The 57,671-nt window shown below is 43.0% G+C and carries 50 protein-coding genes (1 of these 50 running past the window's edge); 30 read left to right on the top strand and 20 right to left on the bottom strand.

Annotation, left to right across the window (positions count from 1 at the left end; all coding sequences use genetic code 11):
* Nucleotides 1-378 precede the first annotated feature (378 nt).
* From AY605_RS13225 to AY605_RS13240, 4 genes are all read left to right on the top strand, one after another.
* Nucleotides 379-1,743, top strand: a complete 1,365-nt coding sequence (locus AY605_RS13225; protein ID WP_064096848.1) for an MFS transporter — start codon at nucleotides 379-381, stop codon at nucleotides 1,741-1,743.
* A 353-nt stretch (nucleotides 1,744-2,096) separates the two neighbouring features.
* Nucleotides 2,097-3,446: an aromatic acid/H+ symport family MFS transporter gene (locus AY605_RS13230; protein WP_064096849.1), complete on the top strand. Its 1,350-nt coding sequence runs from the start codon at nucleotides 2,097-2,099 to the stop codon at nucleotides 3,444-3,446.
* 94 nt (nucleotides 3,447-3,540) lie between these two features.
* Nucleotides 3,541-3,741, top strand: a complete 201-nt coding sequence (locus tag AY605_RS13235; protein ID WP_064096850.1) for a hypothetical protein — start codon at nucleotides 3,541-3,543, stop codon at nucleotides 3,739-3,741.
* 489 nt (nucleotides 3,742-4,230) lie between these two features.
* On the top strand, nucleotides 4,231-4,554 hold the full coding sequence (locus tag AY605_RS13240) for an ankyrin repeat domain-containing protein (RefSeq protein ID WP_064096851.1): 324 nt from the start codon (nucleotides 4,231-4,233) through the stop codon (nucleotides 4,552-4,554).
* A gap of 48 nt (nucleotides 4,555-4,602) precedes the next feature.
* On the opposite strand, the gene AY605_RS13245 is transcribed toward AY605_RS13240, so the two are convergent.
* Together AY605_RS13245 and AY605_RS13250 are read right to left on the bottom strand one after the other, a co-directional pair.
* Nucleotides 4,603-5,154, bottom strand: coding sequence for a type 1 glutamine amidotransferase domain-containing protein (locus tag AY605_RS13245; RefSeq protein ID WP_064096852.1), 552 nt, complete (start codon nucleotides 5,152-5,154; stop codon nucleotides 4,603-4,605).
* A 383-nt stretch (nucleotides 5,155-5,537) separates the two neighbouring features.
* On the bottom strand, nucleotides 5,538-6,227 hold the full coding sequence (locus AY605_RS13250; RefSeq protein WP_064096853.1) for a TIGR04219 family outer membrane beta-barrel protein: 690 nt from the start codon (nucleotides 6,225-6,227) through the stop codon (nucleotides 5,538-5,540).
* Between the two features lie 134 nt (nucleotides 6,228-6,361).
* Here AY605_RS13250 and AY605_RS13255 point away from each other — a divergent pair, with 134 nt between their 5' ends.
* The 4 genes from AY605_RS13255 to zupT all read left to right on the top strand — a co-directional run bounded on the left by AY605_RS13255 (nucleotide 6,362) and on the right by zupT (nucleotide 10,897).
* Nucleotides 6,362-7,810, top strand: a complete 1,449-nt coding sequence (locus AY605_RS13255) for an aldehyde dehydrogenase family protein (protein WP_064096854.1) — start codon at nucleotides 6,362-6,364, stop codon at nucleotides 7,808-7,810.
* Nucleotides 7,811-8,402: 592 nt separating this feature from the next.
* Nucleotides 8,403-9,878, top strand: a complete 1,476-nt coding sequence (locus AY605_RS13260) for a sodium-dependent transporter (protein WP_064096855.1) — start codon at nucleotides 8,403-8,405, stop codon at nucleotides 9,876-9,878.
* Between the two features lie 10 nt (nucleotides 9,879-9,888).
* The gene (locus tag AY605_RS14970) at nucleotides 9,889-9,999 is read left to right on the top strand and encodes a methionine/alanine import family NSS transporter small subunit (RefSeq protein ID WP_081406379.1); all 111 of its coding nucleotides are present in this window, start codon (nucleotides 9,889-9,891) and stop codon (nucleotides 9,997-9,999) included.
* Between the two features lie 88 nt (nucleotides 10,000-10,087).
* A complete protein-coding gene (zupT, locus tag AY605_RS13265) occupies nucleotides 10,088-10,897 on the top strand; it encodes a zinc transporter ZupT (RefSeq protein ID WP_064096856.1) in 810 nt (269 codons plus the stop codon).
* 69 nt (nucleotides 10,898-10,966) lie between these two features.
* Here the strand turns inward: zupT and rsmB are convergent, their stop codons facing one another.
* Both rsmB and fmt read right to left on the bottom strand, forming a co-directional pair.
* The gene (gene rsmB / locus AY605_RS13270; protein WP_064096857.1) at nucleotides 10,967-12,274 is read right to left on the bottom strand and encodes a 16S rRNA (cytosine(967)-C(5))-methyltransferase RsmB; all 1,308 of its coding nucleotides are present in this window, start codon (nucleotides 12,272-12,274) and stop codon (nucleotides 10,967-10,969) included.
* Nucleotides 12,271-13,233, bottom strand: a complete 963-nt coding sequence (gene fmt / locus AY605_RS13275; RefSeq protein ID WP_064096858.1) for a methionyl-tRNA formyltransferase — start codon at nucleotides 13,231-13,233, stop codon at nucleotides 12,271-12,273. The genes rsmB and fmt overlap by 4 nt, the downstream gene beginning before the upstream one ends.
* Before the next feature lie 408 nt (nucleotides 13,234-13,641).
* Here fmt and ilvD (AY605_RS13280) point away from each other — a divergent pair, with 408 nt between their 5' ends.
* From ilvD (AY605_RS13280) to AY605_RS13300, 5 genes are all read left to right on the top strand, one after another.
* Complete coding sequence (gene ilvD, locus AY605_RS13280) at nucleotides 13,642-15,471, top strand: dihydroxy-acid dehydratase (protein ID WP_081406380.1); 1,830 nt, start codon at nucleotides 13,642-13,644, stop codon at nucleotides 15,469-15,471.
* Between the two features lie 305 nt (nucleotides 15,472-15,776).
* On the top strand, nucleotides 15,777-17,462 hold the full coding sequence (gene ilvD, locus AY605_RS13285) for a dihydroxy-acid dehydratase (protein WP_064096860.1): 1,686 nt from the start codon (nucleotides 15,777-15,779) through the stop codon (nucleotides 17,460-17,462).
* A 150-nt stretch (nucleotides 17,463-17,612) separates the two neighbouring features.
* Nucleotides 17,613-18,935, top strand: coding sequence for a hypothetical protein (locus tag AY605_RS13290; protein ID WP_064096861.1), 1,323 nt, complete (start codon nucleotides 17,613-17,615; stop codon nucleotides 18,933-18,935).
* Complete coding sequence (locus tag AY605_RS13295; RefSeq protein WP_064096862.1) at nucleotides 18,916-19,203, top strand: chorismate mutase; 288 nt, start codon at nucleotides 18,916-18,918, stop codon at nucleotides 19,201-19,203. Before AY605_RS13290 ends, AY605_RS13295 begins: the two co-directional genes overlap by 20 nt.
* A 156-nt stretch (nucleotides 19,204-19,359) precedes the next feature.
* Nucleotides 19,360-20,097 (top strand): sulfite exporter TauE/SafE family protein, encoded by a 738-nt coding sequence (locus AY605_RS13300; protein WP_064096863.1) that lies wholly within the window; start codon nucleotides 19,360-19,362, stop codon nucleotides 20,095-20,097.
* Here AY605_RS13300 and AY605_RS13305 read toward each other — a convergent pair.
* The 4 genes from AY605_RS13305 to AY605_RS13320 all read right to left on the bottom strand — a co-directional run bounded on the left by AY605_RS13305 (nucleotide 20,094) and on the right by AY605_RS13320 (nucleotide 26,147).
* Nucleotides 20,094-20,999, bottom strand: coding sequence for a LysR family transcriptional regulator (locus AY605_RS13305; protein ID WP_064096864.1), 906 nt, complete (start codon nucleotides 20,997-20,999; stop codon nucleotides 20,094-20,096). The genes AY605_RS13300 and AY605_RS13305 overlap by 4 nt on opposite strands.
* A gap of 97 nt (nucleotides 21,000-21,096) precedes the next feature.
* A complete protein-coding gene (locus tag AY605_RS13310; protein WP_064096865.1) occupies nucleotides 21,097-22,392 on the bottom strand; it encodes a solute carrier family 23 protein in 1,296 nt (431 codons plus the stop codon).
* Nucleotides 22,393-22,689: 297 nt separating this feature from the next.
* Nucleotides 22,690-25,374: a phosphoenolpyruvate carboxylase gene (gene ppc / locus AY605_RS13315; protein WP_064096866.1), complete on the bottom strand. Its 2,685-nt coding sequence runs from the start codon at nucleotides 25,372-25,374 to the stop codon at nucleotides 22,690-22,692.
* 149 nt (nucleotides 25,375-25,523) lie between these two features.
* On the bottom strand, nucleotides 25,524-26,147 hold the full coding sequence (locus AY605_RS13320; RefSeq protein ID WP_064096867.1) for a TetR/AcrR family transcriptional regulator: 624 nt from the start codon (nucleotides 26,145-26,147) through the stop codon (nucleotides 25,524-25,526).
* Nucleotides 26,148-26,295: 148 nt separating this feature from the next.
* Between AY605_RS13320 and AY605_RS13325 the strand changes: the two genes are divergently transcribed.
* From AY605_RS13325 to dnaJ, 4 genes are all read left to right on the top strand, one after another.
* A complete protein-coding gene (locus tag AY605_RS13325) occupies nucleotides 26,296-27,399 on the top strand; it encodes an efflux RND transporter periplasmic adaptor subunit (RefSeq protein ID WP_064096868.1) in 1,104 nt (367 codons plus the stop codon).
* 2 nt (nucleotides 27,400-27,401) lie between these two features.
* The gene (locus AY605_RS13330; RefSeq protein WP_064096869.1) at nucleotides 27,402-30,539 is read left to right on the top strand and encodes an efflux RND transporter permease subunit; all 3,138 of its coding nucleotides are present in this window, start codon (nucleotides 27,402-27,404) and stop codon (nucleotides 30,537-30,539) included.
* A gap of 131 nt (nucleotides 30,540-30,670) precedes the next feature.
* On the top strand, nucleotides 30,671-31,048 hold the full coding sequence (locus tag AY605_RS13335; RefSeq protein WP_064096870.1) for a hypothetical protein: 378 nt from the start codon (nucleotides 30,671-30,673) through the stop codon (nucleotides 31,046-31,048).
* A 106-nt stretch (nucleotides 31,049-31,154) separates the two neighbouring features.
* A complete protein-coding gene (gene dnaJ / locus AY605_RS13340; protein WP_064096871.1) occupies nucleotides 31,155-32,267 on the top strand; it encodes a molecular chaperone DnaJ in 1,113 nt (370 codons plus the stop codon).
* A gap of 133 nt (nucleotides 32,268-32,400) precedes the next feature.
* Here the strand turns inward: dnaJ and AY605_RS13345 are convergent, their stop codons facing one another.
* Nucleotides 32,401-33,624: a glycosyltransferase family 32 protein gene (locus tag AY605_RS13345; RefSeq protein ID WP_064096872.1), complete on the bottom strand. Its 1,224-nt coding sequence runs from the start codon at nucleotides 33,622-33,624 to the stop codon at nucleotides 32,401-32,403.
* Nucleotides 33,625-34,138: 514 nt separating this feature from the next.
* On the opposite strand from AY605_RS13345, the gene dapB reads away from it, so the two are divergent.
* Both dapB and AY605_RS13355 read left to right on the top strand, forming a co-directional pair.
* On the top strand, nucleotides 34,139-34,960 hold the full coding sequence (gene dapB / locus AY605_RS13350) for a 4-hydroxy-tetrahydrodipicolinate reductase (RefSeq protein WP_064096873.1): 822 nt from the start codon (nucleotides 34,139-34,141) through the stop codon (nucleotides 34,958-34,960).
* A gap of 56 nt (nucleotides 34,961-35,016) precedes the next feature.
* A complete protein-coding gene (locus AY605_RS13355; RefSeq protein WP_064096874.1) occupies nucleotides 35,017-35,661 on the top strand; it encodes an START domain-containing protein in 645 nt (214 codons plus the stop codon).
* A 48-nt stretch (nucleotides 35,662-35,709) separates the two neighbouring features.
* On the opposite strand, the gene ahr is transcribed toward AY605_RS13355, so the two are convergent.
* The 11 genes from ahr to AY605_RS13410 all read right to left on the bottom strand — a co-directional run bounded on the left by ahr (nucleotide 35,710) and on the right by AY605_RS13410 (nucleotide 45,883).
* Nucleotides 35,710-36,738 (bottom strand): NADPH-dependent aldehyde reductase Ahr, encoded by a 1,029-nt coding sequence (gene ahr, locus AY605_RS13360; RefSeq protein ID WP_064096875.1) that lies wholly within the window; start codon nucleotides 36,736-36,738, stop codon nucleotides 35,710-35,712.
* Entirely contained in the window at nucleotides 36,728-37,324 is a 597-nt protein-coding gene (locus tag AY605_RS13365) for a DNA-3-methyladenine glycosylase I (RefSeq protein WP_064096876.1), read from the bottom strand. Before AY605_RS13365 ends, ahr begins: the two co-directional genes overlap by 11 nt.
* Nucleotides 37,325-37,348: 24 nt before the next feature.
* Nucleotides 37,349-37,594, bottom strand: coding sequence for a hypothetical protein (locus AY605_RS13370; RefSeq protein ID WP_064096877.1), 246 nt, complete (start codon nucleotides 37,592-37,594; stop codon nucleotides 37,349-37,351).
* 15 nt (nucleotides 37,595-37,609) lie between these two features.
* Nucleotides 37,610-38,152, bottom strand: coding sequence for a M23 family metallopeptidase (locus AY605_RS13375; RefSeq protein ID WP_081406382.1), 543 nt, complete (start codon nucleotides 38,150-38,152; stop codon nucleotides 37,610-37,612).
* 69 nt (nucleotides 38,153-38,221) lie between these two features.
* Entirely contained in the window at nucleotides 38,222-39,250 is a 1,029-nt protein-coding gene (gene mutY, locus AY605_RS13380) for an A/G-specific adenine glycosylase (protein ID WP_064096879.1), read from the bottom strand.
* A 160-nt stretch (nucleotides 39,251-39,410) separates the two neighbouring features.
* Complete coding sequence (locus AY605_RS13385) at nucleotides 39,411-39,770, bottom strand: HIT family protein (RefSeq protein WP_064096966.1); 360 nt, start codon at nucleotides 39,768-39,770, stop codon at nucleotides 39,411-39,413.
* Between the two features lie 94 nt (nucleotides 39,771-39,864).
* Complete coding sequence (locus AY605_RS13390) at nucleotides 39,865-40,599, bottom strand: dienelactone hydrolase family protein (RefSeq protein WP_064096880.1); 735 nt, start codon at nucleotides 40,597-40,599, stop codon at nucleotides 39,865-39,867.
* 164 nt (nucleotides 40,600-40,763) lie between these two features.
* On the bottom strand, nucleotides 40,764-41,453 hold the full coding sequence (locus tag AY605_RS13395) for an FKBP-type peptidyl-prolyl cis-trans isomerase (RefSeq protein WP_064096881.1): 690 nt from the start codon (nucleotides 41,451-41,453) through the stop codon (nucleotides 40,764-40,766).
* Between the two features lie 49 nt (nucleotides 41,454-41,502).
* Nucleotides 41,503-42,207 carry an FKBP-type peptidyl-prolyl cis-trans isomerase gene (locus tag AY605_RS13400; RefSeq protein WP_064096882.1) on the bottom strand — a complete coding sequence of 235 codons (705 nt, stop codon included), beginning with the start codon at nucleotides 42,205-42,207 and terminating at the stop codon, nucleotides 41,503-41,505.
* Between the two features lie 166 nt (nucleotides 42,208-42,373).
* Nucleotides 42,374-44,557, bottom strand: a complete 2,184-nt coding sequence (locus AY605_RS13405; protein WP_064096883.1) for a polysaccharide biosynthesis tyrosine autokinase — start codon at nucleotides 44,555-44,557, stop codon at nucleotides 42,374-42,376.
* A gap of 249 nt (nucleotides 44,558-44,806) precedes the next feature.
* On the bottom strand, nucleotides 44,807-45,883 hold the full coding sequence (locus AY605_RS13410) for a polysaccharide biosynthesis/export family protein (RefSeq protein WP_064096884.1): 1,077 nt from the start codon (nucleotides 45,881-45,883) through the stop codon (nucleotides 44,807-44,809).
* 742 nt (nucleotides 45,884-46,625) lie between these two features.
* Between AY605_RS13410 and rfbB the strand changes: the two genes are divergently transcribed.
* The 11 genes from rfbB to AY605_RS13465 all read left to right on the top strand — a co-directional run.
* Complete coding sequence (gene rfbB, locus AY605_RS13415) at nucleotides 46,626-47,684, top strand: dTDP-glucose 4,6-dehydratase (protein ID WP_064096967.1); 1,059 nt, start codon at nucleotides 46,626-46,628, stop codon at nucleotides 47,682-47,684.
* A complete protein-coding gene (gene rfbA, locus AY605_RS13420; RefSeq protein ID WP_064096885.1) occupies nucleotides 47,684-48,559 on the top strand; it encodes a glucose-1-phosphate thymidylyltransferase RfbA in 876 nt (291 codons plus the stop codon). Before rfbB ends, rfbA begins: the two co-directional genes overlap by 1 nt.
* A 5-nt stretch (nucleotides 48,560-48,564) precedes the next feature.
* Nucleotides 48,565-48,978, top strand: coding sequence for a sugar 3,4-ketoisomerase (locus AY605_RS13425; protein ID WP_064096886.1), 414 nt, complete (start codon nucleotides 48,565-48,567; stop codon nucleotides 48,976-48,978).
* 69 nt (nucleotides 48,979-49,047) lie between these two features.
* Nucleotides 49,048-50,139, top strand: a complete 1,092-nt coding sequence (locus tag AY605_RS13430; protein WP_064096887.1) for an acyltransferase family protein — start codon at nucleotides 49,048-49,050, stop codon at nucleotides 50,137-50,139.
* 63 nt (nucleotides 50,140-50,202) lie between these two features.
* Nucleotides 50,203-51,318, top strand: coding sequence for a DegT/DnrJ/EryC1/StrS family aminotransferase (locus AY605_RS13435; protein ID WP_064096888.1), 1,116 nt, complete (start codon nucleotides 50,203-50,205; stop codon nucleotides 51,316-51,318).
* A complete protein-coding gene (locus tag AY605_RS13440) occupies nucleotides 51,319-52,563 on the top strand; it encodes an O-antigen translocase (protein ID WP_064096889.1) in 1,245 nt (414 codons plus the stop codon).
* Nucleotides 52,564-52,576: 13 nt separating this feature from the next.
* A complete protein-coding gene (locus AY605_RS13445) occupies nucleotides 52,577-53,464 on the top strand; it encodes a glycosyltransferase family 2 protein (RefSeq protein ID WP_064096890.1) in 888 nt (295 codons plus the stop codon).
* Nucleotides 53,465-53,614: 150 nt separating this feature from the next.
* Nucleotides 53,615-54,757 (top strand): O-antigen ligase family protein, encoded by a 1,143-nt coding sequence (locus tag AY605_RS13450; protein WP_064096891.1) that lies wholly within the window; start codon nucleotides 53,615-53,617, stop codon nucleotides 54,755-54,757.
* A gap of 2 nt (nucleotides 54,758-54,759) precedes the next feature.
* Nucleotides 54,760-55,626, top strand: coding sequence for a glycosyltransferase family 2 protein (locus AY605_RS13455; RefSeq protein ID WP_064096892.1), 867 nt, complete (start codon nucleotides 54,760-54,762; stop codon nucleotides 55,624-55,626).
* Nucleotides 55,626-56,774: a glycosyltransferase family 4 protein gene (locus AY605_RS13460; RefSeq protein WP_064096893.1), complete on the top strand. Its 1,149-nt coding sequence runs from the start codon at nucleotides 55,626-55,628 to the stop codon at nucleotides 56,772-56,774. The genes AY605_RS13455 and AY605_RS13460 overlap by 1 nt, the downstream gene beginning before the upstream one ends.
* Before the next feature lie 91 nt (nucleotides 56,775-56,865).
* Nucleotides 56,866-57,671: the 5' portion of a hypothetical protein gene (locus AY605_RS13465; RefSeq protein ID WP_064096894.1), read on the top strand. It continues 148 nt past the right edge of the window; only the first 806 of its 954 coding nucleotides appear in the window; the start codon lies at nucleotides 56,866-56,868; its stop codon lies off the right edge, out of view.

The following is a 57,671-nucleotide window of genomic DNA, read 5'->3' on the forward strand; positions in this document are numbered from 1 at the left end:
GCTGATGGTAGTGTGGGATTACCCATGTGAGAGTAAGTCATCGCCAGCTCATTATTCGAAACACCCCCGGTCTAAAGGCCGGGGGTGTTTTTTTATGGTGGGAAATTTATTGGAAGATAAGTAGAAACTCTTATTAAATGTGATTAATAAAAATAAAAATAACGTGAAAAGTATAATTAATTTAAGCTAGCTTTATTTTACTGGCGCTTTATTTAAAACCCTTCCTGCTAAAACTTTAGTCCAAATTTTTTAAAATTACTTAACTTGGTATGTTTTGCAGTAGACAAAGTAAAAATAATCATCCATTTTGTATACAAAAGTGAATGACCATTCATTTTTTCATAGAATAAAAAAGCTCACAATTGGAGGTGAGGAAAAATGACAGCAACAACGGTAAATGTGAATGCTGTAGTGGATGAGGCAAAGTTTAAACCTTTTCATTTAAAGATCGTACTCTGGTGCGTATTTGTCGTGATTTTTGACGGTTATGATTTGGCAATTAACGGTGTTGCTTTACCGCTACTGATGCAAGAATGGAATATGACGGCAGTTCAAGCCGGAATGCTGGCCAGTACTGCTCTGGCAGGCATGATGTTTGGTGCCATGTTTTTCGGTATGCTGGCAGATAAAATTGGACGAAAAAATGTCATTCTGATTTGTGTAACCTTGTTCAGCGGATTTACGTTCTGGGGTGGTTTTGCCTCTAATCCAACTGAATTCGGCATCCTGCGTTTCATTGCGGGTTTAGGTATTGGCGGTGTATTACCCAATCTGGTTGCGCTCACTTCTGAATATGCGCCACAAAAAATGCGTAGTACTCTAGTCACCACCATGTTTAGCGGTTATGCGGTGGGTGGTATTATGGCGGCCTTGCTCGGCGCCTGGTTAACCCCAAGTTTTGGCTGGGAAATCATGTTCTACATTGCCGGAATTCCATTATTAATTATTCCGGTTTTATGGTTCTTTTTACCAGAATCTTTAACTTTTCTGGTGAAAAAACAGCAAAATGACAAGGCCAGTAAAATTGTTCAGCAGATCAGTCCTGAGCAAAATGCTACTGCTCGTACCCAGTTTGTACTGAATGAAGTACACGCACCTGATGCTTCAATTGCTGCCCTGTTCAGACAGGGGAGGAGTATGAGTACTTTATTATTCTGGTGCTGCTTCTTTATGTGTCTGCTGATGGTTTATGCATTGGGTAGCTGGTTACCAAAACTGATGATGGCAGCGGGTTATTCTCTGGGTAACAGTCTGATGTTCCTGATGGCCATGAATATTGGCGCAGTGATTGGAACTATTGGTGGCGGTATTCTGGCTGACCGTTTCCATCTGAAACCGGTCATTATTGGTATGTTCCTGCTAGGTGCAGTTTCACTGGTCGGATTAGGCTTTAACTCTCCACAAGCCGTGATCTATCTACTGGTTGCCGCTGCCGGTGCTTCAGCGATCGGAAGTAGTATTCTGCTCTACAGCTTTGTAGCCCAGTACTATCCACTGTCAATCCGTTCTACAGGTATTGGCTGTGCTTCAGCAGTCGGTCGGGTAGGCGCCATTGTGGGGCCGATTATTATTGGATTCCTGTTGGGTATGGAGTTGCCACACAAGATGAACTTCCTGGCAGTTGCTATTCCAGCCATTATTGGGGCAATTTCAGTCGCTCTGATTGTACGCAAAGATCTGAACGCGGAAAGAAATGCGGAAACCTTACTCTCCAAACAGAAACTGAATTCGGTTAAAACCTAGTCACTTTTTGCCAATCACAATGACTTAAACTTCTATTGGATGACAAAAGCCCCTTCGATAAAAGGGGCTTTTGCATACAGTTCATAAAGAATTGAATAAATCAAAAAATAAATAATTCAAACACCTGTTATAAGTTCAGTTTAATTAAAATTACAATGATTCGAATATTCAGTAGTTTATCTTAATGAAAACGTGATATATCACGCAAAAAAATGATATTGAAATATGCATAGCAGAATATCAATTAGTCTTATTGTGCCTCAAATTCCACTTGCGTATATTGCTAAAACTTGAATATTCACTCGTATATTCAAAAGGATTTTACGGACAAGTACTCATGGGAGATGAGAACGATGACAACGGAAACAGTAGATATAAATTCTGTAGTCGATAATGCGAAATTCACGCCTTTCCACTTCAATGTAGTTGCTTGGTGTTTACTCATTATCCTATTTGATGGCTACGATTTAGCAATTAATGGTGTAGTTTTACCATTATTGATGCAAGACTGGGGCTTAAGTGCAGTGCAGGCAGGAATGCTTGCAAGTACTGCACTGGCTGGCATGATGTTTGGTGCGATGATCTTTGGTTCCCTAGCGGACAAGATTGGTCGTAAGAAAGTGATCATGATCTGTATTGTATTATTTAGTGGTTTAACTTTTGCCGGTGGCTTTGCTTCAAACCCAACCGAATTCGGTATTTTACGTTTTCTTGCCGGCTTAGGTATTGGTGGTGTCATGCCAAACCTGGTGGCATTGACGTCTGAATATGCCCCACAAAAAATGCGTAGTACGCTGGTGACCACCATGTTTAGCGGTTATGCAGTCGGTGGCGTAATGGCTGCGTTATTGGGTTCATGGTTCACGCCAAGTTTTGGTTGGCAAATCATGTTCTTTATCGCGGGTATTCCACTGTTTTTATTGCCAGTGATCTGGAAATTCCTGCCTGAATCACTTGCCTTCATTGTGAAACAGAACAAGCAGACGGAAGCGCGTCGCATCGTACGTCGCCTGGAACCAAACCTGAAAGTCACCGAGAACACGACTTTTACTTTGCCGCAGGAAAATGTGCCTGAAGCCGCTAACGTGGTGAGCTTGTTCCGTCGTGGTCGTGCGGTGAATACCTTACTGTTCTGGGTCGCGTTCTTCACCTGTCTGTTAACCATGTATGCGCTGAGCAGCTGGTTACCGAAGTTGATGATGGCAGCAGGTTACTCGATGGACAACAGTCTGATGTTCATGATGGTCATGAATGTGGGTGCGGTTGTGGGTATTGTCGGTGGCGGTATTCTTGCGGATCGTTTCCACCTGAAACCGGTACTGATGTTCCTCGGTATGATGGGTGCGATTGTGATGAGCTCAATGGGCTTTGCATCTAACCAATTCTTACTTTACATCCTGGTGTTCTTGGCCGGTGCAGCGTCAATTGGTTCACAAATGTTGCTATATAGCTATGTTGCGCAGTTCTACCCACTTGCGGTACGTTCGACAGGTATTGGCTGGTCTTCTGCGATTGGTCGTATGGGTGCGATTGTAGGGCCGATCCTGATTGGTGGCTTACTGGGGATGAACCTGCCTGCTTACTTTAACTTTATGGCAGTTGGTTTACCGGTATTGATTACTGCAATTGCGGTTGCATTGATCATGCATGACGATGAGTCTGAAAAGATTGGTTCAATTGAACCAGCAGTGTCTAAAGCTTAAAGCTAAGTATTAAATAAGAAGCCTCCGAAAGGGGGCTTTTTTATTATTATCATTAAATGATAAATTTTAAAAATATTAAAAAAGTGATAAATAAATGAACTTAAACGAAAGATTTAAAAAATTTGCTGATCTGGAATACGAATCTATTGATGATGCCTATGATATTCAATTTAAAGGACAAAAAGCTGATTATTTCACTTTTGATCGCTCATGGATTCTAGAAGTAAAGTTTTTAGAAACAGACAGGAGCCCCAATATTAATGATTATATAAATAAACAAGTAGATAGATCCTGATTTTCCTAAATTTTATGGAACTGTACATATTGAGGAGTTAATCCAAAAACATAAAAATCCAGATTTTATAAGAAATCAATTATTTAATTATGCTGCGCGTAATTTAAAGGCTATTTGTTCCAAGGCAGATAAACAGATAGCTGAAACAAAAAATGCTTTAAAAAATCCTTTGTGCATTGGAATCTTAGTTGTACTAAATGAAAGAAATGACTTCCATGACCAAAATTTTATATATCAAGAAATAAGTCGTTTACTACATAAAAAAAATCCTGAGGGAGATTTTGAAAGAAAAAATATCCACGCAGTGTGGTATATACACGAATATCAGAATAACAAAAGTAAATATGCAATTTCTGATTTTTTGATAAGACCTACAGATGAGTATGAGTCTATTAGGTCTTTAGCAAATCTCTTACATTTGGATTGGATTAGTTATAATGGATATGCTTTTATACCCTCAGACTTAAAATAAATCTTGAGGTAGATTCTATGCAATTCGACTCATTCTCCCCAATCCCTGAAGATGATGACGAATTACATCTTCCTGAACTGGTGTACTGGGCTTCTTTAGGCGACGTTGAACAGGTCGAACAGGCACTACAGGAAGGTCTGGACGTCAACTCCGCCGATGAAGAAGGCTATAGCGCCTTACAGGCGGCTGCTGAAAATGATCATCTGGAAGTGGTCAAACTCTTGGTTAGCAAAGGCGCAGATATTGCCCATCGTAGTCCAAATACTGCTTTAGAACTGGCCGAAATGGCAGGCAACAAAGAAGTTGTGGCTTATCTGAAAAGTCTGGCTGGTGGTGTCTGAATATAAAAAAGAACCTCAATGCTGAGGTTCTTTTTTATTGGTAGGAGCTTAAGCAGCTTCATCTTCAAGTTCTTTTAAAATGGCTTCATTAAAGGCCGGAATATCATCCGGATTACGTGAAGTAATCAGTACCCAGTCGCCGGTATTGCAACGATGAACTTCTTCATCGACCCATTTCGCGCCAGCATTTTCCAGATCCAGCTTGATACTCTTATATGAAGTCAGATTCTTATCTTTAATTCGATCTGCATCAATTAAGGCCCATGGCCCATGACAGATCGCGGCAATCGGTTTGTGATTGTCGGCAAAATGCTGAATGATTTTCTGCGCATCCTGATTGATTCTTAGAGTATCCGCGTTGACTGTACCGCCTGGAATCACCAACAAATCATAATCATTCAGATCGACATGGTCGAAACTGGTATCCGGCGTATATTGGGTAGCAGCTTTGGTATCACCTTTGACAGTGGCTACATCTTCATTTTTTTCTGCGGCATGAATCACTTCAAAACCTTTGGACTTTAAAAAATTTAAAGGCTCAGTCAGTTCATCATGTTCAACGCCTTGATTGGATGTAATAAAGAGGACCTTTTTTACCATGATTGCTGTTCCCAAAAAATGTGAGGATTTTTAGCTTAACAACAAGCAGATTTTTACAATGTTGGAGTTTTAACTCGGAACTGTTAAGCAATGATAAATAAAGCAATGTATATGAAAAGGAATATGCAGAAAAAAAGCCCCGACATCCTGTCGGGGCTTTTCCGTATCTCGTGATTTAGGTATAACTCCTGTCGTACCTCACGTCCTGGTGTTGCGATGTTATTCTTGTTTTTAGGTCTTCTTGGAGCATCCTGCTCTCTATGTTTATAAGATAATATACATCCCGACAGGCTACTAGCAGCAGATTACGCTTATCAATGTACGCTTTGGCTTACAACAGCGCAGAGAAATTGAGCTGTGTAGACTGAAGCAGTGGCATGTCATTAAAAGTGTACATCCAGACCGATATAAGGACCTTTAAATTCCAGCCGTAAATCTGGTCGTTGATCCTGTTCAAAATCCACCTGCATCATGCGATAACCGACTTTGGCACCGACATCGACCAACAGATTATCAATAAAGTCATATTGCAGTTCGGCCTGTACTTCGGTTTTTTTGCTATCGCTGCCATGCGTGTAAATGGCTTCGGCTTTGGCACTCATACCGGTAAATGGCAGTTTTACGCCAACTGTTGCATAGAGTAGCGGACTGTATTCATCCAGATCATACTGGTTTAGAGCACCTGCATTCAGGTTTCTCACCGTACCGTCCAGATTGTTAAGACCAGCACCAATATCGGCATGTACTACGGTATCGAGTAGTTCGTAATACAGAATATAGTCAATGTTATTCAGCTCGATATCTGCGGCATTGGCAGGCGAGCTTTGTTCGCTGTTACTGTCAAGATTGACATATCTGATTTTCGCATTGGGTAAAAGTGGTAGCGGATGCTCCACAGCAACAGATAGCTGTGCGGTACCTTGCCGATCCAGTTCATGCTTGAAATTGTTGTCTTGACTATAGCCATCAAAATTCCAGTAACTAAGATCAGCTTTTACCCCAATCACATCTGCATGACTGAATGTGCTGAGTCCAAAACCTAATAATAGTGAGGTGAGTATGTTTGCGCGCATGGCTCTATTTCCTTATAGCTTGCTTCAAATCAGGCCGGTCTGTTACTTAAAAACATTTTCTTTATATGTCTGAGCAAGTGCATGATATAGAGAATTTCAAAAATGTATATCCTTGGATGTTGAAGGACGAGAAGATGGTATCTGTAGAAGCAAAACAGCATAAAGATTATGCATTATATGTCGCCGGTCAGGCGGTTCAGACAGGGGAATGGCTGGAGGTTAAACATAAATATAGCCAGAAGCTGTATGCACGTGTCGCCCTGGCAGATGCCAGCACGCTGGAACAGGCAATTCAGTCTGCAACAGATGCTGAAGCCGAGATGGCCGCATTAGAGCCGTTCCAGAAACAGAAAATTCTGCTGCACTGTGTGCGACGTTTCCGCGAAATTCATGAAGAACTGACGGAAATCCTGATTGCAGAGGGCGGTAAACCACGTAAAGCTGCAGAAGCTGAAGTCGAACGCCTGATCAATACCTTTCAGATCGCAGCAGATGCCGTGACCCAGATGGATCAGGGACGCATCCTGCCTTTGGCCGTCACTGCGGCAGCTTCGGGTTATCAGGGAATGGTCAAACAGGTGCCAATTGGTGCGGTATCTCTGATTAGTCCGTTTAATTTTCCCTTGAACCTGACTGCGCATAAAATTGCACCTGCGATTGCCGCCGGGTGTCCTTTTGTACTGAAACCGGCAAGTTTGACTCCAATTTCTGCACTTAAAATAGCCGAGATTCTGGCAGAAACTGAGTTGCCTCATGGTGCATTTTCAGTTTTACCCTGTCCACGAGAACTGGCCGATGTGCTGGTCACGGATGACCGCTTTAAATTACTCAGCTTTACCGGCTCTGATGCAGTGGGCTGGGACATGAAAGCCCGTGCCGGCCGTAAAAAAGTCACACTGGAGCTGGGCGGCAATGCTGCAGTGATGATCGAACCAGATACAGAGATTAATGATGCACTGATTAGCCGTTTGATCGGTGGCGCCTATGGCCATGCCGGACAGGTATGTATCAGTGTACAGCGGATTCTGGTGCATCAGGATATCTATGATGACGTGAAACAGAAAATGGTGGCCAAGCTGAAAACGCTTAAAGCGGATGATCCAAATCTGAGCACGACCTTGGTGGGGCCAATGATCAAGAAAGCCGAGGCCAAACGGCTAGAAACATGGCTGGATAAAGCTGTGAAAAAAGATGCAAAAATTCTGGCAGGCGGCAAACTGGACGAGGTGCTATTCGCTCCGACCTTGCTGGAGAATGTGGATCAGAATCTGGAAATCTATCGGGATGAAGTCTTTGGTCCAGTGGCCATGATTGAACCTTATACCGATTTTGAATCCGGTATTGCCTGTATCAACCGCAGCCGTTTTGGCCTGCAGGCCGGGGTCTATACCCAGAATCTGAACAAGATGCTATATGCCTGGGATCATCTGCATGTCGGTGGTGTCATCATCAATGATATACCGTCTTTCCGGGTGGATAACATGCCCTATGGCGGGGTAAAAGATTCGGGTCTGGGCCGTGAAGGGATTCAGTCCGCCATTCGCGACATGCAGGAAGAGCGCATGCTGGTCATTAAAGCTTAAGTTCAGCATGTTCTTTGCCCAGATCGCAAGCCGGGTGGTTTTTCAATCGGGTGATGGGATCTGGGTCTATTGCATAATCTTAAATTTCAGGCCGGGGCAGGGAAAGACTCTGCTCCATATACTTCGACCAGAAAAAGGGATTCATCCGTAGAGATTTGTAGCGCTTAGACACAGGATATTAAACAGCGATTTATCCTGATGACAGGAAAAGCTTTAAGAACCATAAGTCTGTAGTAAAACTTAATAAAAAATATATTCCAAAAAGTTTGTCAATATATAACCTTAAAAATAAAGTCTTTTCCGTAGAATTATTGAGCAATTAATTCAAACAGATTATAAATAACGAATATTTTGAGCAGAATTTACAGAAAAAATTTACAAAAGTCAGTATTGTTAAATCATCTACAAGGTCAGTTTTTCGATCAGACTTTAAGCAAGCTGTAAGACCTGCTGACCTGTTTGTATATTAGAATTCGACACCCACAAGGTGCCCTCTAATTCAAACACCCAAAATTATTGAAATGCTTCTTTTTTTGCTTGCGCTATAACCATAACAAGCAGCATCTGAAGGAGTTAAAAGTTTAGGTGTTCTATGACAGAAACTCGTGAGAATTGGTCCGCACGCTCAGGATTCATTATTGCAGCGATTGGTTCCGCCGTTGGTTTGGGGAATATCTGGCGTTTCCCTTATGTGGCCTATGAAAATGGTGGCGGGGCATTCCTGATCCCTTATCTGATTGCGATTTTCGCAGCAGGTTTACCTTTACTATTTTTAGATTATGCAGTCGGACACAAGTTCCGCAAAGCGCCGCCTATGGCTTACAAGAAACTCATGAATGCCGAATCCCTGGGGTGGTGGCAGGTCATGGTGACGCTAGTGATCGGGATTTACTATGCCAGCGTATTGTCCTGGGCCGGCAGTTATATGTTCTATTCCTTTGGACAGCAATGGGGTACAGATACCCAGGCCTTTTTCTTCAACTCCTACCTGCAAAATGGTGAAGGCCTGACCTTAGGTTTTGTGCCTACACTGTTCTTTGGTCTGGTGGTGGTCTGGGCTGCGGTCATGTTGATTCTTTACGGCGGGGTACGCCGTGGAGTAGAGCTGGCCAATAAAATCTTTATGCCATTGCTGGTGGTTTTATTTTCCATTCTGGTGATTCAGGCAGTGCGCTTACCGGGTGCAGTTGATGGCTTAAATGCTTTCTTTACCCCGAACTGGGAAGCCATGACCAACTATAAAGTCTGGCTGGCCGCTTTTGGTCATATCTTCTTCTCACTGTCGGTGGGCTTCGGGATTATGTTGACCTATGCCTCTTATTTGAAACGCAAAACCAACCTGACCGGTTCGGGAATCGTGGTGGCACTGGCCAATTCGTCTTTTGAAATTCTGGCGGGTATTGGGGTATTTGCAGCGCTTGGTTTTATGGCGTTCAGTTCAGGTGCTAAAGTTGAAGATGTAGTGTCTGGCGGTATTGGTCTGGCCTTTATTGCATTCCCGAAAATTATTTCCAGTTTAGGGACAGGTGGTGACCTGTTTGGCTTCCTGTTCTTCGCGTCATTGACGGTTGCCGGTATTACCTCGATGGTGAGTATCCTGCAAGTTCCGATTGCTGCGTTTCAGGACAAACTGGGCTGGTCGAAGAACAAGTCAGTCACAATCATTGCGGGTGGTTCGGCGGTCATTTCTACCCTGATGTTCTCGACGCATAGTGCCGTTACCTTTGTCGATATCATTGATTATTTTGCCAATAATATTGGTATTGTCGGTGGTGGACTGGTATCGATTATTCTGTTGTCGTGGTTCCGCCGTCCATTGATGAAACAGCTGGAAGACCATGTTAACCAGTTTGCCAGCGTGAAGCTGGGACGCAGCTGGAATTTCATGCTGACCTTCGTCACCCCTTTGTCGTTATTACTGGCACTCGGCCTGACTCTGAAATCGATTATGACCGAAGGTTATGGTGATTATCCTGCCAGTACCTTGTGGCTGGTTGGCGGAGGCGTCATGGCATTCTTTATCCTGGGTGCCATTCTGTTAAGTCTAGTCAAAGACCGTCGTAGTTAGGAGAATAAATATGAATACATCTGCACTGATCATGATGATTTTCTCCATCGTTCTATTATGGGGAGGGCTGGTACTGGCGGTTATTCATTTGGCAAAAAATCCGGAAGAACCAGAAGACTAAAAATCTTGACATAAACCTACATTTACAAGCAACGGAAGTCATTATCATCTTTGATGATAATGACTTTTTTAATGGCTGATGCTTTGACATGATTTCCGTTTCAGATGGACAAGTCTATACAGCTTTTGCCGTGACTTTTTTGGCCGGTCTGGCTACCGTAGTGGGGGGTGGACTGGTACTGTTCTTAAAAAAACCCAATTTCCGCCTGCTTGCTTTTGGTCTGGCCTTTGCTGCCGGTGCCATGGTCTATGTTTCTTTAACCGAAATTCTGAATAAGTCGATTGCGTCCTTCACTGTGGATTTTGGTGAAAAAACCGGTTTCGCCTTTGGCACTTTTGCTTTTTTACTGGGCGTGGTGCTGGTGTTATTGCTGGACCGCTTTGTCCCGAATCCGCATGACACTATTGAAACCCAGTCTGCCAAGGGAGTCAGTTCACAACAGTTACTGCGTACTGGCATGCTGACCCTGTTTGCGATTAGTGCCCATAACTTGCCGGAAGGACTGGCAACATTTTTTGCCACCCTGGAAAGTCCTGCTCTGGGTGCACCTCTGGCGGTCGCGATTGCGATTCATAACATACCAGAAGGCGTGGCGATTGCCTTGCCGGTCTATATGGCCACCGGCCGTAAAGATTATGCCCTCTGGGCCAGTTTGGTTTCGGGAATGGCCGAGCCTCTGGGTGCAGCCTTGGGGTATTTTATTCTGGCGCCTTATATGAATGAAACGGTCTATGGCCTGATCTTTGGCGTGATTGGCGGTGTGATGGTTTATCTGGCGCTGGATGAATTATTGCCGACGGCAAAACGCTATTCTGAAGGGCATGAAACAGTCTATGGCTTGGTGAGCGGCATGGCTGCTCTGGCTACTAGTCTGGTAATTTTTAAATTTATTCAATAAGCCTCATATTCCTGAATCACGCGCCATAAAAAAGGCAGCTTAGGCTGCCTTTCATTTTAAACACATGACTTATGCAGTTTTTTCTATACGGCAATAGAAGAAGCCGTCGCCTTGATCTGCTTTCGGCAACAACTGACGACCATGAATCTGTTCGATACCCCAATCGGCTTCGATCTTGATTTCTTTGGCATCGGCATGGGTATTAAAAAACTCGACCATCTGCTGTTCGTTTTCGGCTTTCAGAATTGAACAGGTGATGTACAGCAAAGTACCACCGACTTTCAGTTGCTGCCACATATTTTCCAGAATCTGCTTTTGCAGCTGTACCGTTTGCGGAATATCTGTGGAATGACGCAGTAAACGGATGTCTGGATGACGACGGATCACACCAATTGCAGAACACGGTGCATCCAGTACGATACAGTCGACCGGCTCCGGAGCTGTCCAGGTGATCGCATCAGCCGCAATAATTTCAACGTCAGCATATTCAGTTAACAATAGACGTTCCAGATTTTCTGCCACACGGACTAAACGTTTGGCGTCCTGATCAATGGCATAGAGCTTTTTCGGGCTATATTTTTCCAGAATATGAGCAGTCTTACCACCTGGAGCAGCACAGGCATCGACCACGACTTTGTTTTCAAGGTCAGGAAGCAAGGTTGCGCAAAGCTGGGCATGTTCGTCCTGAACCGAGAAACCACCGGCTTCGTAGCCTGGCAGGTTCGGAATATGCACATTCTGTTCCAGAACGATACCAACTTCGGAAAGAGTACAGGCACGTGCCTCGTAGCCTTCTTCTTCCAGAATTTCCAGATATTCATCACGGCTGACCTGATTGACATTGACACGCAAGGTGAGCGGTGCAATCTGTTTCAAGTCATGTGACAGCTCGGTAAGCTGTTCCGGCCAGTCTTTCTTTAAACGCTTGTAGAGCCAGCTTGGCAGGCCATGCGCCTGATTTAAAGCCAGGTCAAATTCTTCTGTTTCACGTGAAACACGACGCAGTACCGCATTGACCAGACCGCTTAAAGGTTCAAAGCCAAGCTGTTTGGCAGCAGTTACGGTTTCTGAAATCGCAGCATGTGCCGGAATACGGGTACATAGAATCTGGTACAAACCCAAATATAAGCAGCTCTCTAGAGCCTGGTTATCGAGAGGTTTAGTTAACAGCGGCAGGGTGATGGCTTTCAGGCCATGCCACTGACGTAAACAGCCTAGAGTTAACTCGTGATAAAGACCACGATCACGCTCAGACACGATGTTGATATGTTGATTAAGTACAGAAGCAAGTGATTGACCATTTTGTACAGCCAATAGCGTTTTTACAACTTGCGCGCGCAAATTCAAGTTTTTAGCTGATGATTGAATTTGGCTCATGCGAATTTATATCCTACCGACAGTTTTTGAGTTTGGTTAATTTGAATAGCATTCAGGGCTTTGCCACCTGGCCATTGCAGATTGGTGATACAGATGGCATTTTGGTCGCCACACATTACATGCACGCCGTCTTTATCTAGGGCAATCACTTCACCAGGCAGGGCATTGCTTGCCTTTTGCATGGAAAGCGAGGAATTCCAGATGCGTAAATTGCTGCTGTCATCCAGCGGAGTAAATGCCACCGGCCAAGGATTAAAAGCACGAATATTACGATCAATGGCTGCTGCAGGCTGGGTCCAGTCAATTTGTGCTTCGGCTTTTGACAGTTTATGCGCGTAAACCGTCAGGCTTTCATCCTGGACTTCGCGAGTCTCAAGATAGTGCTGTAAGGTCTGTTCCGATTCAAGCACGGCCACAATCGCCTCTGCACCTTGCAGTGCCAGTTTGTCATGCAGGCTGGCAGAAGTATCTTCGGCAGTAATCGGACATCGTGTTTTATACATCATATCCCCGGTATCCAGACCGGCCGCCATTTTCATAATGGTCACACCCGTTTCGGTATCGCCGGTAGCAATCGCGCGCTGAATCGGGGCTGCACCGCGCCAGCGTGGCAACAGCGAACCGTGTATATTCAGGCAACCATATTTTGGCGTATCCAGAACCACTTGTGGCAGGATCAGGCCATAAGCCGCCACCACCATCACATCTGCATTTAAAGCTTTGAGTTCCGCTTGTGCCGCCAGACCTTCTTCAGTCGATGACTTGAAATGTAAAGGCTGATAGACCGGAATATGGTGTTCAAGCGCCAACTGCTTCACTGCAGAGGCCGTAAGTTTTTGTCCACGTCCAGCCTTGCGGTCAGGTTGGGTATAAACCGCCACAATTTCATGATTGGTTTTGAGCAGCGCAGCCAATGCAGTCGCTGCAAATTCTGGTGTGCCTGCAAATATGATCTTCACACATGAAATTCCAAATAAACTTAAAGCGTATTATAAGCCAAAAGCCAAATTTCAGCCTAATCCTTACCAAAACTTATCGGATAGGGCCTGTGAGTGCTTGAATTTCAGTGGAATTTTTATATAAAAAAAACTCATGCAAATTGTAAAAATTATTCATGAAAGTTTTGTATTGTCGCAAGGGTGATGGCGTTATAGTAGATTTCATCCAGAAATTTTTATCGTCAGATCGCCAAAACCTCTCTATAGACATTTTTGCCTGCATCTACATCCAAAAGGCCATCTAGTAAAACAAGGGCTTGTAGTATGATAGGTTTAAAATTCAACTGATTTAAGCTCCTTGTCAGTATGATTTAGCCAGAGTGGATCTGTCCGATTCATTGCAAGCTCAAACTTTGTTGGAAGTATAAAATGCCTGACTATCGTTCAAAAACATCGACACACGGAAGAAATATGGCTGGCGCACGCGGTTTATGGCGTGCCACCGGTATGAAGGATGAAGATTTCGGTAAACCGATTATTGCGGTAGTGAACTCCTTTACCCAGTTTGTACCGGGTCATGTACATCTCAAAGACCTGGGTCAGCTGGTGGCACGTCAAATTGAAGCGTCAGGCGGTGTAGCAAAAGAATTCAATACCATTGCGGTAGATGATGGAATCGCAATGGGGCATGACGGCATGCTGTATTCACTGCCTTCACGGGATCTGATTGCAGACTCGGTTGAGTACATGGTCAATGCACATTGTGCCGATGCCATGGTGTGTATTTCGAACTGTGACAAGATCACCCCGGGAATGTTGATGGCCGCGATGCGCCTGAACATTCCAGTGGTATTTGTCTCTGGCGGTCCGATGGAAGCGGGTAAAGTCAAAATCCGTGGTAATGATAAGGCGATTGACCTGATTGATGCGATGATTGTAGCTGCAGACGACAGCTATACCGATGAAGAAGTCGCAGAGTATGAACGTTCTGCATGCCCAACTTGCGGTTCATGTTCAGGCATGTTTACTGCCAATTCCATGAACTGCCTGACTGAAGCCTTGGGTCTGTCACTTCCAGGTAACGGTTCAACTCTGGCGACGCATGCCAACCGTAAAAAACTGTTCGAACGTGCGGGTCAACTGATTGTTGAAATTACCAAACGTCATTATGAACAGGACGATTACAGCTTACTGCCACGTTCAATTGCCACCAAAGCATCCTATGAAAATGCCATGACCCTGGATATTGCCATGGGTGGTTCAACCAATACCGTATTGCACCTGCTGGCTGCAGCGAATGAAGCTGGTGTGGACTTCACTATGGATGATATCGATCGTCTATCTCGTAAAGTGCCTGTACTGTGTAAAGTGGCACCGGCGAAGCAGGACGTGCATATGGAAGACGTACACCGTGCTGGCGGGATCATGTCAATTCTGGGTGAGCTGGACCGTGCAGGTCTGCTGGATACGTCTGTACCCACCGTTCATGAAGCAACGCTGAAAGATGCCTTGGATAAATGGGACATCATTCGTACTGATGATGAAGAAGTGTATCAATTCTTCAAATCAGCTCCAGGCGGTGTACCAACACAAACTGCATTCTCACAAGACCGTTATTATTCACGTCTAGATGGTGACCGTGAAAATGGGGTGATCCGTAATGCAGAACATGCTTTCTCTCAGGACGGTGGTCTGGCTGTACTCTACGGTAACATCGCGCTCGATGGCTGTATTGTAAAAACTGCGGGTGTAGATGATTCGATCCTGAAATTCAACGGTACTGCACGTGTTTTTGAAAGTCAGGATGCTGCGGTAGACGCGATTCTGGGTGGCAAGATTACTGCAGGTGATGTGGTGGTGATTCGCTATGAAGGTCCACGCGGTGGGCCGGGCATGCAGGAAATGCTATATCCAACCAGCTACCTGAAATCGAAAGGTTTAGGTAAGGAATGCGCACTGTTAACTGATGGCCGTTTCTCTGGCGGCTCGTCAGGTCTGTCGATTGGACATGTATCGCCAGAAGCAGCTGAAGGGGGTGCGATTGGTCTGGTTGAAGATGGTGACCGTATTGAAATCGATATTCCAAACCGTACTATTCACCTGGCTGTTGAAGACGCTGTCATGGCAGAGCGCCGTGTAGCGCAGGACGCTAAGGGCTGGCACCCGGTAGAGGAGCGCCCACGCAAAATTTCGAAAGCCCTGAAAGCATATGCCATGCATACCACCAGTGCGGCAAAAGGTGCGGTACGTGAAATCTAAGCTGTAAATTTTTATAGCGCAAGAAAGCACTCCAGACGGGGTGCTTTTTTTATACAAGAAACTATGTTTAGACTTGCCAAATTTTGCCCAGTGGAGTGCGACAGGAAGTCGCACGTTTGCCCGTATGGTAGCGGAACAGCGACATCCATGTCGCTTGGTCATGTGATTCAAATTTTTAAGGATTCATCAAAATGTTTTTCTGTAGGCGAATTTCTTTTACATACTGAATGCTTTCTATACAATGACCTTAAAATAAATTGTCCAAGACCGACGCTTAAAATTGGTCATCGCCCAGGAAGAAAATAATGAGTAAAGATAATATCCGCGAGCATTCAGCCCCCGTTTATGAAGGCATTGAAAATGCACCGGCGCGATCCATGATGCGTGCTACCGGTTTTAAAGATGCTGATTTTGATCGGCCATTCATTGGGATTGCCTCAACCTGGGCCAATGTCACACCATGTAATATGCATATTGATGGTTTGGCCAGAACTGTCGAGCAGGGCGTGAGTGCTGCGGGCGGCAAGGGTATTATCTTCAATACCATTACCATTTCTGACGGGATTTCCAACGGTACGGAAGGGATGAAATATTCATTGGTATCGCGTGAAATTATTGCCGATTCGATTGAAACTGTGGTTGGCTGTCAGGCCTATGATGGGGTTATTGCGATTGGCGGCTGTGATAAAAACATGCCGGGCTGCATTATGGGACTGGCTCGTCTAAACCGCCCCGGTCTGTTTATTTATGGCGGTACCATCAAACCCGGTGAAGGTCATACTGACATGATTTCGGTATTTGAAGCGGTAGGTCAGTATGCCAAAGGTGAAATTAACGCGATTCAGGTCAAGCATATTGAAGAAGTATCCTTGCCGGGTCCGGGCTCCTGTGGCGGCATGTATACGGCCAACTCGATGGCCTCTGCAATTGAAGCACTTGGCATGAGCCTGCCGGGTTCCTCCGCGCAGGAAGCAGTTTCGGAAGACAAGCAAATCGACTGTGCCCGTGCCGGTGAAGCAGTCATGAATCTGTTGCGCCTGGATATCAAGCCACGTGACATCATGACCAAGGCTGCTTTCGAAAATTCAATCAAGGTCTTGATTGCACTGGGTGGTTCGACCAACGGGGTACTACATCTTTTGGCCATGGCGCATACCGCAGGGGTGGAACTGAGCCTGGATGATTTCGTGCGGATTGGCAAAGATATTCCGGTGGTGGCCGATGTACGTCCATCAGGTAAATATTTAATGTCAGAACTGATCGCTATAGGCGGGATTCAACCACTGATGAAGCGCATGCTGGATGCCGGCATGCTGGATGGGTCCTGTTTAACGGTCACAGGTAAGACGCTGGCAGAAAACTTGGCCGATGTAAAAGATTATCCGCAAGGTCAGCAGATCATTTTACCTTTTGACAAGCCGGTAAAAAAAGACTCACATCTGGTGATTCTCAAAGGTAACCTGTCACCAAAAGGCGCCGTGGCGAAAATTACCGGGAAGGAAGGCTTGCACTTCAAAGGACCGGCACGCGTCTTTGAAGGTGAGCAGGGTGCGATGCGTGGCATTCTGGATGGCGAAGTCCAGCCGGGTGAAGTAGTGGTGATTCGTGGCGTCGGCCCTAAAGGCGGGCCAGGTATGCCAGAAATGCTGAAACCGACTTCTGCGATTATTGGTAAAGGTCTGGGCGATTCAGTGGCATTAATTACCGACGGACGTTTCTCTGGCGGCAGTCACGGTTTTGTGATTGGTCATGTGACGCCAGAAGCCTATGAAGGTGGCCCGATTGGGCTGGTGCAAAATGGCGATGAAATTTCGATTAATGCCGAAACCCGGGAAATGACCTGGCATGTGGATGAACAGGAGATTGCAGCACGTCAAGCGATCTGGACCAAACCTCAGCCAAACTATACTCATGGTGCGCTGGCCAAATTTGCCAAACTGACCTCAGGTGCAGAAACGGGAGCAGTCACTGACCTGAATATTGATCTCTAATCTATTGTTAAACATTGAACATTTGCTTATGACTTGATATAAGTTTTTACACCATGCAGAGCTTTGGTTCTGCAATTTTAAAAATAGATTATTCTGTGTAGCTGCTACTGTATGGCGCTGTGCACAGTCACTCTTGTCGAGGCCGATCTCATGTCCCTGTTACGCCGTTGGTTTGATCCAATCCGATCGAGTTGGTTTTACCAAAAACCGACCCGTCAAACGGTGTTATCTATTGAAGATGGGCTGAGTATCCATTTAAGACTGGACGATGTCTACAGTTATCTGGCGGTACAGCAGTTGCCCCAGCTCGAAGAAATTTTAAGTCCGGCATTAAAACCGCTAAAAGTGATCATTTCTAGTGAGCATGCCGAACCGCCGAACCAGATGTCTTTTGATGAATGGCAGCACTACACGATTAATGATGCCAAGATCTTGTCGAAACAGCATCGCTTCAGTTTTCACGACACACCGGAATTACCGAGTGCTGAGGCCTTAAAACAGGCCGAACTGATTTTGCGCTATACACCGCTGCGGGGACAGGATTTTCTGTACTTGCTGGAAGATGTATTCCATATGCTCTGGCAGAAGCAGACCGGAAAGTTGCGCACCCTGTATGTCATGGCCAGTCGCCATCATCAGCCACAGGATTTTCCCGAACGTATTTTTGACCAGACGCCCATACTGGCCAGCTATTTTAATTTAGGCGGACGCCAGTATCAGGCAGTCGATGACCTGTTGCGTCTCACCCGGCGTCTGGAGCAGCAAAAACTGCTGACCGGTAATCCGATTTTTATGATCGATCACATTGAATGGCGTGAGCATCTGATCAGTGATGCCGAAGAACTGAACGAGATCCAGTCGATGGATCCGGAACTGGACTTGTATATCGCGCTGGAAGATCCGATTTCCTGGCTATTGCTTGCCTACATCAAGGAAGAGCTGGCGGATTTTTATAATATCCAGCTGAATGTCTATCCCTTGTCCTATCGTGGCCGGGACAAGTTTGACTGGAGTCTGGCTACTCGTTTATCCAAACGGACTGATGTTAAATTCACCCCGTTCTGCCGGCCGACCGAGCAGGCAATCGTACCTATGGCCCAGTTATTTTATAGCTGTCCTGAAGAACAGCGGATCGAGGCTATGTATGAGATTTTGCATGCCGTGTGGACCCAAGGGGCAGACCTGTCTTATGCGCCACATTTCAGGCGTTTGCAACAGCAGTTAAATATTGTGGAGCTGACCCAGGACGACATTCTGGCCAAGTTGCAGGATAACGACATGCTGTGTGAAATGAAGTCGCAACCAAACTTTCCAGTGCTGGAATTACGCATAGATGATCAAAGTTATACATTTAATAGCTTATATCGGGTCTGGATGATTGAAAGTATTTTCAGTAATGTGTTAGAAGAAAAGTATAAGAGTAATAATCAAACTGAAAGTGAACTGAAAAAACATGGAAAAGATCAAAGCTGAATCATTACAACATGCACGTCACCAGATCGATGCCATTGATACAGCTTTAGTTGAGCTGATCGCTGCGCGTCAATTTTATGTTGATCAAACTACCCGTTTCAAGAAAACCGAGACTGATTTGCAGTCACCCGAACGTATGGAGCAGATTGTAGAAAATGTGAGAGCTCTGGCGCAAAAGCAGGGCGTTGATCAGGAATTTATAGAACATCTGTACCGTGAAATGTTCCATTACTTTATTCAACGTGAACTGAAAGAGTTTCGTCCTTAAGTGATGTTCAGATTCATTTTCTGCTGATGAATATGATGGTTTCTGGCATATCAAACTCGTGCCTCAAGATTTGCTTGAGGCTGTCTCCTTAAAAACCTGATTTTTCTCTATCAGCAATAGCTATAACATGGTTCTAAATAAATTTAGGGCTATCGGATGATTGCTTTTGTTATTGCTGTTTTTGCTCTGGCTGGCCTGATTAAAGGCACGATTGGTTTAGGTCTGCCTGCAGTATCTATGGGTTTGCTGACCATATTTATGAGTCCTTTTCAGGCCGCGACCTTACTGATCGTACCTTCACTGCTAACCAATTTCTGGCAGTTATTTGCCGAAGGTCATGTCCTGCAATTAATCCGCCGTTTCTGGCTACTGCTGACCGGTATTATCATAGGTTCAGTGTGGAGTATTTTTCCGACTTTAGGTCATGCTGAATTTCATAGTGAAGCCCTCTTGGGAGGAATGCTGGCCCTGTATGGTCTCTACGGTCTATACGCCAGAACAATGCCAGATTTGAGCCGGCATGAAACATGGCTCTCTCCGATGATGGGTTATCTGGGCGGTGCCTTGACCGTGGCGACCGGTGTCATCGTAATTCCGGTCGTGCCTTATTTACAGACTTTACATTTAAAACGTGACGATCTGGTCCAGGCTTTAGGCTTGGTATTTACCACCTCGACTGTATGTCTGGCCATCTTTTTGCATCAAAATCCTGTTGAAGATATCCCGACCGATTATACGATGTCAGCGATTGCACTCCTTCCTGCGCTGATCGGGATGTGGTTCGGCAAGAAAATCCGCTATCGTATTTCTGAACAGAAATTCCGGACGGTATTTTTTATTGGCCTGATGGTCCTGGGCAGTTATATGATGCTGCATCAATTCGGCTGGATTTAATCCAGAATTTTTTGTAGATCTGCAGAAACTAAAAACTGGCTGAAGTGCCGATAAGTCGTATTGAGTTCATCAAAATTTTTTGCGGCCAATAACAGTTTGCGGTTAGCCCAATCCCCATCCAGCTTGATTTGCCTAAATGCATATAATTTTGCCAGACGTTGCGCGGCGCGTTTTGGCATGATGGCAATGCCAACACTATTGGCCACGACTTGGGCAACCGCTGCAAAATTCGGTAAACGCAGGCGGTATTGAATCTCACAGTTCAGCAAACTGGCCTGGGTTTCAATCGACTGCTGTAATGAGTGATATTGCATCAAACCGACAAAGGGGTAATTTAAACAGTCTGCTAATTTTAATGTCTGAATATGACTTAAATCATGCTGTTCCGGACAGATCAGGACCAAAGGATCATCTGCAAATTCCAGTGTGTGTAATTCAAATGCAGGGAAAAAGCTCGAGATTAGTCCGAGTTTGGCAGTACCGTTGTTTAAAGCTGTAATGATGTCATTGCTTTCTGCTTCTTTTAAATCAATCTGGATATGGGAATTTTTAACCAGATATTGTGGCAGCAGTAAAGGCAGGTATTCGCTCTGTGCTGAGGAATTACACCATAAACTGATATTGGTGTTCAGTTCCTCACCAAAGATGGCCATGGCCTGAGACAGTTGGTGTCCCTGTTGCAAGAGCACTTGAGCATGGTCAGCAAAGACCTGTCCTGCATAAGTCAGTTTCACCCCGCCTGAATGACGGGTAAACAGACTGACCTGATAGTGTTGTTCCAGCTTTTTAATCCGCTCACTGACCGCTTGCAGGGAAATGGCAGAGCGTTCAGCACCTTTGGTCAGACTACCTGTTTCGACAATATTGAAAAAAAGATCTAAATCAAAAAAATCCAGACGCATCAGCAGGATGCTCACACAAAAGATCAGCCCTATCTTAAACAATTCTTGTGCTATAAAAAAGCAGCCATGTGGCTGCTTGAAAAATTAAGTCTGAGAATTATTTTTTATCGGCCAGACCAAAGAACCAGTTCAATAGAAGGGCAGCAAAAGTTGCGGTACCAATCCCACCCAGATTGAAGCTGCCAAAGGTCAGGGCAAAATCACCTGTACCCAGAATAATGGTCACCGCGGCTACCATCAGGTTTTTGTTCTGCGAGAAATCAACCTTGTTTTCAATCCAGATTTTGGCACCGGCAATGGTAATCAAACCAAACACCACGATCGAAGCACCCGTCAGGATCGCTGTTGGAATCGTGTGAATAATCGCACCAAACTTTGGCGATAAACCCAGAAACACGGCAAAGACACCCGCGACGGCAAAGATGATGGTCGAGTAGACCCGGGTGACGGCCATTACACCGATGTTTTCACCATAGGTGGTCATACCCGGCGCACCCACACTACCGGCCAGCGTCGTGGCAACGCCATCTGCAACAAAGGCTTTACCAATATACGGATCCAGATTTTCACCGGTCATTGCACTTACAGCTTTAATATGTCCCAGATTTTCAGCCACCAGAATCAGTGCAATCGGTGCAATGATCAGCATGGCGTTTAATTCAAAGGTCGGTGCGTGGAAAGTCGGTAAACCGAACCAGGCAGCTTGTTGAACGGGAAGGAAATTGATGGGCGTGCCATAGCCCATGACATTGCTGAGTACAAAGTAGATCAGATAGGCCAGGAGCAGGCCAATCAACAGGAGCAGACGCTGTAACAAGCCACGGGTAAATACGGCAATTGAACCCATGCACAGAACGGTGACCAGGGACATCCACATATTAAAGGTATTGCCCATCACGCTTTTCACCGTGACGGGGGCAAGATTCAGGCCAATGATCATCACCACGGCACCGGTCACCACCGGGGGCATCAGCTTTTCAATCCAGCGGGTGCCCGTCGCCATGACCAGAAAGCCCATCAGCGCATAGAAGATACCACAGGCAATGATACCGCCGGCTGCAGCACCAATATTCGGATTGAGTCCGCCACCACCTGCATAACCGGTTGCTGCGATCACTACCCCAATAAAAGCAAAGCTTGAACCTAGATAACTTGGAACCCGGCCACCTGTTATCAGAAAGAACAGAATGGTACAGATCCCTGACATTAAAATTGCCAGATTTGGGTCAAAGCCCATCAAAAATGGTGCCAGTACCGTTGCACCAAACATGGCAAAAGCATGTTGTACCCCTAGGATCAGGGTCTGGGCAGGCGGTAAATACTCTGCGGTACCTACTGGTCGTGCATCGATACTACCCTCGTAAGGGCGCCATTTGGGAAACCAATTGGACATAAAATGAGCACTCGAAAGATAAATTGTGCACATCATACTCTTGTTTTTTTCAAGATTTAATTACCAGAACAAAAATTTTGTTCAAATTAATTCTATGACTTTATTTAATATTTTACCGTGCGGTAAAAGTTTTTAAAATTAAAACTAAAGTTAAATCAGTAGATTAATTCCCGAACAATTCATATTCAACTTCTATAACTAATTTTAATTTGATATATAAATAAAGCTTTTTGTAGCTATTGACTGGTCAATAAAAAAGCACATCGTATAGATGTGCTTTAAATTGAAGTCAGAAAATCAACCGGTATTGCGTAAACCAGCCGCAATTCCGGCAATACTGACCATCAGCGCATGATCCACCGGGGTGTTTTCGGCCTGTTGCTGTTCAAGATATAAACGGCGACGTTTCATCAGTTCGGCTTGCAGCAAGTGCAAGGGTAACAGATACGGTTTACGCACTTTCATGGACTGATCCAGTACGCCGTTGCTGCTCAGAAGTTTCGATTCACCTTTCAAGCTTAACAGGGTTTGTACGGCATCCTGCAAACGCTGGCGTAACGCTGTTCCCAGAATTTTCAGATCTTCATCCTGGGTCAGATGCGATTCATAATACAGCGCTACATGGGCATCGGCTTTAGACAGTACCATTTCCAGCATATCAATCAGGGTCTGGAAATATGGCCACTCGGCCAGCATTTCATCGAGTACAGTACGCTGTCCCTGATCCAGGACCTCATTCAGTGCGGCACCGGTCCCGAGCCAGGCAGGTAACATCAGGCGAATCTGGGTCCAGGCAAATACCCAAGGGATGGCACGCAAGGATTCAATTCCGCCGCTGACTTTACGTTTGGCGGGGCGTGAACCCAGGGGCAGCATCTGTAGTTCAAGCTCAGGGGTAACGGTACGCAGATATTTTACAAAATGCGGATTTTCCCGTACCGTCTGGCGATAGACCTGAACAGACAGTTCGGTCATTTGATGCATCAGGTCGCGCCATTCCTGTTTTGGCTCAGGTGGCGGGAGCAGGGTCGCTTCCAGGGTTGCAGCGGTATAAATTTCCAGATTTTGCAGCGCGATTTCTTCCAGCCCGAATTTAAAGCGGATCATTTCACCCTGTTCAGTCACCCGGATCGCACCGGAAATAGAACCTGGTGGCTGAGAGAACAAGGCTTGTTGGGTGGGCGCACCACCACGGCTGATCGAACCGCCACGACCATGAAACAGGGTCAATTGCACGCCATGTTGCTGGGCAACTGCGGTCAGTTCTTCCTGTGCACGATACTGTGCCCAGTTGGCCGACATAAAGCCGGCATCTTTGGCAGAATCCGAATAGCCAATCATGACCTCATGTTTGCCCTGAATATGCTGTTTGTACCAGTGCATATTGAACAGGGTCGACATGGTTGCGGCTGCACCATCCAGATCTTTTAAGGTTTCAAACAGAGGAACTACTCGTAACGCCTGCTCGATACCGGCTTCTTTTTGTAAAAGCAGTACCGCCAAGACATCACTTGGATATTCCGCCATGGAAATAATATAGGCACCCAGAGACTCGCTCGGCTGTTCGGCCAGTGTGCGCATGGTGGCAAAGACTTCCTGTACATCCGGATGTTCAATCAGGCTGCCGGCCGGTTCATTCAGATGTTTCGGCAGTAACGGACGCTTGCTTTGCAATTCCTGCAGTAAAAAGTTTTGACGGGCCTGTTCGGTCCAGGTTTCAAAATTCCCCAATCCCAAATATTCGGTAATGGCTGAAATCGCCTGACGGTGACGCCCGGATTCCTGGCGGATATCCAGTTTTAGCAGTTCGATCCCAAAACTGTTGACCCGGTAAATAAAGTCCAGCAGGCTGCCATTGGCAATTTCGGCCAGATTGCAGTTCATCAGTGAACGGTAGCAGGTCAGGAGCGGTTGTAAAAGTTCGTCTTTACTTTTAATCACCAGACTGTCATCAGCATCATTGCCTTTTAATTTTTCTGCCAGCCAGTGCCGCGTCGCTTTCAGGCGGGTACGGGTGTCACGTAAATATTCACGATAGGGTTCTGGATGGGGCTGGCCCAAGGCTTCGGAAATTTCCGGACTGCATTGCTGAATGGACAGTTCCCAGCGCAGGTTTTCAATATCGCGTACATAAAGGTCGGCTGCTTTCCAGCGTGACAGCCACAGTACTTCCTGAGTGACGGTGTGAGTGACATTTGGATTGCCGTCGCGGTCACCACCCATCCAGGAGGCAAAACGTACTGGTGCGACATCTAAGGGCAGGTTCTGGCCACATTGCGCTTGCACCATGCCATTTAGTTCGCGGATAAATTTCGGGACTGCATTCCACAGGGTCTGTTCAATGGTGGTAAAACCCCATTTGGCTTCATCGATCGGAGTCGGGCGATGCTGACGGATTTCATCGGTTTGCCAGGCAGAGCTGATCAGCTGTTTCAGATCGGCCAGAACTGCCTGACGTTCACGTGGCGTCAGTTTCTGCTGGTCGAATTTGGACAGGGCATTATTGATGCCATCATATTTTTGAATCAGGGTACGGCGGCTGACTTCTGTGGGATGCGCGGTCAGGACCAGTTCAATTTTCAGTTCACAGATTTGCTGATACAGCGTATCAGCAGAAATTTCCTGCTGTTTAAATTTTTCAAATAAAGGCACCAGAGGATTGGGCGATTCTGCAGTGTCATCAAACTCGCTCTGACGGCGACGACGTACCACATGATATTGTTCGGCAATATTGGCAAAGTTTAAAAAGTGGGTAAAGGCACGGGTCAGCGGCAGGATTTCGGCATCTTCCAGACTCAAAAACAGTTGTTCCAGTTGTTTTTCTGCTTCGACCTGTCCATCGCGAGCGCCTTTGGACAGGGCACGGATCTGCTCGATCTGATTAAACAAATCCTGCCCGGCATGTAATTTTAAGGTTTCCCCAAGCAAATTACCCAGTAAGCGTACGTCTTCGCGTAGTGGTGCATCAATCTGTTGAATCATTTTTTATTCCCTCACATGCATGCTTTGACTATACCGCGACTGCATGACAATCCAAGTCCCCTAGAGACAAAAGTTGCAGAGCATTGGCTGCTTTTTTAGCAAATTTTAGGCCATATACGGTGATCGGCGATCAGTCCGAAGGAAAGGAGTTAATCCGGCAGGGCATATTTCAGCATAAACAGTTCAATGGCCTCGCTAATAATCTGTTGCTGTTGTGCGCTTGAAGGGGGAGGGCTGAGACCCAGCAGGATTTTCTGATGACGGGTTCCGGTCAGAAGGGACACGATCAGCTCGGTCTGTTTTTCTGGAAGATCGACCTGAATAAAGCGGTATTGCTGGGCCAGGGTAAAAAAATCATTCCAGACTGCATCCAGTTTGCTATGCGAGGCCTGATAAAACTGTTCTGCCAGAGGACTTTGCTGCGAGGCCAGTTCCATCAGCAACAGGTCCAATTTGATCGCTTCTGGTAAATGAATAATATTTAAAGCGCGCTGACAGGCCTGATAAAACACCTGCGCAAAGTCGCTGCTCGGCTGCAACAGCTGAGGATGTTCATGCAGAATGGCTTCACAGGTATCCTCAATCGCACAGCTAAACAGGGTAGCCTTGTCCTGAAAATGGTTATACACCGTCAGCTTGGTCACACCTGCCTCACGTGCAATCTGGTTCATGCTGGAGGCATGATAGCCATGCGCTAAAAACAGCGCTTTGGCCACACTCAGGATGCGCTGACGCTTTTCCAGATCCTTGGGTCGTCCTACAGGTATTTGCACAATTTCTTCCAAAAAAAGTCAACACGGTCATTGCTTTGGAGCTTGAGTTGTAATTAGTGTACCGGGTGGTATATTAATTAAAAAACAAGCAATTCAATATATCAGCATAGTTTGCCCTAAAAAAGACGATCAGATAAGAGCGAATAAGATGAGCAGGATTTACAGCGTATTGGCTGGCATGGTGGTGCTTTGCAGCGTGACCTTAACTGGCTGCAGCAAAGATACTGCTGCAGCAGAACAGGAAGTTCCCTTTGTCATGGTGGCCACACCCACCACTTCACAGCATGAATTAAAAAGTTATGCTGGTGATGTGCAGGCGCGCCAGCAAACGGCGCTGGCATTTCGGGTGGCTGGACAGGTGACCCAGCGCTTCGCCGATGTGGGTGACCAGGTCAAAGTCGGGCAAGTCTTGGCAACTCTGGATGTCAAAGATGCCCAGCTGCAGCTGAATGCAGCACGTGCCCAGCTGGAAAGCGCGCAGTCTGCCACTAAGATTGCTCAGGATGAATTACAACGTTTCAAGCAGTTATTGCCATCCAATGCCGTGAGCCGCTCACAATATGACGCGATCGAAAATCAGTACAAGACCGCCCTGTCAAATCTGAAGCAGGCACAATCCAATTATGATACCGCTAAAAACCAGACTGCTTATAACCAGCTGATTGCCACCAGAAACGGCGTGATCACTGCACGCAATATTGAAACAGGACAGGTGGTCGCTGCCGGGCAGGCGGCGTATGAGCTGGCGATTGCCGGTGAGCGTGAAGTGGTAATTGGCGTACCGGAACAGGCTATTTCGGAGATCAAGGTTGGACAGGCAGCTACAGTGACATTATGGTCCAAACCTGAAGAAAAATTTGCCGCTTTTGTCCGCGAGATTTCACCGGCAGCGGACCAGTCGCGTACCTTCCGGGTTAAAGTTTCCTTACGTGAAGGCAATGGCCAGATCCAGCTGGGACAAAGTGCCCGGGTATTTTTTCAGCACAGCCACGATAATATGCTCAGTGTGCCGCTATCCAGTGTCTCGGCAACGGATCAGCAGGCTTATGTGATGGTGGTCCAGCCGGATCATACCTTACGTAAAGTTCCGGTTCAGCTTGGTGCCTATGGCCGGGACAGTGTTCCTGTACTCAGTGGCCTCAAGCCGGAAGACTATGTGGTGATTGGCGGCGTACATCTGCTACGTAACCAGCAAAAAATCAATCCGATTGATCGTGAAAACCGTCGTGTGACCATTCAGGCAGGGAGTTAAGCATGAACTTTAACCTGTCGGAATGGGCCTTAAAAAATAAAGGTCTGGTGCTGTATTTTATGATCCTGCTGGGTCTGATCGGCATCGTCTCTTATTCCAAACTGTCGCAAAGTGAAGATCCGCCTTTTACCTTTAAAGTCATGGTGATCCAGACCTATTGGCCGGGTGCCAGTGCCAAAGAAGTATCCCTACAGGTCACTGACCGGATTGAAAAGGAACTGATGACCACGGGACAGTATGATCGCATCATGGCCTATTCGCGTCCGGGTGAATCCATGGTGACTTTTGTTGCCAAGGATTCCCTCGCTTCGAAAGATGTCGCGGATGTCTGGTATAACGTGCGCAAGAAGGTGGGCGATATCCGGCATGAATTGCCACAAGGGATACAAGGTCCATTCTTTAATGATGAATTCGGCGATACCTTTGGCAATATTTATGTGCTCAAGGGTAAAGATTTTGACTATGCGACCCTCAAGGAATACGCCGACCGCTTACAGCTGCAACTGCAACGGGTCAAAGATGTTGCCAAAGTTGAGCTGATTGGCCTGCAAGACCAGAAAATCTGGATTGAAATTTCCAATACCAAGGCCATCCAGCTGGGCGTTCCAGTGATGGCGATTCAGCAAGCCCTGCAGCAGCAAAATGCCACCACCCAGTCTGGTTTTTTTGAAACTGGTTCAGACCGGATACAGGTGCGGGTCAGTGGTGCATTAAACAGTGTTGAAGAATTAAGACAGATGCCGCTGCTGGTCAATGGCAAAACCATTCAGCTGGGGGATGTCGCGGAAGTCTATCGAGGCTTTAGTGATCCGGCACAACCGCGGATGCGCTTTATGGGCGAAAACGGCATTGGTATTGCTGTATCGATGCGTAAGGGCGGGGATATTCTGGCACTGGGTAAACATCTGGAACAGGAGTTTGCCCACCTGCAAAAAACCTTGCCACTCGGCATGGAACTGCAAAAAGTCTCCGATCAGCCGGTGGCAGTTAAACGCAGTATTAACGAATTTATGAAAGTGCTGGCAGAAGCGGTGATTATCGTATTGCTGGTCAGTTTTTTCTCGCTCGGTTTCCGGACCGGTCTGGTGGTGGCTTTCTCGATTCCGCTGGTGCTGGCCATGACCTTTGCCGGTATGCAGCTGTTTGATGTCGGACTGCATAAAATTTCCTTAGGGGCTCTGATTCTGGCCCTCGGTCTTTTGGTCGATGATGCCATTATCGCGATTGAAATGATGGCGATTAAAATGGAGCAGGGTTATAGCCGTTTACAAGCGGCCGGGCATGCCTGGCGCACCACGGCTTTTCCGATGCTGACCGGGACCCTGATTACCGCTGCCGGTTTTCTGCCGATCGCCACTGCAGCCTCGAGTACCGGGGAATATACCCGTTCGATTTTCCAGGTAGTGACCATCGCATTGCTGGTATCCTGGCTGGCCGCGGTACTGTTTGTGCCATATTTAGGCGATAAACTTCTACCGGATTTCAACAAAGATTTAATTCAAAAAGCACCGTGGTATCAGCGGCTCTGGGCACGTCTGCGCAAACAGCCGGAACCGGCGCCGATTGTGCATCATGCCGGTGAACATTATGACCCTTATGAAACCCGGTTTTATCAGGGTTTTCGCCGTTGGGTCGATGCCTGTGTGACCTATCGTAAAACTGTCATTGCTGCCACCGTCGGAATTTTTATCCTGTCTATTTTAATGTTTAAGCTGGTGCCGCAGCAGTTTTTCCCGCCTTCGAACCGGGCGGAAATTCTGATAGATCTGAAACTTGAAGAAGGTGCATCACTGAAGGCCACTGAAGCTGCAGTAAAAAAAGTCGAAGCCTTTTTATCGAAACAAGAGGGCATTGATAACTATGTGGCTTATGTCGGGATGGGATCGCCGCGTTTCTATTTACCGCTCGATCAGCAGTTGCCGCAAAGCAGCTTTGCCCAGTTTGTGGTATTGGCTTCATCGCTGGAAGACCGTAATGAAATCCGCAAATCCTTAAGTGACCAGATTCGCAGGTTATTGCCGGAAGTGCGTACCCGGGTGTCCTTGCTGGAAAATGGTCCACCTGTGGGCTATCCACTGCAGTTCCGGGTATCGGGGGAAGACTTGGGGCTGGTGCGTGAATGGGCGCAGAAAGTCGCTGCCACCGTGAGTGAGAATCCGAATACCACCAATGTGCATCTGGACTGGGGAGAGCCGAGCAAAGTCATCAAATTGCAGATTGATCAGGATCGTGCCCGTCAGCTTGGGGTGAGCAGCAGTGAACTGGCCAATGTACTCAACAGCTCGATTTTGGGGGCCGGCATTGACCAGTACCGTGAAAAACGTGAACTGATTGAAATCCGTTTGCGTGGTGCTCAGGCTGAACGGGTGGAGGTAGCATCTTTAGCCAGTCTGGCTGTTCCGACCGCAACCGGTAGATCGGTACCTTTGGCGCAGCTTGCCAAAATTGAATACAGCTTTGAAGAAGGCCTGATCTGGCATCGTAATCGCTTGCCGACCATTACCGTACGTGCCGATATTCGTAGCAAGTTGCAACCCGCTACTGTGGTCAATGAACTCAAAGAGCCACTGGAAAAAATCCGGGCAGAGCTGCCGAATGGCTATCTGCTGCAAGTGGGCGGTACAGTTGAAGAATCGGCTCGTGGACAGAACTCGGTTAATGCCGGCATGCCTTTATTCCTCGCAGTCGTCATGACTTTATTGATGATTCAGCTCAAGAGCTTCTCACGGGCTTTTATTGTGTTCCTGACTGCACCTTTGGGCATTATCGGAGTAGTGTTATTCCTGTTAATTTTCAATAAACCTTTCGGTTTTGTGGCGATGCTTGGGACGATTGCCTTATCCGGAATGATCATGCGCAACTCGCTCATTCTGATTGACCAGATTGAGCAGGATATTCAGGCCGGAGAGTCGCAGTGGGATGCCATCATCAATGCCACGGTACGCCGTTGTCGTCCGATCGTATTGACCGCACTGGCTGCGGTGCTGGCCATGATTCCCTTGTCCCGCAGTATTTTCTTCGGGCCGATGGCAGTGGCGATTATGGGAGGTTTGATTGTAGCCACACTATTAACCCTGTTTTTCCTGCCTGCCTTATATGCACAGTGGTTTAAAGTGAGAAAAAGTTTAAATTCTGTTTAAATTTGTCATAATTTCAGGTGCGAAATTATGAAATTTTCAATATAGTAGCACCTGAGATTTTTATAATTTAAAAAAATAAGTATTTGCTGCATTGGCCGAACTGCCAATATGGTAACGAGGTTGATCCAAACATGACTCAAGTTCCATTAACCAAGATGCGACGCTCCGTAGCGATGGCTTATGTCTTCATGTTTTTGGCCTTATTTACGCTGGTTAGTGGATTATTCGCCTACTGGTTTGCCCGTAAAGTCACCCAGGTCGATTATGCAGAAGTCTGGTTACAGGCACAGGCACTATGGATCATGCGTAATATCGTGATTTATACCATTTTGGCGATCTTTGCTTCGCTGTGGTTTATCCCACTGTTTTTCTTTGCCTGGGATAGCCAGCTCTGGGTCAAAGCCTGTGTAGTGACCGGGGTGATTTTCAGCTTTATTGCCTTTATTTTTCTGATCAATGCCTGGTTTAAAGGTATCTACAAGTTTTCGCAAAACAAAGCAGTCTTCTAAAAACATATAATTTTTTTAAAATTTCCCCTTGTAAAACTAGGTTTAACCCCCAATTTTAAACCTCAATTGAATATTAAACGAAATTCCGTGAGGAGCATCGCCAGACATGGCTAAACGTGATTATTATGAGGTTTTGGGTGTCGCTAAAACCGCTAGTGATGATGAAATCAAAAAAGCCTACCGTAAGTTGGCGATGAAATATCACCCAGACCGTAACCCGGAAAATCCTGAAGCAGAAGAGAAATTCAAAGAAGCTTCAGAAGCTTATGAAGTCCTGTCTGATAGTGAAAAACGTAGCATGTACGACCGTATGGGCCATCAGGCCTTTGAAGGTGGTATGGGCGGTGGTGGCTTCGGCGGCGGTTTTAGCGCAGAAGACATTTTCAGTCAGTTTGGTGATATTTTCGGTGGTGCTTTTGGGGGTGGTGGTCGTAGCCAGCAACGTGCCCGCCGTGGTTCAGACTTACGCTATGTGATGGAATTGACCCTGGAAGAAGCAGTTAAGGGTGTCAAGAAAACCATTACCTTTACTGCACCGGCACCGTGTGATGCCTGTGATGGTAAGGGATCAAAAAATCCAAACGATGTAGAAACCTGTCCGACCTGTCATGGTGCAGGTCAGGTGCGTATGCAGCAAGGTTTCTTCTCGGTACAGCAGACCTGTAGCACCTGTCGTGGTCAAGGTAAAATCATCAAGAACCCATGTAATAAATGTCATGGTTCTGGTGTAGTAGACCGACAGCAAACTCTGGAAGTGACTATTCCTGCCGGGGTAGATAATGGCGACCGTGTACGCTTGACTGGTAAAGGTGAAGCGATCCGTGACGGCCAGCCTGGTGACTTGTACGTAGAAGTGGTGGTGCGTGAGCACGAAATCTTCCAGCGTGATGGGGCCGATCTGTATATGGATGTTCCAGTCTCGATCGTGGATGCTGCCTTAGGCAAGGAAATTCAGATTCCGACCCTCGACGGTCGTGTCAGCCTGAAAATTCCTGAAGGAACGCAAACTGGTAAACTGTTCCGTTTACGCGGTAAGGGTGTTAAGCCGGTACGTAGCAGTATGCAAGGCGATTTGCTGTGCAGGATTGTGGTTGAAACGCCAGTCAACTTAAGTTCACGTCAGCGCGAACTGTTAAAAGAACTCCAGGAAACCATGGATGGTGACGACAGCAAGTCATCACCGAAGAAAAAATCATTCTTTGACCGTTTATTCGATTAATGGAATGAAACTAGAAAAAGGACGCTTTGGCGTCCTTTTTTATGGCTTATAGCAAATTTTATTCTGCTGTAGGTTTCTCAATCAGAAGGGCCTGCATATTCTCAAGTCTTATCAATCCCGGCAAACCCCATTTTTAGATATAGTTTCCTAAATATGAATAGGTTTTAAATCTTTTCTCTGCCCTGATTTTTTCAAAAAGATCCCGGTCGCCCTTAGTAAATTTAATGATTTTAGGCAAGAAAATGATTTCATTTTCTCTACTAAACAACAAGTTGATATATCGATCTGGATTAGACCAGCCATGTCTATCTTTAAAATAGAAAGCTGAATAATCTGCACAGAATGCCTGAATACTCATATATTGTTTATAATCTATAAAGACTTTCTGCTGGCATAAATAAGCTAGAAAATAGAGGAATGATCCTTCTGAATAGGTATTTTTAATTTTTTCAAAGTTAATATCTTGTTTTAATTTTTCTAAAAGTGCCTCGGGTGAAGAATATAAGGCTTCTAGCAAAACTTCTAACCACTTTCCAATGATAAAACTACCTTTTGGAGAACCTAAGAACCAGGATTCGACACACGGCAGATCATGAATAAAATGACATTTTCTATAAAAGCCAATAAGTTCATAATGAGTTTGATTATATTGATTTAAGCCAGTAATGTTATTGATCGAGGTGTTGGTCAGAGTGGAGGCATCAATCCAAAAACCGCCATAATTGTATAGTAGAATAAGCCTTAATAAATCACTCCGAAAAGTAGGATTCATATCATCCTTAAATAAATCATATTCTGTATAGTCTCTTATATTGTCTTTATTAATTAAGGTAATCTCATAGCCCGGGTTTAAATTTTCAAGTTTTTTAACTATTTTGTTAATGAGCGGGGGAGGATTTGAATCCCAATATAACCATATATTTTTTTCAATAGATTTGGGTTGAGTGAGTTTATTGTATTCAAACAAATCTGAATAATGAAATTTTTCTGTTGTATCAACATAATCATTAAATTTTAAATAGAATTCTTCCCATCCTAAAGGTTTATCTGAGCCATTCACAATATTGAGATCTGATCTGCAGGATAAATATTTATTTTCTATTTTTATATTAAGGTGATATCCATGATGATGAACGATCAGATTTACTTCTTGTAAATTATCAGTTAAAGAAAATTTATTTTCTAGAAAGAATATATATTTCTTGGAATCATTTAGCTGAATAAAAATGTTTTTTCCATCAAACAGTACTTCATATATACCAATCGGGATACCATCCCTATAGCATTTTAATGAACTGGTCTCTAGGTCATAGCCCAATATACCACCATGGAAACCTACTAAATTTATATTATTCAAAATTAAACCCTGGATATCATTTATTTATATAAAATTATATTCAGCTTGCAAATATAATTAATGAGTCTTGTTGGATAGATAAATAAGTAATTTTATTGGAAATAGAAAAACTATATTATAAATTATTCCTCTTATAAAACCCCAAACGCAGTTAAAAAATATGAGGAAAAAGCTTCATTATTACGTTCTAAGTAATCAATTTTTCTAAAATCAACTTACTATTTTATATACAATATATTAATTTTTATAAATATAATCAATATGATGGAGAACCATAATTTTTTATATTTTTCTCCTATTCGCTTGTTTTCAGTCCTTTGTCAGGGAGCTTCATGGTCAGCCACAATTGAAACAGGAACTGTAGCAAGTATCTATAAGAACGGCTTTGTGACATGCTCACTGTCAGGGAGTTTCGTAAAAAAGTATTTTTATTGAATTTATGCAATGCATCTTAGTGTTATTCCAGAGTTTTGTTATAGTAAGAACAATTTTGGATCAACATCAGGACTATGTTATGTCAGCTACACCACGCATTGGGATTTTGGGTGCAGGCGGTCGTATGGGGCGTATCCTTATTCAGGCTGTGCATGAAGCAGGTTATCAATTGGCGGCTGCAGTAGAACGCCCTGAAAGTACCTTATTGGGTGCTGATGCGGGCGAACTTGCCGGAATTGGCGCAACAGGTGTGAAGGTCGTGGGTAGCCTTACAGATGTAGTCAAAGACTGTGATGTCGTGATCGATTTCACTGCACCCGCAGCCACCGTCAATCATCTTAAAATCTGCCGTGAAGCGGGTGTCGCCATCGTGATTGGTACGACGGGTATGAATGACGAGCAAAAAGCCTATCTGGAACAATCTGCGACGGAAACCCCTGTAGTCTATGCAGCGAATTATTCAGTGGGCGTAAACGTCTCGATCAAACTGCTTGAACTGGCATCTAAGGTGTTTGGTGATACGGTTGATATCGAAGTGATTGAAGCACATCACCGTCATAAAGTCGATGCGCCATCGGGTACAGCTTTGATGTGGGGTGAGGCGATTGCGGGTGCTTTAGGCCGTAACCTGAAAGAAGATGCGGTATATTGCCGTGAAGGTCATACTGGTCCGCGTGAGCGTAAGAGCATTGGCTTCCAGACCATTCGTGGTGGCGATATTGTCGGTGAACATACCGCAATGTTTATTGCCGACGGGGAGCGTGTGGAAATTACCCATAAAGCCACCAATCGCATGAACTTTGCTTCTGGTGCGGTACGTGCTGCTGCCTGGGTAGTGGGCCGTGAAGCGCGTAAATATGATATGAAGGACGTGCTTGGTTTTAACGATATTCAGGTTTAAAATCGAGTTAAAATCATTTATAAAAAAATCTAAAACTAAAATAAGACGAATAAAAAATGCAAAAAATGATTTTCCTGCTCTGTGCAGTGGCGCTTGGTGCCATTGCGCAGGCCAAGCCTGTCGGGACGCCTAAACTCAGTATTCATAAAAATAATATCAAGGTCTGGACCTACCAGAATGAACAAAACCCGGTCTTTCTCTATAAAGCTGAAACCACCTATACCGCACCCATTGAAAATGCCGTGTCCCTGATTCTAAATGTCGAGCATGCCGTACAGTGGGTTCCCTATATGGGCAGCATCAAGATCCTGTCCCGTGATGATAAAAAAGGCGACTTTACCCTGTATATGGTGCTGGATTTTCCATTTCCCTTAAAAGACCGTGACCTGATTGTACAGGGCAAGATGATCAAGGAAGCCAATGGCCAGATCACCATCAAGAATAAAGCCATCCAAAGTGGTTATCCTTTAAACCCGGATTATGTGCGTTTAACCGATTATCAGGGGGACTGGACTTTTCAGAAACTGGCCAATAACCAGGTCAAGGTTTCAACCTATGGTTATGCCAATCCGGAAGGTTCCATTCCTTTGACTTTTGTGAATATGTTTGTGCAACAGCAGCCTTATCAAATGCTGCAAAAGATGAAGACTGAACTGGCCAAACCTGCCAGTATTGCGGTCTTGCCTGAAGCCCTGCAATAAAAAAGACCCAATTTCTGGGTCTTTTTAACAGCTGAAAATAAGCAGGATTTAAGCTGTAAAATCTGCTTTAAGCACAATCCGGTAACGGGCTTTGCCTGAATGCAGATGTTCAATCGCCTGGTTCAGCTGTGACATCGGGAATACTTCAATTTGCGGAGCAATATTTTTACGTGCAGCAAATTTCAGCAGCTGGCGCAGTGCAGCTGGCGAACCTGTCGGTGAGCCGCTTACTGACTTGGCCCCACCAATCAGCATGCCAGCCGGAATCTGCATCGGTTCCAGAGGTACACCGAGCATATGTACAGTACCATTGGGTGCCAGAGTTGCCAGATAAGCCTGCCAATCCAGAGTCACATTGACCGTACTCAGCAATAAATCAAACTTGCCACGCTGGGCTTTTAAGGCAGCCGAATCACGGCTATTGACCACATGGTCAGCGCCCATGCCTTTCAGCTCATCACTTTTATCCAGATTTGAGGTGAAAGCGGTAATCTCACAGCCCCAGGCTTTTAGCAGCTTGATGGCCATATGCCCTAAACCGCCAATACCAATTACGCCAACATGGTGAATGGCCTGAATCTGATGTTTCAGGATCGGATCAAATACGGTAATCCCGCCACAGAGTAGGGGGCCAGCACTTTCAGGATCAAGATCTTCGGGTAGGGGAATGACCCATTGCCATCCGGCACGCACTTTGTCGGCAAAACCACCGGCATGTCCGACAATGGTAGCCACCTGACCGCCAGTACACAGCACCTGCTGGCCTGAAATACAAGGATCGCAATATTGGCAACTTTCTGCCGTCCAGCCGATACCCACCCGTTGACCAACTTTCAGGCCTTTGGCTTCTGCACCCAGATGGGTAATGGTACCGATAATCTCATGTCCTGCTACAACCGGATACACTGAAGAACCCCAGTCATTATTGATCACTGAAATATCGGAATGACAGAGACCACAGTATTCTACTTTGATTTCGACCTGATGCGGTTGCAGTTCTCCGGCATCAAACTGATAAGGTTCAAGTTCCGCACCTGCAGACATGGCTGCATAAGCTTGAATAATATTATTCGACATGATTTCGACTCTTATTTAAATGGGAGGATATTGTTTTAAAGTCACAATGATTTTCATGGTCATCGACCATACCAACGGCCTGCATAAAGGCATAGCAAATGGTGGGTCCGACAAATTTAAAACCGGCCTGTTTAAGGGCTTTAGACATCTGCTGACTCTCAATGGTTTGAGCGGGTGCTTGCCGATAATCCACAACATCATTATTCAGTCGCGGTTGCTGTGCAAAAGACCCGAGCCAATCCACCAGATTAATCCCTTGCTGTCGCAGCTTTAGCCATGCTTGGGCATTTTCCCGAATGGCATTGAGTTTGCCGCGATGCCGTATCAGGCTAGCATCTTCGAGTTTTATTTGGAGTTGTTGATCTGTAAGTGAGGCGATAGATTCGATCGAATATTTAAAAAAATGTTCACGATAAGCTTCACGTTTTTTAAGAACGGTAATCCAAGCCAGACCGGCCTGCTGTCCTTCCAGACACAGCATTTCAAACAGGCGATTTTCATCCAGCAGGGCCTGTCCCCATTCCTGGTCATGGTAGGTGATATACAGCGGATCATCGGAGCACCAGCCACAGCGTTGCACAGTCATGTGATGCTCCTTGTTTTGATGCTTTTATAATTTAAACACAGTCCATTGATCCTGCTGATTGTCCCAGTACCACAGTTCAGCCTGATCCAGATCGCTAAATTGAATCCACATATCTTTACCAGCCTTGTCAGCATAGCCGGTACTGATCAGAAGCGCATCCTCGGTAATTTCCATCACCCAGCCCTGATAAGTTTGACCATTCAATACAATTTTTTGTTGATTGCCTGATTCAGCAAATTCCACCAGACGATTGATCAACGCTTCTGACATGTAAATATCCTAAAATTAACGTAAATAGGGATAAGGGTTGACCACACCGCGGCCCTTGCCCTGTAAATAGATTCCATAATGCAGATGAGGAGCAGTATGCCGGGCATTACCGCTATTGCCGACATAACCGATCAGCTGGCCTTTTTTGACATGGTCGCCTACTTTTAAGCCACGTTTATGGCCATCCAGATGCGCATAATAATGCCAGGAGCCGCCTGGACCCAGAATCCAGACTACTTTACCACCCAAATTGTTATTACGTAAATCCGCAATCAGGCCCTCAGTCGCGCTAAAAACTTTGGTTCCACGTGGAGCCAGGATATCAATGCCTTCGTGCAGACGTCCGCGACTGCGCGAAGCGCCCCAGGTATCTGTTAATTCACGTGCCTGTACGCGTGCCACCGGGATTGCCAATGAATTAGGCATCTGCAGGCTGTTGAGCTTCTTCACCAGGATAGGGTTCAGTTGTACAGCGGGGGATTTTTTCGGTGTACTGTTACAGGCTGCCAGCAGCACAGTGATGAAAACAATCCATGTCAAAGCAAGGTATTGGCGCACTTTATTCATCCTTAAATATTGGCAATGCTCATGTCGAGCTGATCGATATTTTGCTTTGTCCAGACTATGTCACAGATTGACGCTAGTGATCAATTTTTTCATGGCAGTCGGAATACCGGCATCGGTTGCTGTTTGTGGACTCATCCAGCAGCCTTGCAGTTCAATCGCCAGATGCTCCTGCTGATCCTGATCTACAGCAAAAACAATCGCTTCAAGGTGCCAGGTAAAATGGGTAAAACTGTGGCTAATCTGGGTCTTTTTGACGATATTTTTCAGGCCCAGCTGCTGGCATCGCTGTTCCAATTCATGTGCATTTTCAATAATCGGCAGACACCAGAGACCGCCCCAAAGACCACTATTGGGACGTTGCTGCCAGAGCCAGTCTGTACCGGACTGGATCAGCAAGACCTGAGCAGAGCGTACTGGAACCGGTTTTTTGGCCTTCTTGAAAGGCAATTCATTTTCCAGTCCTTGCTGATGTGCCTTGCAATGCTGCTGCATGGGACAATACAGACACAAAGGCTTTTTTGGCGTACATACGGTTGCTCCCAGATCCATAATCGCCTGAGTATAGTCATGATTGCGTTCAACAGGACAGAGCTGTTCCGCCAGTTGCCATAGGGCACGTTCATGCACCGGTCTGGACAGATCATCTTCAATGGCAAAGAAACGTGACAATACCCGTTTAACATTACCATCCATAATTACGCCATATTGACGTAAACCGAGTGACATCAGGGCGCCCGCGGTAGAACGGCCAATGCCGGGCAAAGCCATCCATTCTTCCAGAGTTTGAGGGAACTGCTGCTGTGCCGTCACGATGCCGGCCGCTTTATGCAGATTGCGGGCGCGGGCATAATAGCCGAGACCTGCCCAGTAAGGTGCAACCTCATCCCATGAGGCTTGACCTAAGTCCTGAACAGTCGGAAAACGCTGGATAAATCGTTCGAAATATTGCAGTACAGTTTTGACCTGGGTTTGCTGCAACATGATTTCAGAGACCCAGACTTTATACGGATCATCTGTCACCTGCCAGGGCAAGTCATGACGACCATGCACATCAAACCATTCCAACAGGGCATCTGAAAATACGAACATGAACACCTAGCAACCGAATAAACAGCAGCTAGTATAGCGGAATCAGCAGGGTGGGAATGTGAAAAGTAGGATAAAAATGGCTGCTCATTTATTTGGGCAGAAGAGTGATTTCAAAAAAATAAACGCTCCGTAGAGCATTTATTTTTGATATAGAACCTGGTTAATCATTAATTCCCCAGCGCTCATCCAGCTTCAAGGTTTTGCCTGCATAACGCGGAATAATATGAATATGCAGATGTTCTACCTTTTCCTGAAATACTTCACCATCAATAAAACCGACATGAAACCCGGCAGGCTGGTAGCGTAATTGTAGTTCATTACGTGCCTGTTCCAGTAAAGACATCAAACTTTTACGTTCTTTGTCGGTCACTTCAAAAAATGAGGCCACATGCCGTAATGGAATCACGACACAGTGACCTTCGGACAATGAATTCGGTTCAGGCAACACCACACCATAATCATTTTTGGCAATGACATCATATTCGTCAAAATTGCAGTAGGGGCAGTTGGTTTCAGCCATCATATACATTCTCCTCTGGTAGGATTTATCTTTCTTTTCTTCATGAAGTATCTGAAATATTCAGCCTGTAAACAAGCCGAATAGTTGTTTCTATTTATGCCAAACGGCGATCCAGTAAGGCGTACATTGCTGCCAGGCCTTTTTGTTCCGCTTCTGGATTGTAGCCAAGATCCACGCCATTGGCTTTGGCCCGTTCATCGGCAAGCGGGTTGCTAAAGCCATGTTTGGCATTTTCAAAAACAGTCACTTCATGTTTGACCTTGGCAGCCTGCATTTCCTCGCGGAAACTGGCAACATCATCCAGCGTTACCATACTGTCCAGTTCTCCATGCAGCACCAGGATTTCTGCCTGTACCTGACCTTCCTGAGCCGGTGCTTTTGGCGTCAGATTGGCATGAAAAGTGACGACTGCTTTTAATGGGGCATTGGAACGGGCCAGATCCAGTACGACTTTGCCTCCGTAGCAGAAACCAATCGCTGCGAGTTTTTCGGGATTAACTTCATCCTGCGCTGCCAGAGCATTCAAAGCCGCTGTGGCACGGTTAACGATGGTGTCAGGATCTGCAAAAGTCTGCATCATCCACTGATATGCCTGATCAGAATTGGTCGTGACTTTTTTGTCCCCATACATGTCCATGGCCAAGGCCGCATAGCCATGTTCTGCAAGTTCACGGGCACGCTGTTCGGTATATTCGTTACGACCCCACCATTCTGGTGCAACCAGTATACCGGCAACAGGAGTATCAGTTTCTGGTGCGGCAAAATAACCGATTAATGGGCTGCCATCCTGTGCAGTGTAATGAATTTCGCGGGTCTTGATTGCTGCCATGCTGACGTCCTCTATTGTTGTTGAATCGCTTGATTAAAACATAACATAGCAAAACTGGTCGGGATGTGACATGAAAACTTGCAATTTAGGGAGGTTGAAAGGCATAAAAAAAGAGAGGTAAATCTAGAACCTCTCTGCTTTTTTATCAGAAAAAATAGGATTTATTATTTAATAATTTCCAGTAATTCCACATCAAAAATCAAGGTACTGTTCGGCTCAATTACATCCCCTGAACCAATTTGTCCGTAGGCCAGTTCAGCCGGAATGAAGAAACGATATTTGGCACCTTCTTTCATCAGCTGCAAGCCTTCGGTCCAGCCAGTAATGACCTGGGTGGTACGGAATACCACGGGCTGATTACGGGCAATCGAACTGTCAAAAACTGTACCATCAATCAAACGGCCTTCATAATGTACGCGGACATTACTGTTTGCATTCGGCGATTTGCCTTTGCCTTCCTGAAGAATCTGATATTGCAGGCCTGATTTGGTGGTTTTAATCCCAGGTTTTTTGGCATTCTCTGCCAGAAACGCCTGACCAATTCTGGCATTTTCATCAGCCTGTTTTTTCAGGGTAATCAGCTCTTTGGCTTCAGCCTGACGCTTGAACTGGGTCAATACCCGCGCCATCTCTTCTTCACTTAAAGTCGCCTGTTTTCCGGCAGCAGCAGCTTTTAAACCGGCACTGAAGGCATCCAGATCAATACCTTGTAAAGAGTCTGCATTACTTTTTCCCATCAGATAACCAAAGCTGTAACCCACCTGTTCTGCTTCAGAACTTTTAGTGGTGATGTCTTTGGCAAAAAGACTGCCAGAACTTAGCAGTAAAACCAGCAAGCTTATTTGTATTTTCATTATCATTTCTCAAAATAAAGGAGAGCACAGTGCTCTCCTTATTCGTGGATTATTTGACTTCGATCAGTTCCACATCAAAAATCAAAGTGCTGTTAGGAGGAATAGTTCCTGGTACGCCCTGTTCGCCATAAGCCAGTTTTGCCGGAATATATAGCGTGGCTTTGCCGCCTTCTTTCATCAGTTGCAACCCTTCGGTCCAGCCTGGAATCACCTGGTTGAGTGGGAACTCAATCGGCTCACCACGTTCGACCGAGCTGTCAAATACGGTACCATCAACCAGTTTTCCGGTGTAATGGACTTTCACGATTGACGATGCCGCAGGCTGTTTGCCGGTGCCTTCTTTAGTGACTAGATATTGCAAACCAGATGCTGTGGTTTTTACCCCTGCTTTTTTGGCATTCTCAGTTAGGAAAGTATCGCTGGATGCTTGAGCCTGCTTGGCACTGTCGACTTGCTTTTGCTGCATTTCTTTCTGGAACTGCTCATAAGCGGCCTGTAATTCTTCTTCAGTATAAGCAGGTGCAGTACGGGCATGACCTTCACGAACACCTGTCACAAAGCTGTCAATATCCAGCTCAGGTGGAGTTTGGTGAGCAACTTCATAACCAAGTGCATAGCTGATTTTAGAAACAGCTGAGGCATTTTTAGATGCTTTTGTTGTTTGAGCAGCTGGGTTTTGAGTTGCATAGTAAACAGGTACTAGCGCGGCACCGCCTAAAAGAACAGCGACAGCAATCGGTAAGGCCTTACTCATGTATTATTCCAATCTAATGTTATCGTGGAGGTTCATTCCATCTTAGCAGAAAATTTTGAGAAATCTTGCAGAATGGGTGGTTTTTTAGCAAGCGAATACCGCAATTCTGTTGAAGCTGGAAGACATAAAAAAAACCAGCAATTGCTGGTTTTTTTTATGAATGGGGTCAGCTATTTTGTACTCTAGACTTATAACTGTAAATGTAATCGTAACTATAGCTTCCTGCGGCCGAAGGCTGAATATCATTCAGGATAAAGCCATTTACGATACAACCGGCTTGTTTAAAACGGTTCAATGTCAGCTCAAGCTCCTTCATTTGAGTTTTTGCATAGCGTGCCACGACCAAATTGAGTCCGACATATCGGGCTACGATAGTCGCATCCGTGACCGCCAATACAGGTGGTGTGTCAATAATGATATGGTCATAGTGTGGAATCACAGATTGCAGTAGCTCCTGAAAGCATACCGAATTAAGAAGCTCAGATGGATGGGTTGAGCTTTTACCGCAGGTGATGACATTTAAGTTCGGAAGATTGGTGTTTTGTATAGTCTGTTCTAATGTAATTTGCTCATTCAGGTATTCAGTTAATCCATTTTGATGATCCAGATCAAAATATTTGTGGATATGACCACGACGCAAGTCTGCATCAATCACCAGTACGCGTTTGTTTTTTTCTGCCATGATGACCGCCAGGTTGCTACAAACAAATGATTTTCCAACTTTGGGTGCGGGACCTGAAATCATAATGATGTTGTTCTTGGCCTGGCCAAGGGCAAAATGGCTCGCAGTGCGGATGCTGCGCAAACTTTCGATCGCAATATCATCGCTATGTTTAAGGGCCAATACAAAAGGAATATTTTTCTTTTTCAGGAGTTTTAGCCCAGGTTTCTGACTCGGGGAGTGTGCGATATTCGCATAGACCGGAAGCCCCAGTTGATATTCTATCTGACTGCTCTCTTTCACCCCGGAACGCAGCATATTGCGGAATAATGCCACCAGGATTCCCAGGAAAATACCGAACCAGAAGGCGAGGAACAGAATCAGGGGTGTTTTCTGTTGCATCTGGTCAATCGGTTCAAGTGCGGTATCAATGATATGGACATTGCCAATTTCACCCGCTTTGGCAATACGCAGTTGCTGATAGGAATTTACCAGGTTGGTATACAGTTGCTGTTTGACTTCTACATCACGTGACAGTTGCAAGAACTGGCGTTGGATCTCTGGAACATTTTTAAGTGCGGTATTCAGCTCGCCAATCTTGCCATTGATGACCCGAAGTTGAGCGGTAATTTCCCGCATGGCCGGATGTAGTGCTGCATATTTGGCACCTATTTCAGCCTGTCTCTGTTCGAGTAAGACTTTTTGTGTTTCGAGGGTGACGCTCTGGTTTAAGTACAATTCAGATTCTTTAGCAATATCAACAGTATTATGCTGTTGGCGGAATTTATTAAAGGCAAATTCTGCATTATCCAGCTGTTTTCTTAAATCCGGTAATTGTTCATCCAGAAATGCCAGTGTCTGGGCTGTTTCTGTGGAACGGCGTGTAATATTATGCTGGCTATAAAGGGCTAAAATCGTGTTCAGTACTTTGGTGATGTGCTGTTTATCTTGCCCCTGATAACGAAGCTGCAGAACACCACTCAGTTCGCCTTTTTCTGTAACGGAGTAATTGGCGAGAATGGAATCAATCGCTGTAGGCAGCGAGAGTTTTTGAACTCGATAGCTGTTATCTAGCTTATCCTGAGTGAAGATGGCAACTTTCCAGTCTCCCTGTGCAGCTTTGCCTTGAACGGCCTGGTTAAGTGGCCCTTGAAAGACAATTTCTTCTGTAGCTGGATTGATCAGGCTAAAGCTCTGTGGTTGAAATTTTAGCAGGAGACTTTTATCCAGATACGCTGCAGGAACTTCAAACTGACGGATATCAAAGCTTTTAAAACCTTCTTTAAAGCGTACTGTTTCAGGCTGATATTCGGTTTGCGAGTTTCTTCCCTGAATAAGACGGTTGATAAAAGATTCTTCAGTACTGGCGATATGCAGATCCAGATTTAAGCGATCAATCACGGATTCAAGAATAGTGCGTGATTTTAACACCTCAATCTCAGCATTCGACGAAGACATCTGACTAATAATACTTGACAGGCTGCCTAATAAAGCAGCTGATGCCCCTCTACTTTCCTCGACCTGGACAATTGCATCTACCTTATAGCTAGGGGCTGCGGTACGTATGTACAGCAGCACGACAATCAGGCTGAGCAAGCCACATAAAAGGATGAGTTTCCATTGCGCGAGCAGGGAAAAGAACACCCCTTTTAGGTCAATCATATTTTCGGTATTGTTATTTTTGTTCATAATTTTACTATCTAAAAGTTTAAAAGTGATTTTTCCAGTCAGTGAGTTATTTTTTAATAAAATTATATAAAATAATCAAAGACTTGCTGCCTTTGCGAAAAAGGACTCTAAAATTCTGGTTATATGGTCCTTTCTTGAAATATCTAACCCGCATAAGGCCAGATATTTTAATAATGATCAGAAGAAGACAGTTCTTATTGTGTCTGTTTCATATACAGTATTAAGCACCTGGTACTATAACTAAACTACCTATCGTATAGCCGAGTCAGCGACATATGAAAATGGAAGAATCTGGCTCACAACGCGTTCCCAACGAGTCAGACCTGTGGCATCTACATAGACAATATCGTTACTACGCATCTTGAACTGTTTGGCCAGGCCAAAATCTCCAAGGTTGTTTAAACTTAAGTGATATATGTCGGTCATCTTGTTATCGGAATTGCCACGTAAGACATAAATCCGGCTAGCACTCGCTGAATAGGGGTTGATGCCTTCACTTTCACCCAGCACATCCGCAAGCGTCATTCCCTGATCACGTATTGGCAACGGTTTATTGGCACCTGCTTCCCCCATCACATAGATTTTCTGGTTTTCACGAGGGCTGATATAAAGAGTGTCATTTGGTTGAATCAAGAGTTTATGTAAAGAATATCCAGCCTTTTCCAGTGCAATAGTATTCAGGTCATAGGTCACCCCCTGACGTACCAGTTGAATTGAAGTCGAGTCACCCTGCTCATTGATACCGCCAGCCAGACCTAATGCTGTATAAACACTGATCGGTTGGTCAGATAGGTAAAACTGTCCTGCCGATTTCACATTGCCAACCACAGAATAGCGTTGTCCTTGATATGAAATCACGCGTACCACTACATCCGGGCGGTTTAAATAAGGTGTTAATAGGCGTCGTACTTCCTGATTCACTTGCGGAAGAGTTTTTCCTGCTGCTTTATAGCGTCCAATGAATGGAAAGTGAATATAACCATTCCGGTCAATTTGATAGCCGTTGTTATTATCGCTGGCCGTAGGGGCGGCACTGATTTCAGGATAAGCCCATAATTGAAAAGATAAGATATCACCCGGATTCAAGCGGTAATCCTGCACCTCGGTCTGAAATAAAGCAGCATAATGACTGAGATTATTTGTTTGGGCCGACTGTACGACAGGCAGGGTTTGCTGATTTAATTGCACCAGATTGACAGGCGTTCCTAGCTCAGTTTGATAGATGCCTTCTTTCGGTAAATTATAGGTTTGAAAGCCGGATATTGCTGCACATCCAACTAAAGATAGGCTTAAGGTAAAAATACCTAAAAGGTGTCTATGGTTCACTTGAAACCCCTTTATTTTTATATGTTCAGAATTGGTATTTATTAATAATTATTAATTTTTTTAATTCGATTTATGTGATTAACGTCTAAAAAATATAATATATCACATACCTTGTCTATAGCTATTTTTGACCCAATTAAATAACGCCAGGCTAAGATTTTGCAAAAAGATGGACGAAAATGGACGTGAAAGCTTGATTGAACAAGCGGTAGAGATATAGAAAATTTTTTAAGATTATAAAGAAGATTAATTGTTTCTAATTGTTATTTTTTAATAGATGAGTTGAATCCAATGAAAGAAGCAATAACGATAGAAATTAATCGAGGAAAGTATTTTTATATAATTTTTATCTGATCTAAAGGTTTCTTAGATTGTTGATTTTTATTTAATTTAAGCATTAGTTTAATAATTTATAAAATAATTATGCCTTATGAAATTAAAATAAAACATTGTTAATTAAAGTATTGGAATAAAAAAAATGATGAATATTAGAACAATATTGGCTGGAAAGTGTGTGCAGGATTAAGATCAATATAGGGTAAAAATATTTTTAAAAACGAAAATAGATTCATAAAATGTAACTACATTTAAGTATCGGCTTTTTTTGTAAGTGGTTTGTGTAATAGAATTAATATATCTTATGAACAAATCAATAAAAATAGAGAAGCTTAAAAGGCATCAATATATTAAAAATAATTAGTGAAAAGTAGAATAAAAATATTAAAGGGTATTTAAAATGGTGATGAAAATATTAGTGACTGGTGGAGCCGGTTTTATTGGATCTGCTGTCATCCGGCATCTGGTCAAGGAGACTGAACATCAAGTCTTAAATGTTGATAAGTTAACTTATGCGGGTAATCTAGAATCTTTAATTTCTATATCGGATCACCCACGTTACCATTTCTCTCAAACTGATATTTGTGATCATGCAGCTTTAACACGATTATTTGCAAGCTTTGAACCCGATGTGGTCATGCATCTAGCGGCAGAGTCTCATGTGGACCGATCCATCGATGGCCCGGCCGAATTTATTAAAACAAATATTGTCGGTACCTATACCTTATTAGAAGCTGCACGAAAGTATTGGCAAAAGCTGCCTGAAATTAAAAAATCCAGATTCAAATTCCACCATATTTCAACAGATGAGGTCTATGGAGATTTGGAAGGCACAACCGATCTGTTTGCAGAAACCACACCTTATTTGCCAAGTTCACCTTATTCGGCCAGTAAGGCCAGCTCGGATCATCTGGTGCGAGCCTGGCATAGAACTTATGGTTTGCCAGTCGTGGTCACAAACTGTTCCAATAACTATGGACCTTATCATTTTCCTGAAAAACTGATTCCTTTGATGATCCTCAATGCTTTGGAGGGGAAACCCTTACCAGTGTATGGCAACGGTCAGCAGGTTCGGGACTGGCTTTTCGTAGAAGACCATGCCCGCGCTTTATATCAGGTTGCGACTCAAGGCATTGTAGGTGAGACCTATAATATTGGCGGATGGAATGAAAAACAAAATATAGACGTAGTCAAAACCATCTGTCAGATTTTAGATGAATTAAAACCCCAACTGAATGGGGAACGTTATGAAAGCCTCATCACTTTTGTTAATGATCGGCCTGGACATGATCTGCGCTATGCCATTGATGCATCAAAAATTGAACGGGAACTGGGGTGGAAGCCACAGGAATCATTCGAGACCGGTATCCGTAAAACTGTGAAGTGGTATCTGGATAATCTGACATGGTGTCATCGCGTTCAGGATGGTTCTTATCAGCGTGAACGTTTAGGGGAGGCAGTCTAATGGCTAGCACAACCAAGGGGATTATTTTAGCCGGTGGTTCGGGCACACGTTTGCATCCTATTACCAAAGGCATCTCGAAACAGCTACTTCCGATTTATGACAAACCGATGGTTTATTATCCATTATCTGTCCTGATGTTAGCCGGTATCAGTGACGTTCTGGTTATTAGTACGCCAGAGGATATTGAGGGGTTTAAGCGTTTATTAGGAGATGGTTCACAGTTTGGCATGGAGCTGAGTTATGCAATTCAGCCTCGCCCTGATGGTTTGGCACAAGCCTTTATCCTGGGCGAAAAATTTATTGGCCAAAGCAATGTATGTCTGGTGCTGGGCGATAATATTTTCTACGGGCAAGGTTTTACCCCTATGCTACGTCAAGCTGCAGCACGGCAAAAAGGAGCAACGGTATTTGGTTATCAGGTGAAAGATCCTGAGCGCTTTGGCGTGGTGGAATTTGATGAACAGCACCGTGTGATTTCAATTGAAGAAAAACCGAAACATCCTAAATCTAACTTCGCCGTAACTGGCCTGTATTTTTATGACAATGATGTGATTCAAATTGCCAAACAGGTACAACCCTCCGAACGGGGTGAGCTGGAAATTACCTCGATTAATCAGGCATATCTGGAACGAGGTGATTTAAATGTTGAATTGTTGGGGCGTGGGTTTGCCTGGTTGGATACAGGAACACAGGGCAGTCTGCTTGAGGCAGCTCAATTTGTAGAAACTATTGAAAAACGTCAGGGTTATAAAGTGGCCTGCCTGGAAGAAATTGCATTGAATAATGGCTGGCTGAGCAGAGAGGAAGTTTTAGCGATTGGTCAAACAATGAATAAAAATGGCTATGGACAATATCTGATTTCTTTAGTGGGGTAATAACGATGAATCTTATCGAATGGATAGAATTACCTAATCTGGGAGATCATCGTGGCAGCTTGGTGGTCGCCGAAGCTAATCGGAATGTTCCTTTCAGTATACAGAGGCTCTATTATATTTTCGGTGCTCAGCCTGATGTTCCTCGTGGATTTCATGCACATAAAGGCCTTCAACAAATTGCTTTTTGCATTCAAGGCAGTTGCAAAATGCTGATGGATAATGGCAAAGAAAAGCTAGAGGTCTTAATAGGTCAGTCTAATAAAGGATTATTTATCCCGCCAATGGTTTGGCATGAGATGCATGATTTTTCCAAAGATTGCATATTGCTGGTATTGGCAAGCGATTATTATGATGAAAGCGATTATATCCGCAATTATGACCAGTTTTTAAAAGAACTGCATAAGACCTGTACGCAATAGTGAATTAAAATAATAGCATAACAAAAAACAAGGTTTTAAATAATAATAAATATTAAGGAGATGTATGAGATGATTAAGCCGCTTACATCGTTGCGTATGTTTTTTGCACTATTTGTTTTTCTGAGTCATTTGGCTTTTCTCAAAAATGACACATATTATGCAGATGTTTTTAATAATATTTTTAATGAAGGATTTTTAGGTGTCAGTTTCTTCTTTATATTAAGCGGATTTATTTTAGCCTATAACTATAAAGAAAAATTTCTAACAGGAAGTATTTCAAAAAAAGAATTTTATATTTCTCGCTTAGCACGGGTATATCCGGTACATATTGCAACCACGGTGATTGTGCTTCTATTAACCTTTATCCAGTATGGACAAGGGTGGGAATACCTGTTTCAGCATATTTTTCTGATGCAAAGTTTTTTTCTGGAAGAAAATATTCATTTTTCATTAAATTCTCCTTCCTGGAGTATTTCTGATGAAATGTTCTTTTACTTACTTTTTCCCTTTGCACTTTTAATGTCTGAAAAATTAAGAGGCTATATTTTTATTTTGTATTTTATAGGTATTTTACTATTAAATTTTCAGCTGGATAAAAATCAGAATCACTATTGGCTATATATCTCACCATTTGTGCGTTTTTCTGATTTTTTACTGGGCATGGTCCTGTTTGATATTTTTGAAAAAATAAAATTAAGTTACTCTAAAATAAACCGATCTGTTTTCGTTATTGAAATTGCAGCAATTTTTCTTTTTGTTCTATTCTTTGTATTTCATGATGATATCAATATAAGTTACAGGTATTCTATTTACTACTGGCTACCGATGGCAGCTATTATCCTTGTTTTTGCATTATCTCATGTTGCAAAGGAAAAGAGCATTATTACTAGATTTTTATCAAGTAAATATATGGTACTAGCGGGTGAAATTAGTTTTTCTTTTTATCTGCTTCATGTTTTAGAAATTCAAGTTTTAAATTATATAAAAAAGCTACTGTCATTCGATATAGATTTAATGCTGTTTTCAGGAATTATTTTTATAATCACCTTGATCGCTAGTTTTTTAATGTATAAATATATCGAAAAACCTCTCAATAGGAAAATGAAACAATTTTTATTAGAACCAGGTTTTAAATCTAAGAGTTATGAACTAAATAAATAAACTTTAATTTTAATAGAATTGAAATTAAAAAATAAATAAAAAAATGATGTGAGATTGATAAGAATGATTCCTTTTCTTGATCTAAAAGCAATAAACGCGCAATACCGTGAAAAACTTATCACTGCTTGTACGCAGGTCATTGATTCAGGCTGGTATATATGTGGCAAAGAATTAGAAGAATTTGAACGAAATTTTGCAAACTATTGTGGTACACAGTATGCCGTCGGAGTGGCGAATGGACTGGATGCACTTATTCTGACCCTACGTGCATGGAAGGAACTGGGAAAACTTCATGAGGCAGATGAAGTCATTGTGCCTTCAAATACCTATATCGCAAGTATTCTCGCGATTTCACAAAATAATTTAAAACCGGTGCTGGTCGAACCGGATATTCATACTTTTAATATTGATACTAAAAAAATTGAAGCAGCCATTACAGACCGAACCAAGGCAATTTTACCAGTTCATTTATATGGACAGCTTGCTGCAATGCCAGAAATTATGAGTATTGCCAAGAAATACCATTTACTGGTTTTAGAGGATTCAGCCCAAGCTCATGGTGCTGAAATAGGGGGTAAAAAAGCAGGAAATTGGGGAGATGCCTCAGGCTTTAGTTTTTATCCGGGTAAAAACCTGGGTGCATTAGGAGACGGGGGAGCGATTACCACCAACGATGCCGAGTTAGCCGATATGCTAAAGGCTATACGTAATTATGGCTCACATGAAAAATATAAAAATCTGGTACCTGGAGTAAATAGTCGCCTTGATGAAATCCAGGCTGCAATTCTAAATATAAAACTGAAATTTTTGGATCGGGAGAACCAGCATCGCCGTCAGATTGCAGATCTCTATTTAAAAGGAATTCAAAATCCGGCCATTGAGCTTCCACTCATAAATATAGACACGGAAACTTATACCCAGCATGTTTGGCATTTGTTTGTCATTCGAACCCGACATCGGGAAGAATTACAAAAATATCTGGCAGACCATGGGGTACAGACACTGATTCATTATCCGATTCCACCGCATAAACAACAAGCTTATAAAGAGTGGAATGACTTAAGTTTACCAATTTCAGAACAAATTCATGCCGAGGTCTTGAGCTTGCCGATCGGGCCTACTTTATCTGTAGATGAAGCAAAGCAGGTTGTTCAGTTATGTAATGGTTTTCAAATATAGATGAATTTACTTACGACCAGCGTACTCAATGGTGTGGCGGTGTTAATTAAGACCCTAACCCTGTTTGTACTGAATAAAATTCTGGCTGTATATCTGGGACCGACTGGATATGCTGCTTTAGGACAATTTCAAAATTTTATTCAAATGGTGACCACTTTTGCGGGTAGCGCAATTAATACTGCCGTCATTAAATATACGGCCGAGTATCATGAAGATCAAAACAGACAACGTGCAATCTGGAAAACTGCAGGCAGTCTTGTTTTTCTATTCAGCCTGATTTTTGCAATATTAATTTTAATTTTCCAAAGCCAGCTATCACTGTATATATTTCATACCCTTGAATATCAAAATGTTTTCGTATGGTTCGCAGTATTTTTAATATTTTTTAATTTTAATACATTGTTTTTAGCAATACTAAATGGAAAAAAAGAAATATTAAAACTGGTCATTGCCAATATTGCAGGCAGTTTATTCGCGCTTATTATTACCAGTATTTTGGCTATAAAATTACATCTATATGGTGCCTTGATTGCATTATCTATTTATCAGTCTATTACATTTATAGTGACTTTATTTCTGTGTTATCGAGCGAAGTGGTTTAAATTTTCATCTCTGTTTGGAAAAATAGACCTCGAAATTACTAAAAAATTTAGTTCTTTTGTCTGGATGGCATTGGTGAGTGCAATCTGCGTGCCTTTATCGCAAATGCTGATTCGCGCCTATTTAAGCCAGGAGTTTGGCCTGGCATATGCAGGATACTGGGAAGCGATGATCCGTCTAAGTACCGTATACCTGATGCTGGTTACAACAATATTGGGAGTCTATTACTTACCACGTTTATCAGAACTCAAGATGCTTGATGAAATTAAGAAAGAAATCTATTTAGGCTACAAGTTCCTGTTTCCACTGGCTGTGGTAGGCGGAATCATCGTTTTTGTGCTACGTGATTGGATTATCAACGTATTGTTCAGTCCCTCTTTCGCACCCATGCAAAGCCTGTTCTTTTGGCAAATGATGGGTGATGCATTAAAAATAGGGAGCTGGATACTTGCTTATTTAATGTTAAGCAAAGCCATGACCAAACTGTATATTTCTACAGAAATTATATTTACTGTGTCCCTTCTGGTTTTGACCTATGTATGTACCCAGGTTTTTGGATTTGAAGGGGTTTCAATTGCTTACCTGGTAAATTACGGGATATATTGGATAGTTATCAGTTTATTTATATTTAAACCATTAGAATAAAAAGAGATATAATATGAAAATTGAATACCCTTTAATTTCTATCATTATACCAAGTTATAATCATGAGAGATTTGTGTGTGACAGTATCCGGAGTGTCATTGAGCAGTCGTATCAGAATATTGAGTTAATTGTCATTGATGATGGATCTACAGATTCTTCCGTAGAAAAAATCCAAGAACTGATTCCGCTCTGTGAAAAACGATTTACCCGATTTGAGTTTAGACATCGACCCAATCAGGGCTTGAGTGCAACCTTGAATGAAGCATTAGAATGGACACAGGGAGAATATTTTTCTTCTCTGGCTTCAGATGATATAATCTTAAAAGATAAAATAAAAATACAATCCGAATTTTTAAACCAGAACAAAAATTGTATCGCAGTATTTGGAGGAGTGGCGGTTATTGATAATGAGTCCAATCTTGTCAAAAATAGGGTAAAAAAAAGACAAAGTTATAATTTTGAAAAAATTTTATTATTAGAACATGATTTGCCAGCTACGACCCAACTGATCCGATCTAAAGCTTTGAAAAAAATTGGCGGTTATGATGCTAAGGTAAAAATCGAAGATTGGTATATGTGGCTGCTTTTAGCACAGGAAGGGGAGTTATGTTATCTTCCTGTTATTTTTGCTAAATACAGGCTACATGATAATAATATGCATAAACAGACGTCACTTATGCATGATTCGAGAATGATGATTTTAAATGAGTACCAAAATCATATTCTATTTAATAAAGCAAAAAAAAGAGCTTTATGGATAAATGCATTCGAGTTAGGGTTATTTTCCAAAAAACAATCATTAGAAAAAATGCTCAGTATTTTGAGAGAATATCCATCTGAAATTTTAACATATGATTTTTTCAGGTTTTTTTACTGGTTATTGATTAAAAAAGATTTTTAATATAAATAAGTTTGATAAATATTATTAATTTTGTTAGAAAACATAATTTTAAAATATCTTAAATAAGAAAATAATTAAATTAATAATATAAATATTAATCGGTTCTTTTGCTTTTCTGCTAAGTAAAGGACAATAAAAAAGGAATAGATAATGATTATTTTAAATGAAACTAATTCAAAAAATAACATTATTTTTTTAAGTGATACTAATATAAGAGATAAATCAATTATATATCTTATACTATTTTCATTTTTTTTATCTCAGTTTTATTTTTGGTCAAGTGGAGTTCCCCAATTCAGCCATATTTTTATTATGGGTGCTATTTTATTACTATTTAGCAAAAGCTCTAAAATAAATATTGAATATTCAAATATAATTTTATTATTTGTTGCTTATGCAATTTGTGTAAATTTTGCTTGGTATTTAATTGTTCTCGATTCAAGTTATATGATGTCGACTGTTTACTGGATATTTAATTTATTGTTTTTTCTATTAATGATGAATTTAAATCAAGTTCAGATTAATTTTTTCTATGAAAAATTATTATTCCTGATCCCTTTTTCCTATATTGTTGAAATTATTATCTGGGCAAGCAACTTAGGTCGTTATGATTTTGAACCTCGATACAATGGTCTTTTTAATGATCCTAACCAGATGGCATTTTGGGTGCTGAGTAGCTGTGCAATTTACCTATATATTTCAGGAAACGGCTTTAAAAAAATAACTGTCTATTTTTTAGCCTTATTCTTGATTTTATTGACCATGTCACGATCTGCTTCAATTGGTTTTTTAATGTTAACTCTGGGACTTATATTTAGTCAAAAAGGGGACCTGAATAAAAGAATATTTGTATTCATTGGAACATTAGTACTTTTTGGAAGCTTAAGCTACTTTTTATATAACTTGGGGGTCTTTGATAGTATTGCACTACGCTTTATGGAAGGGTTAGATCAACGAGACAGTCAGGTAGAAGGACGTGGTCTTTTTAGTTTTTTAGATTATCCTCAATATTTGATTTTTGGTGCTGGGCAAGGCGCCCACTGGTTATATAACCCTACAGGAAATGAAATTCACTCAACTTGGTTAGGTATCTTATTTTATTATGGGATTATAGGAATATCCTTATTTTTAATATTTTTATATCAAATATTCAAGAAACTATCGCTTTCCAACAAGATGATATTATTAGGGCCAATGTTATATGGGTTCACCACTTATAGCGCAAGAACAATTATTTTTTGGTTTTTATTGGCGGCTTTTTTATTATTTTCAAATAATAATAAGGATGAATAAATATGTATATTTCTATCGGAATTCCATTTTTTAATGCTGAAAAATTCTTGGAAGATGCGATTAAATCTGTCCTTGCCCAAACTTTTCAAGACTGGGAACTCATACTGGTAGATGATGGTTCGACAGACCGATCTTTAGAAATAGCCCGATCATTTCTCGATCCTCGAATCCGTATCATTTCTGATGGTTATAATAGAAGATTACCCTATCGCTTAAATCAGATTATTAGTGAAGCAAAATATGACATTATTGCGCGTATGGATGCTGATGATTTAATGGCTGTAGACCGGCTTGAAAAACAGATTAAAGTCCTAAATGAAAATCCAGAGATTGATTTGGTTGTTACCAGCTTATATTCCATTGGAAATAAAAATGAAATTCTAGGAAAAAGAATTTTTTCTACCCACCAGATGCAGCCAAAAGAAATTTTGCAAGGCTTGACAAATTTATTACATCCTTCACTTCTTGCACGTAAGGCTTGGTGTCAAAGAAATCCTTATCAGGAAAATAACTGCCTAGCTGAAGATTATGAATTATGGCTCTCAGCAGCTATAAAAAATGATTTTAATTATGTGGTGATGCAAGAACCCTTGTATTTTTATCGAGAAGTAGAAAATGTAAAAAAAGAGAAAATGATCCGTGGTTATAATACCCAGATTGAAGTAATCAAAAAATATTATAATAATATAATCGCTGATCGCGAGAAAAATAGGATTCTTTTAAAATTTGAGATAAAAAAAATTATTGTAAAAACATTAGATTTTTTGAAGTTAATGAAGATTTTACATAGTCGTAGGATAACCGCTGTTTCTGATGAGGATAAAAACTTTTATATATCACAATTAGAACTCATAGAGCGTATAAAATAATGGTCTCTAAAAAAATTATTATCATTGGAACAACAGCTTCTAATCTTTATGGCTTCCGCAAAGATTTCATTTTGTCCTGTTTAGCACAGAATTATCATGTTTATGCTTTTGTGTCTGAATACACCAGTGAATGGTTGGAAAAAATAAAAAGTTTAGGAGTTACGCTGGTTACCTATAAACTTAGTCGTGGTGGATTAAACCCATTGGCTGATCTGGGTTCAACCTATCAGCTGATTAAAAAAATAAAAGAAATTCAACCTGATATTGTATTTTCATATTCAACTAAACCGGTTATTTATGCAACTTTGGCTGCTTACAGAACCAAGGTTCCTTATATCTATGGCATGATTGAAGGATTGGGTTCGCCTTTTACCATTCATAAACATGGGCTCAGTCTGAAAGCCCAATTCATACGCTTTGTACAAATTTCTCTATATCGGCTGGCATTTCCATATCTAGACAAAATTATTTTTCTTAATCGCGAAGACCCCAAAGATCTAGTCCATCGTTATAACCTTCCCCATAAAAGAAATGCAATTCAAGTCCTGGGACCAATTGGTCTTAATTTGCATGATTATGCTTATACGAAATGGGATGATCAAAAAAAATTATCTTTTATCTTTATTGCCAGGCTCATTGCTGAGAAGGGTATATTTGAATATTTAGAAGCTGCTAAAATAGTGAAGCAAAAATATCCCGATATAACATTTAAAATTATAGGGGGGCTGGATCCTGAAAACCCCACGGGTCTGAAACAGGCACAATTAGATCAATTGATAGAAACAGGAATTATAGAATACGCTGGCTTTGTACAGGATGTAGATCAACAAATACGTGAGAGTGCAGTTTTTGTATTACCTTCCTATTATCGAGAAGGCGTACCTCGCAGTACTCAAGAAGCAATGGCAATAGGAAGGCCGGTAATTACTACTGATGTACCAGGCTGCAATCAGACTGTAGTAAATGAAGTTACGGGTTTTCTGATTCCAAAATGGGATGTAAGGGCATTAGTAAACAAAATGATTTATTTTATAGAGCATCCGGAACAGGTAAATAAAATGGGATATCAAGGATTTTTGTATGCCAAAAAGAATTTTAATGCTGTTCATATTAATCATCGGTTGTTACAAATATTAGAAATGATTTAGCTCTTAAAAATATTTTTTAATTATAAAAATTAAATTTTAGCTATACCTAATTTTAAAAATAATAAAGATTTATATGATATAGGAGATTATAGTGATCGAAGATATAAGCTTTCAAATAAAAAAATATGAAGATTTTGATAAGCGCGGGTGGAATGAATTTTTATTAACATGTAAAAATTATCATTTTATATTTAATCGGGATTTTATGGAATATCATTCTGATCGTTTTGAAGATTTCTCTTTAATATTTAAAAATGATAAAGGTAAAATCATGGCATTGTTGCCTGGCAATATTAAAGATAATATTTTTTATAGTCATCAAGGTCTAACCTTTGGGGGGTTTTTAATTAATAGAGGCTTACATGCCATTGATATGATTGAGTTATTCAATCAATTAAAGATTTTTTTAAAAGATAGAAATATTAAAAAAATTATATATAAATGTATCCCGGTAATTTATCATAATTATCCGGCACAAGAAGATTTATATGCTCTATTTATAAATCATGCACATCTTTATCGTAGAGATATTAGTACTTCTATTTATTTAGAGGAAGAATACTCATATTCAGCAAGCAAAAGAAGATCAATTGAGAAACTTAAAAAAAATGGGGTTAGTTGTGAAGAAGTAGATCAGCCCAGTATAGTTTGGGGGGTTCTGCGTGAGGTGTTACTTCAGCATCATAATCAGCAACCTGTACATAATGAAATTGAAATAGATTTATTAAAAAGTAGATTCCCTAATAATATAAAAGCTTATAAGTGCTGTATTGACGGTCATATTGTGGCAGCAGCAGTCACTTTTGAAACTGATAGAGTGGTACATACCCAGTATTTGGCCAGTAATGATAAAGGTCGGGAAGAAAAGGTTCTAGACTATCTGATTGATTTCTTGAT

It is taken from the genome of Acinetobacter sp. SFD, from assembly GCF_001647575.1.
GTDB lineage: Bacteria > Pseudomonadota > Gammaproteobacteria > Pseudomonadales > Moraxellaceae > Acinetobacter > Acinetobacter pecorum.

Excerpts from the sequence above, each read along its gene's own strand:
- AY605_RS13455 (WP_064096892.1), top strand. The coding sequence starts at position 54,760 with ATGTATATTTCTATCGGAATTCCATTTTTTAATGCTGAAAAATTCTTG.
- AY605_RS13405 (WP_064096883.1), bottom strand. The coding sequence starts at position 44,557 with ATGAACAAAAATAACAATACCGAAAATATGATTGACCTAAAAGGGGTG.
- AY605_RS13425 (WP_064096886.1), top strand. The coding sequence starts at position 48,565 with ATGAATCTTATCGAATGGATAGAATTACCTAATCTGGGAGATCATCGT.
- AY605_RS13435 (WP_064096888.1), top strand. The coding sequence starts at position 50,203 with ATGATTCCTTTTCTTGATCTAAAAGCAATAAACGCGCAATACCGTGAA.
- zupT (WP_064096856.1), top strand. The coding sequence starts at position 10,088 with ATGATTTCCGTTTCAGATGGACAAGTCTATACAGCTTTTGCCGTGACT.
- ahr (WP_064096875.1), bottom strand. The coding sequence starts at position 36,738 with ATGTCGAATAATATTATTCAAGCTTATGCAGCCATGTCTGCAGGTGCG.
- rsmB (WP_064096857.1), bottom strand. The coding sequence starts at position 12,274 with ATGAGCCAAATTCAATCATCAGCTAAAAACTTGAATTTGCGCGCGCAA.
- AY605_RS13400 (WP_064096882.1), bottom strand. The coding sequence starts at position 42,207 with ATGAGTAAGGCCTTACCGATTGCTGTCGCTGTTCTTTTAGGCGGTGCC.
- AY605_RS13330 (WP_064096869.1), top strand. The coding sequence starts at position 27,402 with ATGAACTTTAACCTGTCGGAATGGGCCTTAAAAAATAAAGGTCTGGTG.
- AY605_RS14970 (WP_081406379.1), top strand. The coding sequence starts at position 9,889 with ATGAATACATCTGCACTGATCATGATGATTTTCTCCATCGTTCTATTA.
- AY605_RS13445 (WP_064096890.1), top strand. The coding sequence starts at position 52,577 with ATGAAAATTGAATACCCTTTAATTTCTATCATTATACCAAGTTATAAT.
- AY605_RS13355 (WP_064096874.1), top strand. The coding sequence starts at position 35,017 with ATGCAAAAAATGATTTTCCTGCTCTGTGCAGTGGCGCTTGGTGCCATT.
- AY605_RS13245 (WP_064096852.1), bottom strand. The coding sequence starts at position 5,154 with ATGGTAAAAAAGGTCCTCTTTATTACATCCAATCAAGGCGTTGAACAT.
- AY605_RS13225 (WP_064096848.1), top strand. The coding sequence starts at position 379 with ATGACAGCAACAACGGTAAATGTGAATGCTGTAGTGGATGAGGCAAAG.
- AY605_RS13325 (WP_064096868.1), top strand. The coding sequence starts at position 26,296 with ATGAGCAGGATTTACAGCGTATTGGCTGGCATGGTGGTGCTTTGCAGC.
- mutY (WP_064096879.1), bottom strand. The coding sequence starts at position 39,250 with ATGTTCGTATTTTCAGATGCCCTGTTGGAATGGTTTGATGTGCATGGT.
- AY605_RS13235 (WP_064096850.1), top strand. The coding sequence starts at position 3,541 with ATGAACTTAAACGAAAGATTTAAAAAATTTGCTGATCTGGAATACGAA.
- ilvD (WP_064096860.1), top strand. The coding sequence starts at position 15,777 with ATGAGTAAAGATAATATCCGCGAGCATTCAGCCCCCGTTTATGAAGGC.
- AY605_RS13240 (WP_064096851.1), top strand. The coding sequence starts at position 4,231 with ATGCAATTCGACTCATTCTCCCCAATCCCTGAAGATGATGACGAATTA.
- AY605_RS13440 (WP_064096889.1), top strand. The coding sequence starts at position 51,319 with ATGAATTTACTTACGACCAGCGTACTCAATGGTGTGGCGGTGTTAATT.
- AY605_RS13305 (WP_064096864.1), bottom strand. The coding sequence starts at position 20,999 with ATGCGTCTGGATTTTTTTGATTTAGATCTTTTTTTCAATATTGTCGAA.
- AY605_RS13250 (WP_064096853.1), bottom strand. The coding sequence starts at position 6,227 with ATGCGCGCAAACATACTCACCTCACTATTATTAGGTTTTGGACTCAGC.
- AY605_RS13230 (WP_064096849.1), top strand. The coding sequence starts at position 2,097 with ATGACAACGGAAACAGTAGATATAAATTCTGTAGTCGATAATGCGAAA.
- dapB (WP_064096873.1), top strand. The coding sequence starts at position 34,139 with ATGTCAGCTACACCACGCATTGGGATTTTGGGTGCAGGCGGTCGTATG.
- rfbA (WP_064096885.1), top strand. The coding sequence starts at position 47,684 with ATGGCTAGCACAACCAAGGGGATTATTTTAGCCGGTGGTTCGGGCACA.
- AY605_RS13450 (WP_064096891.1), top strand. The coding sequence starts at position 53,615 with ATGATTATTTTAAATGAAACTAATTCAAAAAATAACATTATTTTTTTA.
- dnaJ (WP_064096871.1), top strand. The coding sequence starts at position 31,155 with ATGGCTAAACGTGATTATTATGAGGTTTTGGGTGTCGCTAAAACCGCT.
- ilvD (WP_081406380.1), top strand. The coding sequence starts at position 13,642 with ATGCCTGACTATCGTTCAAAAACATCGACACACGGAAGAAATATGGCT.
- AY605_RS13365 (WP_064096876.1), bottom strand. The coding sequence starts at position 37,324 with ATGACTGTGCAACGCTGTGGCTGGTGCTCCGATGATCCGCTGTATATC.
- AY605_RS13300 (WP_064096863.1), top strand. The coding sequence starts at position 19,360 with ATGATTGCTTTTGTTATTGCTGTTTTTGCTCTGGCTGGCCTGATTAAA.
- AY605_RS13395 (WP_064096881.1), bottom strand. The coding sequence starts at position 41,453 with ATGAAAATACAAATAAGCTTGCTGGTTTTACTGCTAAGTTCTGGCAGT.
- AY605_RS13370 (WP_064096877.1), bottom strand. The coding sequence starts at position 37,594 with ATGTCAGAAGCGTTGATCAATCGTCTGGTGGAATTTGCTGAATCAGGC.
- AY605_RS13430 (WP_064096887.1), top strand. The coding sequence starts at position 49,048 with ATGATTAAGCCGCTTACATCGTTGCGTATGTTTTTTGCACTATTTGTT.
- AY605_RS13335 (WP_064096870.1), top strand. The coding sequence starts at position 30,671 with ATGACTCAAGTTCCATTAACCAAGATGCGACGCTCCGTAGCGATGGCT.
- AY605_RS13255 (WP_064096854.1), top strand. The coding sequence starts at position 6,362 with ATGGTATCTGTAGAAGCAAAACAGCATAAAGATTATGCATTATATGTC.
- AY605_RS13310 (WP_064096865.1), bottom strand. The coding sequence starts at position 22,392 with ATGTCCAATTGGTTTCCCAAATGGCGCCCTTACGAGGGTAGTATCGAT.
- AY605_RS13260 (WP_064096855.1), top strand. The coding sequence starts at position 8,403 with ATGACAGAAACTCGTGAGAATTGGTCCGCACGCTCAGGATTCATTATT.
- ppc (WP_064096866.1), bottom strand. The coding sequence starts at position 25,374 with ATGATTCAACAGATTGATGCACCACTACGCGAAGACGTACGCTTACTG.
- rfbB (WP_064096967.1), top strand. The coding sequence starts at position 46,626 with ATGAAAATATTAGTGACTGGTGGAGCCGGTTTTATTGGATCTGCTGTC.
- AY605_RS13290 (WP_064096861.1), top strand. The coding sequence starts at position 17,613 with ATGTCCCTGTTACGCCGTTGGTTTGATCCAATCCGATCGAGTTGGTTT.
- AY605_RS13385 (WP_064096966.1), bottom strand. The coding sequence starts at position 39,770 with ATGGCTGAAACCAACTGCCCCTACTGCAATTTTGACGAATATGATGTC.
- AY605_RS13460 (WP_064096893.1), top strand. The coding sequence starts at position 55,626 with ATGGTCTCTAAAAAAATTATTATCATTGGAACAACAGCTTCTAATCTT.
- AY605_RS13390 (WP_064096880.1), bottom strand. The coding sequence starts at position 40,599 with ATGGCAGCAATCAAGACCCGCGAAATTCATTACACTGCACAGGATGGC.
- AY605_RS13295 (WP_064096862.1), top strand. The coding sequence starts at position 18,916 with ATGGAAAAGATCAAAGCTGAATCATTACAACATGCACGTCACCAGATC.